The 46,395-nt window shown below is 48.6% G+C and carries 44 protein-coding genes and 1 tRNA gene; 3 read left to right on the top strand and 42 right to left on the bottom strand.

Translation table 11 applies throughout. From position 1 onward, the window contains the following. Positions 1-195: 195 nt before the first annotated feature. From E1963_RS17390 to murB, 7 genes are all read right to left on the bottom strand, one after another. Positions 196-267 (bottom strand) — tRNA-Glu (locus tag E1963_RS17390). 72 nt (positions 268-339) lie between these two features. Next, the gene (locus tag E1963_RS17385; protein WP_132280770.1) at positions 340-1,713 is read right to left on the bottom strand and encodes a sodium-dependent transporter; all 1,374 of its coding nucleotides are present in this window, start codon (positions 1,711-1,713) and stop codon (positions 340-342) included. A 12-nt stretch (positions 1,714-1,725) separates the two neighbouring features. Next, positions 1,726-2,673, bottom strand: coding sequence for a diacylglycerol/lipid kinase family protein (locus E1963_RS17380; RefSeq protein WP_132280768.1), 948 nt, complete (start codon positions 2,671-2,673; stop codon positions 1,726-1,728). Between the two features lie 95 nt (positions 2,674-2,768). Further along, the gene (locus E1963_RS17375; protein ID WP_132280765.1) at positions 2,769-3,026 is read right to left on the bottom strand and encodes an HPr family phosphocarrier protein; all 258 of its coding nucleotides are present in this window, start codon (positions 3,024-3,026) and stop codon (positions 2,769-2,771) included. A gap of 11 nt (positions 3,027-3,037) precedes the next feature. Beyond that, positions 3,038-3,919 carry a DNA-binding protein WhiA gene (whiA, locus tag E1963_RS17370; protein WP_132280762.1) on the bottom strand — a complete coding sequence of 294 codons (882 nt, stop codon included), beginning with the start codon at positions 3,917-3,919 and terminating at the stop codon, positions 3,038-3,040. 33 nt (positions 3,920-3,952) lie between these two features. After that, positions 3,953-4,834 (bottom strand): RNase adapter RapZ, encoded by an 882-nt coding sequence (gene rapZ / locus E1963_RS17365; RefSeq protein ID WP_132280759.1) that lies wholly within the window; start codon positions 4,832-4,834, stop codon positions 3,953-3,955. A gap of 1 nt (position 4,835) precedes the next feature. Beyond that, positions 4,836-5,747: a UDP-N-acetylmuramate dehydrogenase gene (gene murB / locus E1963_RS17360; protein ID WP_132280756.1), complete on the bottom strand. Its 912-nt coding sequence runs from the start codon at positions 5,745-5,747 to the stop codon at positions 4,836-4,838. Between the two features lie 195 nt (positions 5,748-5,942). On the opposite strand from murB, the gene E1963_RS17355 reads away from it, so the two are divergent. After that, on the top strand, positions 5,943-7,220 hold the full coding sequence (locus tag E1963_RS17355; protein WP_132280753.1) for an HlyC/CorC family transporter: 1,278 nt from the start codon (positions 5,943-5,945) through the stop codon (positions 7,218-7,220). Between the two features lie 46 nt (positions 7,221-7,266). Here the strand turns inward: E1963_RS17355 and E1963_RS17350 are convergent, their stop codons facing one another. Beyond that, on the bottom strand, positions 7,267-7,977 hold the full coding sequence (locus E1963_RS17350; protein WP_132280750.1) for a sigma-70 domain-containing protein: 711 nt from the start codon (positions 7,975-7,977) through the stop codon (positions 7,267-7,269). Between the two features lie 187 nt (positions 7,978-8,164). Between E1963_RS17350 and E1963_RS17345 the strand changes: the two genes are divergently transcribed. Continuing rightward, positions 8,165-10,168 carry a DUF5107 domain-containing protein gene (locus tag E1963_RS17345; protein ID WP_132280747.1) on the top strand — a complete coding sequence of 668 codons (2,004 nt, stop codon included), beginning with the start codon at positions 8,165-8,167 and terminating at the stop codon, positions 10,166-10,168. On the opposite strand, the gene E1963_RS17340 is transcribed toward E1963_RS17345, so the two are convergent. The 17 genes from E1963_RS17340 to E1963_RS17265 all read right to left on the bottom strand — a co-directional run bounded on the left by E1963_RS17340 (position 10,140) and on the right by E1963_RS17265 (position 24,812). Next, a complete protein-coding gene (locus tag E1963_RS17340; protein WP_201272060.1) occupies positions 10,140-10,484 on the bottom strand; it encodes a hypothetical protein in 345 nt (114 codons plus the stop codon). The two genes, E1963_RS17345 and E1963_RS17340, sit on opposite strands and share 29 nt — an antisense overlap. A gap of 104 nt (positions 10,485-10,588) precedes the next feature. Further along, positions 10,589-11,350, bottom strand: coding sequence for an N-acetylmuramoyl-L-alanine amidase (locus E1963_RS17335; RefSeq protein WP_066580031.1), 762 nt, complete (start codon positions 11,348-11,350; stop codon positions 10,589-10,591). Positions 11,351-11,520: 170 nt separating this feature from the next. After that, on the bottom strand, positions 11,521-12,297 hold the full coding sequence (gene surE, locus E1963_RS17330; protein WP_132280744.1) for a 5'/3'-nucleotidase SurE: 777 nt from the start codon (positions 12,295-12,297) through the stop codon (positions 11,521-11,523). Between the two features lie 15 nt (positions 12,298-12,312). Beyond that, the gene (locus tag E1963_RS17325; protein WP_132280741.1) at positions 12,313-12,873 is read right to left on the bottom strand and encodes a glycerol-3-phosphate responsive antiterminator; all 561 of its coding nucleotides are present in this window, start codon (positions 12,871-12,873) and stop codon (positions 12,313-12,315) included. Between the two features lie 75 nt (positions 12,874-12,948). Then, positions 12,949-13,965 carry an electron transfer flavoprotein subunit alpha/FixB family protein gene (locus E1963_RS17320; RefSeq protein WP_167482241.1) on the bottom strand — a complete coding sequence of 339 codons (1,017 nt, stop codon included), beginning with the start codon at positions 13,963-13,965 and terminating at the stop codon, positions 12,949-12,951. Beyond that, complete coding sequence (locus tag E1963_RS17315) at positions 13,947-14,714, bottom strand: electron transfer flavoprotein subunit beta/FixA family protein (protein WP_167482240.1); 768 nt, start codon at positions 14,712-14,714, stop codon at positions 13,947-13,949. The genes E1963_RS17320 and E1963_RS17315 overlap by 19 nt, the downstream gene beginning before the upstream one ends. A gap of 85 nt (positions 14,715-14,799) precedes the next feature. Further along, positions 14,800-15,690 (bottom strand): glycerol dehydrogenase, encoded by an 891-nt coding sequence (locus E1963_RS17310; protein WP_243117789.1) that lies wholly within the window; start codon positions 15,688-15,690, stop codon positions 14,800-14,802. A gap of 8 nt (positions 15,691-15,698) precedes the next feature. Continuing rightward, positions 15,699-15,863 carry a hypothetical protein gene (locus tag E1963_RS19825; protein ID WP_167482239.1) on the bottom strand — a complete coding sequence of 55 codons (165 nt, stop codon included), beginning with the start codon at positions 15,861-15,863 and terminating at the stop codon, positions 15,699-15,701. Between the two features lie 18 nt (positions 15,864-15,881). After that, positions 15,882-17,219, bottom strand: a complete 1,338-nt coding sequence (locus E1963_RS17305; RefSeq protein ID WP_167482238.1) for an FAD-binding oxidoreductase — start codon at positions 17,217-17,219, stop codon at positions 15,882-15,884. A gap of 11 nt (positions 17,220-17,230) precedes the next feature. Next, positions 17,231-18,088 carry an FAD-binding protein gene (locus tag E1963_RS17300; protein WP_132280726.1) on the bottom strand — a complete coding sequence of 286 codons (858 nt, stop codon included), beginning with the start codon at positions 18,086-18,088 and terminating at the stop codon, positions 17,231-17,233. Between the two features lie 18 nt (positions 18,089-18,106). Beyond that, positions 18,107-18,898, bottom strand: coding sequence for an electron transfer flavoprotein subunit beta/FixA family protein (locus tag E1963_RS17295; protein WP_132280723.1), 792 nt, complete (start codon positions 18,896-18,898; stop codon positions 18,107-18,109). Further along, positions 18,898-20,343, bottom strand: coding sequence for an FAD-binding oxidoreductase (locus tag E1963_RS17290; RefSeq protein ID WP_132280720.1), 1,446 nt, complete (start codon positions 20,341-20,343; stop codon positions 18,898-18,900). The genes E1963_RS17295 and E1963_RS17290 overlap by 1 nt, the downstream gene beginning before the upstream one ends. A gap of 37 nt (positions 20,344-20,380) precedes the next feature. Continuing rightward, the gene (locus E1963_RS17285) at positions 20,381-21,814 is read right to left on the bottom strand and encodes an FGGY-family carbohydrate kinase (protein ID WP_132280717.1); all 1,434 of its coding nucleotides are present in this window, start codon (positions 21,812-21,814) and stop codon (positions 20,381-20,383) included. Then, entirely contained in the window at positions 21,815-23,095 is a 1,281-nt protein-coding gene (locus tag E1963_RS17280) for an MFS transporter (protein WP_132280714.1), read from the bottom strand. Positions 23,096-23,123: 28 nt separating this feature from the next. Next, positions 23,124-23,882, bottom strand: coding sequence for an SDR family NAD(P)-dependent oxidoreductase (locus E1963_RS17275; RefSeq protein ID WP_243117788.1), 759 nt, complete (start codon positions 23,880-23,882; stop codon positions 23,124-23,126). Positions 23,883-24,265: 383 nt separating this feature from the next. Next, complete coding sequence (locus E1963_RS17270) at positions 24,266-24,493, bottom strand: type II toxin-antitoxin system MqsA family antitoxin (RefSeq protein ID WP_132280711.1); 228 nt, start codon at positions 24,491-24,493, stop codon at positions 24,266-24,268. 1 nt (position 24,494) lies between these two features. Continuing rightward, positions 24,495-24,812 (bottom strand): DUF4258 domain-containing protein, encoded by a 318-nt coding sequence (locus tag E1963_RS17265; protein WP_132280708.1) that lies wholly within the window; start codon positions 24,810-24,812, stop codon positions 24,495-24,497. Between the two features lie 310 nt (positions 24,813-25,122). Between E1963_RS17265 and E1963_RS17260 the strand changes: the two genes are divergently transcribed. Further along, entirely contained in the window at positions 25,123-26,691 is a 1,569-nt protein-coding gene (locus tag E1963_RS17260; protein WP_167482237.1) for a BCCT family transporter, read from the top strand. A 137-nt stretch (positions 26,692-26,828) separates the two neighbouring features. Here E1963_RS17260 and E1963_RS17255 read toward each other — a convergent pair whose 3' ends face one another. The 17 genes from E1963_RS17255 to rhaB all read right to left on the bottom strand — a co-directional run bounded on the left by E1963_RS17255 (position 26,829) and on the right by rhaB (position 46,024). Next, a complete protein-coding gene (locus tag E1963_RS17255) occupies positions 26,829-27,236 on the bottom strand; it encodes a DUF6434 domain-containing protein (protein WP_330570881.1) in 408 nt (135 codons plus the stop codon). 198 nt (positions 27,237-27,434) lie between these two features. Then, positions 27,435-28,928, bottom strand: a complete 1,494-nt coding sequence (locus E1963_RS17250) for an FGGY-family carbohydrate kinase (RefSeq protein WP_132280702.1) — start codon at positions 28,926-28,928, stop codon at positions 27,435-27,437. An 11-nt stretch (positions 28,929-28,939) separates the two neighbouring features. Beyond that, entirely contained in the window at positions 28,940-29,815 is an 876-nt protein-coding gene (locus E1963_RS17245; protein ID WP_132280699.1) for a class II fructose-bisphosphate aldolase, read from the bottom strand. A gap of 37 nt (positions 29,816-29,852) precedes the next feature. Beyond that, complete coding sequence (locus tag E1963_RS17240; protein WP_132280696.1) at positions 29,853-30,827, bottom strand: ABC transporter permease; 975 nt, start codon at positions 30,825-30,827, stop codon at positions 29,853-29,855. Beyond that, positions 30,811-32,319, bottom strand: coding sequence for a sugar ABC transporter ATP-binding protein (locus E1963_RS17235; protein ID WP_414655377.1), 1,509 nt, complete (start codon positions 32,317-32,319; stop codon positions 30,811-30,813). Before E1963_RS17235 ends, E1963_RS17240 begins: the two co-directional genes overlap by 17 nt. Before the next feature lie 104 nt (positions 32,320-32,423). Further along, positions 32,424-33,422, bottom strand: a complete 999-nt coding sequence (locus tag E1963_RS17230) for a sugar ABC transporter substrate-binding protein (protein ID WP_132280693.1) — start codon at positions 33,420-33,422, stop codon at positions 32,424-32,426. A 100-nt stretch (positions 33,423-33,522) separates the two neighbouring features. Further along, the gene (locus E1963_RS17225; RefSeq protein ID WP_132280690.1) at positions 33,523-34,398 is read right to left on the bottom strand and encodes a MurR/RpiR family transcriptional regulator; all 876 of its coding nucleotides are present in this window, start codon (positions 34,396-34,398) and stop codon (positions 33,523-33,525) included. Positions 34,399-34,832: 434 nt separating this feature from the next. Continuing rightward, entirely contained in the window at positions 34,833-35,762 is a 930-nt protein-coding gene (gene pfkB, locus E1963_RS17220) for a 1-phosphofructokinase (protein WP_132280687.1), read from the bottom strand. Positions 35,763-35,771: 9 nt separating this feature from the next. Then, positions 35,772-36,821, bottom strand: coding sequence for a galactitol-1-phosphate 5-dehydrogenase (locus E1963_RS17215; RefSeq protein WP_132280684.1), 1,050 nt, complete (start codon positions 36,819-36,821; stop codon positions 35,772-35,774). Positions 36,822-36,823: 2 nt separating this feature from the next. Next, positions 36,824-38,338, bottom strand: coding sequence for a xylulokinase (gene xylB, locus E1963_RS17210; protein WP_167482236.1), 1,515 nt, complete (start codon positions 38,336-38,338; stop codon positions 36,824-36,826). A 23-nt stretch (positions 38,339-38,361) separates the two neighbouring features. Beyond that, positions 38,362-39,213: a class II fructose-bisphosphate aldolase gene (locus E1963_RS17205; protein WP_132280678.1), complete on the bottom strand. Its 852-nt coding sequence runs from the start codon at positions 39,211-39,213 to the stop codon at positions 38,362-38,364. After that, positions 39,213-40,010 (bottom strand): DeoR/GlpR family DNA-binding transcription regulator, encoded by a 798-nt coding sequence (locus tag E1963_RS17200; RefSeq protein ID WP_132280675.1) that lies wholly within the window; start codon positions 40,008-40,010, stop codon positions 39,213-39,215. The genes E1963_RS17205 and E1963_RS17200 overlap by 1 nt, the downstream gene beginning before the upstream one ends. A 24-nt stretch (positions 40,011-40,034) precedes the next feature. Next, positions 40,035-40,721: a class II aldolase/adducin family protein gene (locus E1963_RS17195; protein ID WP_132280672.1), complete on the bottom strand. Its 687-nt coding sequence runs from the start codon at positions 40,719-40,721 to the stop codon at positions 40,035-40,037. 208 nt (positions 40,722-40,929) lie between these two features. Next, entirely contained in the window at positions 40,930-42,471 is a 1,542-nt protein-coding gene (locus E1963_RS17190) for an FGGY-family carbohydrate kinase (protein ID WP_132280670.1), read from the bottom strand. Between the two features lie 53 nt (positions 42,472-42,524). After that, the gene (locus E1963_RS17185; protein WP_330570880.1) at positions 42,525-43,538 is read right to left on the bottom strand and encodes an aldo/keto reductase; all 1,014 of its coding nucleotides are present in this window, start codon (positions 43,536-43,538) and stop codon (positions 42,525-42,527) included. A 155-nt stretch (positions 43,539-43,693) separates the two neighbouring features. Beyond that, a complete protein-coding gene (locus E1963_RS17180) occupies positions 43,694-44,563 on the bottom strand; it encodes a D-psicose 3-epimerase (protein ID WP_132280667.1) in 870 nt (289 codons plus the stop codon). A gap of 48 nt (positions 44,564-44,611) precedes the next feature. After that, positions 44,612-46,024 (bottom strand): rhamnulokinase, encoded by a 1,413-nt coding sequence (rhaB, locus tag E1963_RS17175; RefSeq protein ID WP_132280664.1) that lies wholly within the window; start codon positions 46,022-46,024, stop codon positions 44,612-44,614. Positions 46,025-46,395 lie beyond the last annotated feature (371 nt).

The raw sequence follows: 46,395 nt of genomic DNA, 5'->3' as shown, positions 1-46,395 counted from the left end.
TGTGATTTCTGTCCGTCAGACCAGGGGGGTGCTTGCAGCTTCTTTCAGATCTTATCTCGCGATAAACACCCTTGCTGTTCAGCTATACACTTCCCACTATCTGGGCATGTTCGGGACTTTCACCCGTCAGAGTTTGCCCATGCTGGGCAAACAAAAATACCGGTATCTTTAAAGAAAGATACCGGTAGCAATCAGTGACTCCAAGGGGAATCGAACCCCTGATTCCAGCGTGAGAGGCTAGCGTCTTAACCGCTTGACCATGGAGCCATTATTTCACCTGCCTGTCTATTGTAACAAATAAATGTACAATAGACAAGCATTTTTTTAGAAAATTTAAATTTATTTCATTATCATGCTTATATAGCCCTGGATAAAGATTCCGAACACGATGAGCGGCAGGATAAACGTCAGGTAGAACCTGGCTCCCCGCCCCGACGGGAACCTAATGCCCACTCCTGCGTTGGCCTCCTTGAGGAAGCTGTCCCACCCCCATCCGTACCTCGTCACGCAGAACAGCAGGTAGACCATGGAGCCGAGCGGGAGCAGATTATTGCTGACGATAAAGTCCTCCATATCCATAATATTTTTGCCGCCTAGCGTGAGCGAAGACCAGTCTGTCATCCCGAGCACACACGGGATGCTGAGCACTATGAGAAGGACGCCGTTCACTATGACCGACTTCTTAAGCGGCCAGCCCCACAGGTCCCTTGCGAACTGGATAATGTTCTGGAATACCGCCACAATCGTAGAGAGGGCCGCAAAGGTCATGAACAGGAAGAAAAGGCTGCCCCATATCCTGCCTCCCGGCATCTCCCTGAATACGTTTGGCAGGGTTACGAACACTAATCCAGGGCCTTCCCCCGGATTCACGTCAAAGGCAAAGCAGGCCGGGAAGATGATAAGGCCCGCTACGACCGCCACGAAGGTGTCCAACGCCGTGATGCTCACCGCCTCACCAGCCAAGCTCCGCTCTTTTCCGATATAGCTGCCGAATATGGCAAGCGAGCCGACACCGACGCTCAGCGTGAAGAATGCCTGTCCCATGGCCGCAAAGACCGCCTCCTTAATACCTGCCTCCTCCATCTTCCCGAAATCAGGCAGCAGGTAGAACTTAAGTCCCTCCACCGCGTCAGGAAGCGTCATGGCACGTATGACAAGCACGATCATGATGACAAGAAGGCTCGACATCATCACTTTCGTAATAAGCTCCACCCCTTGCTGAAGCCCCATCGAGCAGATAAGAAGCGCTGCCACAGAGATAAGCACCATCCAGAAAAGCATGGCATCCCGGTTGGACGTAAGGGAACGGAAGACAGACTCTACCCCGGCCGTATCCGCTCCGGCAAAGTCCCCCTTCGTCATCTTGACAAAGTACGCCAGCATCCACCCTCCGATCGTCGTATAGAACATCATGAGCAGATAATTGCCGGCCATAGAAAAGTAGCGGAACACATGCCAATTGCTTCCGTGCGGTTCCAGCGCATTGAAAGACATGGCGGAGCTCTTCTGGCTCCCTCTGCCCACAGACAGCTCCATGACTACGATTGGAAGCCCTAGTATGACAAGGAAGAATAGATACAGGAGCACAAATGCCCCTCCTCCATATTTACCTGTTATATAAGGGAAGCGCCATACATTGCCGAGGCCTATGGCACAGCCCGCCGAGATGAGTATGAAACCCAGTCTTGAAGAAAATTTTTCTCTCTTTTCCATCACTTTGTTCCTCTATCGTTTCTCTTCCAGCAGATATGACTCCGGATTCTGCATCAGTTCCCTGATATGCTCCTTTGGCACCATGATCTCAAGCTGCCTGTTCAGATTCTGCACTTCCACCCTGTCATGGGCACCGCCGAACTCCCCATCCAGCGTCCACGGTATCTCCTCCAGGGATTCAAACACGATATTGCCCGCCTTGAATGAATACATATGCTTCGTATCCACCTGCTCTATCAGAAGAGCAGCCACAATCTCCTGGAGCTCAAGCGGATTCTTCGGCATCTTAATCAACGTCACCTCGAACACGCCGTCATCGAAGACGACCTGCTTCCCGACCATATTGCGGAAGCCGCCTACTGACCTGGAGTTCGTTACCATCCCGAATATGAATTCGTCTTCTATCGTCTCTCTGTCGTGGGTGACTTTGATTCTGTATGACGGTACATTGAACAGCCTCTTGGTCCCTTCCAGCACATAAGCGAGATGTCCGAGCACATTCTTCACTTCCTGCTTCGTCTGGTAAGATACGTCGGTAAAGAGTCCGAAGGCAGCTATATATACGAAGATATCATCATTGAATCTGCCGACATCACATGGAAACACGCTGCCGTTGACCGCATTGTCCGCTGCACTCAGCAGTCCCTTCGGTATGTGGAGACTGTTGGCAAAATCATTTGTAGTTCCGGTGGGGATATACCCGATTGGAGACCGGTCGCCGCGCTGCATCATTCCCGTCACAACTTCATCAATCGTCCCGTCTCCCCCGCTGCACACGACCAGATCGTAAGAGTCGACCTCGTACCGCAGCACCTTTTTATATGCGTCCCGGTACGCCTGTGTAGGATATGTCACCACCTCATAGCCGGCCTTTACAAATATATCGATAACATCTGAAAGCTTAGGCTTAAGCAATCCCTTTCCCGCATGTGGATTATAGATAAATAACAGCCTTTTCATAAGCCCCTCCTTTTTCCTGGCGTATAAAAAGGGCATTTTCATGCCCTTCTCATGTATGCCTTATCAAACACCTTCGTTTAACAGGTATGTATATTTTATTTTTTGTCAGAAAGGAACAGCTCCAGCCCTTTTGCTGCTTCCTCTTCATCCCTGCCCTCTGCAACTACTGTAAGTTCCTCTCCCTGACATAGTCTGAGCGTCATCATTCCCATGATGCTCTTGGCATTGATCTTCTTTTCTTCCACTTCGAAGAATACCTGGCTTTGATACTGGCTTGCTTCCTGCACCAGCAACGCAACCGATCTGTCTTCCTTACTCATGTCCGTTTGAATAGTTACAGGTTTCTTAATCATATTGTTCCTCCTTACTGTTCCCTTAACTTATCAGCTATCTCACTTAACTTGCGCAGCCGGTGGTTAACTCCTGATTTGCCAAGCGGCTCCCGGAGCAGACTACCAAGCTCTTTCAAAGTTGCCTCTGGATATTCAAGACGTGTAAGGGCAACGTCTTTTAATCCCTCCGGCAGCTTGTCAAAACCGACGGTTTCTTTTATATAAGAAATATCCTCCATCTGCCTCACGGCAGCAGATACGGTTTTATTAATATTTGCAGTCTCACAGTTTACCTTCCGGTTGACCGAATTGCGCATCTCCTTCAGTATCCTGACATTCTCAAGCTCCATCAGCCCAATATGAGCTTCCATGACATTCAATATATCAACAATCTGCGAGCCTTCCTTCAGGTATACTACAAAAGTCTTCTTTCTCGGCACAATCTTCGCATCCATGTCAAAGCTGTTGATGATATCCCTCAGATGCATGGCCTCTTCCTCTTCGCTGCATACAATCTCAAAATGATAAGATTTGCTTGGGTCGCTCATGGATCCGGCTGCAAGAAAAGCTCCGCGTATATAGGAGCGTTTGCAGCAGACCGCCTGGACGGATGCATTCTTGACTGCCAGCAGTTCGTTTCCTCCCGCACGGATAAAATAACTGCTGCTGTCTCTGCCCGTATTTCTCCGGACAGCGATATCAGTTCTTATATTAAATGTTTTTTCAATCAATGTAAAGCACTTTCTTGCAACAGCGATATTTTCAGTGTGTACTCTGAGGATGCACGTACCGTCTGCGCTCTCGGAAAATCTGCCGCACATGTGCACGACCGCCGACAGTTCCGCCAGACTGCAGTGCCGGGCCTTGGGGTAATGTTCGGATAATTCTTCTTTAATATTTCCTGAAAATGACATCTGCCTCTCCTCAACCTTTTCCTGTACAAGGTGCTATCTGGCCTTAGTGATAGCGTCTTTTTCTATATCGCGGTGTTCAATCCGTATACCGTATACATCCGTATCCTTAAGCTGTTCAAACAGTTCATTTGCCAATGTTACGGACCGATGCTTGCCTCCGGTGCAGCCGATGCCTATGACGAGCTGCGTCTTGCCTTCCACAATATAGTTCGGTATGAGGAATTCAACCATATCTACCAGCTTTTCAAGAAATTCCTCTGCCTTGTCATTGTTCATGACGTACTCTCTTACCTCCCTGTCATTGCCGCTTTTCGACCGGAGTTCTTCTATATAATATGGATTTGGCAGAAAGCGTACGTCAAAGACAAGGTCCGCGTCATTGGGGATGCCATATTTGAATCCAAAAGAAAGGACCGAGATATACAGGTTCTTATATTCTTTGTTCTGGACAAATATTTTATTCAGTTCCGCTTTCAGTTCTCTTGTCAGCATATGGCTCGTATCGATGAGATAGTCCGCCCTCTTCTTCAGAAACTTCAGCTGTCCTCTCTCCCGCTGTATCCCCTGGTCTACTCTGCTGTCGCTGCCGGACAGAGGGTGGAACCTTCTTGTCTCCTTATACCGCTTGACAAGTACATTATCGCTCGATTCCAGAAACAGGATTTCATATCTCAAACCTGTTATATCCAGTTCATCCAGTACTTTCTCCAGCTCCCTGAAGTTCTGCCCGCTCCGGATATCCACCCCCAGCGCCGCCTTGTTTATCTCTGTCCCCGGTACACGGAGCAGATCTGCCATCTTCGGAATCAGCGGCACCGGCAGGTTATCTACGCAGAAATAGCCCACATCTTCCAGCATCTTAAGCGCCGTACTCTTTCCGGCACCCGACATTCCTGTAACTATAACGAATCTCATCTTAGAACTCTCCTACCCTCTTCACTTCCGGTTCCATCCGCACTCCAAACCGGCGTTCTACCCGGTCGGCCACTTCTGTAATCAGTGCCATGATGTCCGATGCCGTAGCGTTTCCCTTGTTGATTACAAACCCACAATGCTTCTCAGACACCTGGGCATCTCCTACGCTGTACCCGCGAAGCCCTGCCTCTTCAATCAGCTTGCCGGCAAAATATCCTTCCGGCCTCTTGAATGTACTTCCGGCGCTTGGATATTCCAGCGGCTGTTTGGTTACTCTCCTCTCCTTCAGCTCATCCATCCTGGCCTTTATCTGTTCCCTGCTGTCTTCTTCCAGCTCAATCACGGCTTCCAGGGCTATATATCCTCTCCTGGCTATAATGCTCGTCCGGTACCCTAATTCCAGCTCGTCTTGGCCGAGCGTAAGGAACTCCCCATCTTCTGTAAGGACAGTGACGTATCTCAGCACATCCTTCATCTCTCCTCCGTATGCGCCAGCATTCATCACACAAGCACCGCCGAGCGTGCCCGGGATACCAGCCGCGAACTCAAATCCTGTAAGAGCGGCCTCCAGCGCCCGGCCTGCAATCGCAGACAGAAGTGCGCCGGCCTGCGCCGTAAGCGTGTGTCCCTCAATCCTTATCTCATTCATGCCCTTACATATCTGTATCATGACTCCCCGGTATCCTTTATCAGACACCAGAAGGTTGCTCCCATTGCCGATAATGTAAAAAGGAACGGCCCATTCCCTGCATATCCGGACAGTTTCCTTTATCTCTTCCTTTGTACGGGGGATGGTATAATAGTCTGCCGTCCCGCCTACACGGAAGGTCGTGTGGTTCTTCATCGGCTCATCCGTGAGCACTCTTTCCTCTGCCAGAATATCTGTCAATGCGTTATAAAAATCTTGATTCATATCTATCTCCATCTTATTATATTTCATTCGATCAGATGCCGGGGCAAAAGCATCCGGCCCTGGCAGCATCACATTAATTTTCTCAGTACATCATACACTATCTACCTGCCAAATTCAACGCAGACTTGCAAAAACAGGGAAAATGCGTTATATTAGTCCCATATAATCTATTTTAAAAAAGGAGTGAACTTATCATTGGACTCGAGTGACGTCATACAGCTTATCATACTGGTTGTTCTATTGGGACTGTCTGCATTTTTCTCATCCGCGGAGACATCTCTTACGACGGCCAACAAGATTCGAATCCGCAGCCTGGCCGAAGACGGCAACAAACGGGCTAAAACATTATTAAAAATAACAGATGATTCAGGAAAGATGCTGAGCGCCATACTTATCGGCAACAATATCGTCAACTTATCTGCCGCCTCTCTTACCACAAGCCTTGCATACAGCTTCGGGGGCTCTATGGTGGCGATTGCCAGTGGTATACTGACCGTATTGATACTTCTCTTCGGGGAGATAACGCCGAAGACGATGGCAACTATACACGCTGAGAAAATGGCACTTATCTATGCGCCTGTCATCAGCCTGTTCATGAAGATCATGACACCTGTCATCTTCCTTATCAATGGTTTGTCTATGGGCGTGCTCCTTCTTCTACGCGTAGACCCCAATGCGAAAAACGATATCATGACCGAGACGGAGCTCCGTACCATCGTAGATGTCAGCCACGAGGACGGTGTCATAGAATCCGACGAACGCGAGATGATATATAACGTATTCGACCTCGGAGATGCCAAGGCCAAGGATGTCATGGTCCCTCGTGTCCACGTAACGTTTGCCGATGTGGAAAGCACCTACATGGAGCTGCTTGAGATATTTCGGGAGGACAAGTTCACCAGACTGCCGGTCTTCGAGGAGACTACAGACAATGTCATCGGTACCATCAACATGAAAGACCTTCTTCTCTATGACAACACGAAGGAGTTCCATATACGCGATATACTGCGCGAAGCGTACTTTACCTATGAATATAAAAATATCTCGGAACTGCTGGTAGAGATGCGGCAGGCATCTTTCAACATTGCCATTGTATTAGATGAATATGGCGAAACTGCCGGACTTATTACTTTAGAAGATATATTAGAAGAAATCGTCGGAGAAATCCATGACGAATATGATGAAAATGAAGAGGATTTTATCCAGGAAATCGGGGAACGGGAATTTGTCGTGGAAGGTTCCACCAACCTGGACGATCTGAACGACCGCCTCGACCTAAACTTCGAATCAGAAGATTATGACTCTGTCGGCGGCTTCATCATCGAGCGGCTGGACCGGCTCCCTGAAGCAGGTGATACGATCACGACAGAACAAGGGATACGTATGGTAGTAGAGACGCTGGATAAGAACCGGATCGAGACCGTGCATCTATATCTGCCGGAAGCCGAAGCAGAAGATGATACAGATAATTGACGGGATACTAAAATAAGGACGCTGGAATCTGCATTCCAGCGTCTTTTTATTTGTCCTCCTGCGCTTTTTTTACTTCTTCTCCCGCCAGATTGAGTATAGCTTCAATCTGTGCCTCTGTCATGCCAAGCTGCTGCGCCACTTCATCAACAGATACTTTCCTTCCCATATCTTCACTCATGTGTCGGATCGTCTCATCCAGCTCGGCAACCTGATCCACCATCTTTTTGTCCTGCCGCTTCGTCTCTGTCTGGGATTCTATGAACGCACGTATGCCCGCACGCACTTCCTCCATCACGATATCCTCGTCGTCGGCTCCCGCTTCACAGCGGCCAAGTGCTGCCATAAGGCTGATATTCCCTTCCTGGACCATATCGCCGATAAATACCTCTTTCTGATGCATCTGGAGCGCTGTATCTACTACAAGAGGCAGATAATAGGCGATACGCGCTTCCTTTGCATTCCCGCTCTTCATGCCCTCTATGCCCTGCATGTATTCCGCAAGATAGTCCTGCTCTTCACTGTCCAGGTCTGCCACCTCTTCCTCTGCCTCGATGATTTTGCCCGGCTGCTTCTTATACCCGATTACAGATACCTTCTGTGAAAGCAGATAGTCACAGACGAGCTCTGTCTGTTCCCGGGAAAGGCTGTCCTCCTCAAAGAACTTCTCTATCTCTTCCACCGTAAGCCGGTTCCCCTGCCCGGCGGCAAGTTCCTGGATGCTGCTCAGCTTGCTCCTGAATTCCAATCTGTCTGCCATATAATATGCCCTCCACCTTCCGGCTCATGCCCTCAAGCCCCGAGGCAGCCGGGGGACGCGCCGTTTTACAAAATATATTAGCACACTCCGAATAAAAATTCCATTGTAAATCATGAATGAAAGTGATACGATTACGTGGGTAAAATGAATAGAAACGGCTTCTGCCGTTAAGAAGGAGAATATAACCATGTCTATAGCAAGAGGTATTCTTAAGATAAATGGAATAAGACCGGAAGGCTGCAACCCGCTTCCTCTGTTCAGGGACCGCCGGAAACATAAATCCCCTAAAAGCAATGGGACGATGCTTCCGGAGGAGCTGGAACATTTCGGGTATGAATCAGCTTTCCGCGTTCTTCCCTACAAGATGCAGGACCGGTATACGAGGGTGAAGGCTGATCTGTCGCTTTCTACTATCGTATTGGAGAACGAACATCTGCGCGCTGAATTTCTACCTGAATTTGGGGGCCGCCTCTATTCCCTGCAGGAGAAACCGTCCGGCCGGGAGCTGCTCTTTCGCAATCCTGTCATGCAGCCGGCCAATCTCGCAATCCGGGATGCCTGGTTTTCTGGAGGAATCGAATGGAATATTGCGCAGCTGGGGCACACGTTTTCTACCTGTGATGACGTGTTTTTTGCCAGTGTCGGAACCGGCAGCTTCCGTGACGGCAAAGAGGAAGAATTTCTCCGCATGTACGACTATGAGAGGACGAGAGGACTTGTCTGGCAGATTGATTTCCATCTGCCACAGGGGGCTCGCAGCCTCACCGCCCATGTCACCATTCTAAATGACCAGGATCACAGCGTACCTATGTACTGGTGGACGAACATTGCCGTACCTGAGAAGGCGGGCAGCCGTGTGTTTTCCGGCACGGAAGACGTCCTGTACATAGAACCCCAGTCTCAGGCAGAAGGTTCAGAACACTGCTTCGGACGCGGACGGCTTCCCCATCTTCCCGTACTGTCCGGAAAGGATGCCTCCTATTCCCTGTGCTTTGACTTCTCCAGCGAATACTTTTTCCAGAATCCCATGTCCGACCCGGCGCCATGGGAGGCTGTCTCTTACACGGACGGTTCGGTATTCTGTGAACGCTCCACACAGCCGCTTCGCATCCGCAAGATGTTCTGCTGGGGCAGCCATAGCGGCGGACGCAACTGGTGCGACTACTTGTCTGTTCCGGGGCAGGGCGACTATATCGAGATCCAGGCCGGGCTTGCGCCGACACAGCTGCACGGCATGGATATGGACGCCAGGAGCCGCATGGAGTTCACCCAGATATTCGGTACCGCGGCCGTACAGCCGGGAGAGGGGAACCTGGACTCCTACAGCCAGGCGCGATCACTCGTGCATCAGGCTGTGGAGCGGTCTATCCCCGCATCGGAAGTCGCCCGGGCGGACGCCCGCTGCCGAAGTCTTGCTCCCCTTCCCTGTAAGACGGTGCTGCACTGCGGACACGGGTGGGGCGCGCTGGAGGACAGACGACGGCGCCTGGAGCATAAGGCTCCTCTGCCGTCCTGCCTGTCCTTCCCGGAAGAAAGCCTAGGTAAAGAGCAGGAGCAATGGCTCAGTCTGATGGAAGGCCGCACGCTGCCTGAAACAGACGGCGTTCATCTTCCTGCTTCGTGGATGACGGACGTCAATTATATACCGTATCTTGAACGTTGCCTGTCCACCCATCCGGACAGCATTACCGGGCGGCTTCTCCTCGGCGTATGCCTGTACGAAAACGGCAGCTACGGCGATGCCGTCTCCTTATGGGAAGAATGCCTGCTCCAGAAGCCCCTCCCAATCCTGCACCGCAATCTTGCCTACGCGGCGAATCAGGAAGGTAACCTCAGGAAGGCGGTCCGGCACATGGAGCAGATTCCCTTCGATACGTATCTGGATGCTGACCGCGCCTACCTTCAGGAATACTTCCAGCTCCTCTCCAAAGACGGACAGTGGGACACGATAGACAGCCTGTACCGCAGGCTGCCCGTACATCTGAAGGAGGATGAGCGTATATACCTGCTCGAATGCGAAGCCGCCCTCCACTTGGAAGATTGGGTCTTCCTCGAAAAAGCCTTCCAAAAAGAATACGCTTCCATCCGGGAAGGAGAGACGAAGATAACCGATATCTGGTTCGCATACGCCAGAGCACATCACATCGATTCCAGCAAGCTTCCTAAAAATCTGGACTTAAGAATGTTCTGACGAATAGGGACAGGGCAAAATGAATTGGGGACGGAGGTTTTTTAAAAAACCTCCGTCCCCAATTCATTTTGCCCTGTCCCCGGTTACTCATCAGAAATATTATGCCGCCGAACAGCCCGAAGATTATTCCGACATAAATCGCGGCGCACATGATGCTTGTCGCATACACCCACACTGATGCGCCTGACGCTATACAGAAGACCATGCCTGTTATGAGGGCCTCCGCGGACCAGCATATAATATTGACCGCAAGAAATACACCTGTCGCGAAGTCGTTTTGAAATACTCTATTTATCAGTTCCCACAATCTTTTCATCACAATACCTCCTCACTAAATTCGTTCTCATCTCTTTGCTGTCTTTATTATAATTTAGTATTGTTAAGGGAACCCGTGGACTGGTGATAAATCTACGTTAAATATCAGCTGATGATCAAGGTCTGATAGCCGTCCATCTTCAGTCTTCTTTCCATTTCGACCGCATCGCTTAAATTGTCATATCCTCCTACCTGGACGCTTAAGTACGGGCCCGAATCATCGATAAATGCGGGGTAATCCTGCTCCAGCAGCTCATTGCGCAGCCGTTCCGCATAGTTCCAGTTCCTGAACAGGCCGACTTGTACTCTGTAATAGTTCTCCTGGATGACCCCCGCTGAGTTGAGGGCGTCAAGAAAGCCTGACGCGATTGCCTGCGCGATGGCATCAAAATTATTGTCAAAGAGCATATTATCCGTATCGGAATTGATAAATCCGGCCTCCACCAGTACCGCCGGCATCTTTGTTCTTCTCAGCACGACCAAGTTCGGTCTTGCCTTCACGCCTAGATTTACAAATCCCACCGCCTCCAGCTGGTCATTGATGTCCTGGGCCACCTGGTATTTGAGCCCTGACAAGTCATATACAAGACTTTCCACCCCTGATACCTGATTATCCGTCGGGAAAGAATTCCTGTGGATGGACAAGAAGAAATCTACCCCCGCATTATTCGCTTTCGTCGCTTTCTCAAATGGTGTCTCATATACATCTGTCGTCCTCGTGTAGGACACATCTATTCCATTGTCCTGCAATATCTCACCCACTGCCAGGGCGAGACGTAACGTATCGTCCTTTTCCTGTCTGCCGTTGTAGACAGCGCCTGGATCACGGCCGCCGTGGCCCGCATCCACCATGACTGAATATGGCATAAAAAAATCCCCTTACATCCTTTTATTCCTATAATATGCAGTGAGTACGTTTTTAGTCACACACCAGCCAGACCCCATCCCCTCACCGTCTCCGTGCATCTCCTATGGAATTGTCATGGTATGTAAAAAGGCTTTTTTTAATTTCCCTGGCATTTATTTTCTCCTGATGTTCAAAAATTCTTCACCGTCAAATCGTGTGCCATGGGTGTCACTGAGACAATTTTCTTAATACACACCGCATAAATATCATCGTCCTTCCCAAGGCTTTCTTCTGTACAGCCTATTGCCGTGGGAATTTCATATGGTCTGAACATATCTTTTATCAGCGGTTTTGAAAAGGTGAAATACCCCTGTCTGCTCTGCCTGGTATAGCAATAAGATTCCGGTTCCGGCACCGGCTCCGGTATGTTAATGTTCAGCATGGAGGCTCCATATCCCATTCCTTCACACAGACTTTTTTCTGTCCAGTATCTCACTATCTTTTTCACCCTGTCCCATTCTCTTACCGGATACTCCGTGCTTCTCTGGATACCTATATCAGCGGTGACAGAAAGTGCAATACCCGGCACCCCATGGGTGTCTGCTTCCAGAACCGCGCCCACCGTCCCGCTACATGTCAGGTTTGTTCCCAGATTCTCTCCATAATTGACGCCGCTGATGCATATATCCGGTTTCCTCCGGGATAATTCTAAAATGCCGTGGGCCGCTGCATATGCCGGTAATCCATATACCTTATATCCGGTAACTTCTTTTCCGTTCAGCATTAATTTAACCCGCTCGATTTTCCCCAATTCATCTGTCCTGGGAAATGCTCTTCCCATGGATGTCTGCTGACATGCCGGCGCTGCAATCACAAGTTCTCCCAATTCCATTACCGCCTCCGCGGCCGCCTTAAGGCCAGGTGAATGTATCCCGTCATCATTGGACACTAAAATCAGTGGTTTCATACACTTCTCCCTTATCTATAACTCCCATACGTCATGGTTCGTGCTGCAGATTGCAATCGCCCCTGCATTCAGATTATCAATCACTATCTTCTTATCACACACCAGCCCTGCCGAAATAACAGGCTTTTTGTGCTCCTCCACAGCCCACTCTACAACTTTTGTCCAGCCAGGCACTACATTTATAAAATCAGCCTTACTAATTTCCAATTGTTTTCCGATACTCCGGTAGGAAGATGAATCCAGTATAAAAAATCTGTGTACTGTGTAAAAACCCTGTTCTTTCGCATACCTGAGCATGGAAGCTTTCGAACTTATAATTCCATCTGCCACAGTATTCTGCTTCATAAACTTAATTACAGAATTCCTTCCTGCAAAGCCATCCACCATATCAATATTCACAAAAACTGTCTTTCCTCCGTCTTTTAGACGCTTCACAATGTTACCAATATCTGCAATCTCCCCAAACAAGGTAAACGCAATCTTTGTCTCATTCTCCAATACAAGTTCCACATCTTCATCACAGATAACCCCCGGTATAACCGGGTTGTCTTCAAACAACTCAATCATTCTCTTCATGGCTAAAGCCTCTTCTTTCCCAGCACGGCTTAAAAAGGAATACGCATCCCGCACTGAAGCTATTTGACACTTATCTTAAGCTTGTACCTGGTATCTGTCAATGGGTTTCATTTCCAGTCCTTTCCTAAGTCTCTGAATAAAAAGATGTAGATCCAGCAAAATCCCCTCATCTGCCAATGCCATGACAGGTGCATCCGGATCCGTATTAATTGCAATCAGATGTTTTACCTTATGGATTCCTGCCTGGAATTGAACACTCCCGGATACTCCCACTGTAATCATAAGTTCCGCATTTGAAACATTACCTGAAAGCCCCACCTGCCGTTCCACTGTAAACCATCCCCGTTCCACCAGTTTCCTGGAACATGCGATGGTTCCTCCCATAGAGCCTGCAAAACATTCCAACACCTCAATATCTTCCCGCTCTGTAATACCCTCTCCTGCAACAACAAGCAGTTTCTCTTCCGTAATATTGACAGTATTTACCCTCCTGACAGGTTCCTGTTTAAGAATCTCGTAACCTTTTTGTGTTAATCCTCCTTGTATTGTTTCTATCTTCTCGACAACCGGCTTTGATATGCCATCCAGGTTTCTTTTTGGAATTTCCATAACCCCCGGGCGTACGGTTGCCATCTGAGGTCTTGTACACGTCTGGATATAGGCAAGCTTTTTTTCTTCAAAAGCAGGACGCACCTGCACAAGTGCACCTTCTCTGTCGATGTGAAGTTCTGTGCAGTCGGCGGTCAGTCCGGTCCTGAGCCGGGCTGCTATACAGGGCGCAAGATTTCTCCCGTGGCGGGTTGCACCGATAAGTACTATATCCGGTTTTATCCTGCGGCACAAATCTGCCGCCACGTCTGCTACCATATTTACATCAAGGCACGCTTCTTTTCCTTCATAGACAAACAGCTTTTCAACCGGATACCCGCTTAGCAGTCCGACCGTCTTTTCTGCAGTCTCTCCAAAGCATGCGGCATAAACCCGAAAGCCTGTCTCCTTTGAAAGCTTCTCTGCTTTTCCCAGAAGCTCCAGACTGACTGGCTCCACGCGCTCTCCTTTTCTCTGAATATATACTAAGATGTTTTTATCCATGCATTCTTGCGCTCCTCTATCAACGATACTGTCTCTTCTGCTGAAAGTCTGAGTAGTTTTACTTTCTTTTCCTGGCTGTTTGTGATAATCTTCACTACTTTGGTGGCGGAGCCTGCCTGTCCTGTCTTTGCCCGGTCTGCCCCGATACTTTCTGCATCCCACACCTGTATCTCTTTTTTTCTGCTCTGCAGCCGCTGTACCAGCGTGGGCACCCGGAACGTGCATGCAGACGGTTCTACAGACATAAGAACCGGAAGCTGCGCCTTTATGGTGATTATTTGGTCATCTGTCAATATCTTTGTTTTTATGAACGTTCCATGGGCTTCTAAAGCCGCGCATACTCCGGGCACGTACATGACATGGAGATCGGCCGCCAGTTCTCCTCCCACCTGTGCCGTATCTCCGTCTGTTGTTTTCAGGCCACAGACAACGACGTCATAGGGACCTGCCTTTCTGAGCGCACAAGATAACGTATAGGCAGTTGCCAGCACATCGGCTCCTGCAAATGCACGGTCGTTTAAAAGAAATGCCCGGTCCGCGCCGTAGGCCAGCGACTCTTTCAGTGTCTCTGCTGCATGCTTCGGTCCCATTGTAAATACATCGATACTTCCTCCTGCCTGTTCTTTTATATGAAGCGCTGTCTCAAGTGCTGCATAGTCATACATATTCATGCTGCTTTTCATCTCAGACCGAACAAGGCTGCCGTCTTCGTCACTTACGGTAATCTTATCTGACGGAACTTGTTTCACACATACTGCAATCCTAAGCATCACAATTCCTTTCTGGTGTTTCATCATTTTTATCTTATCTAAAAAACACATCCGCCTCGAGGGGCTATGTATCAAGGGATGCCCTTCCGGCATACATTTTTCCCAGCTCATCCGCGCACTTGACAATGTCCGCCACAATTCGGGCATTTGTATAAAATGGCTCCCTCTGCCATTCGGTCCGGTCCGGGTCGCCTGCTATCTTTTCGTACGTCTCTTCATTTGTTTCGATTCCCATATCCTTGAGTGTTACTGGCAATCCCACGCTGAGATTAAACTGTATGACCTCTTCGATTTCTTTTACTGGCGCGTGCTCTGCAAGGAGCTGGCAGATGACACCGAACGCCACCTTTTCCCCGTGAAGTGCGTTGTCGCCTCCCGGTAACGAAGACAGGCCGTTGCAGATGCAGTGGGCCGCGGCACAGCCTACATTCTCAAATCCAAGGCCGCTCATCAGCGTGTTGGCCTCAATCACCGCTTCGAGAGGTTCTGTTACAATCCCGTTCTCATTAGCCAGTTTTGCCAGCCGGCCATTTTGCATGATTGTTCTCAGGCACTCTTCAGCGATAATTTCTGCTGTTCTCGTCCTCCGGTAGCTCCCGCTCTCCTGGCAGATATAGTTGTTGCTGTCCATCGCCATCGTTGTCCGGGCTTCGAATGCCGTGGCCAATGCATCTCCCATGCCGGACACGAGGAAGCGGACAGGAGCTTTTGCTATGACAGAGCTGTCTATGAGTACCATGTCCGGATTTTTGGAAAAATAATAAACATCTTCATGTTCATGTCTGTCATTATAGATGATTGCCATTGCAATCGTAGGCGCATCGGTAGAAGCGCTCGTAGGTATGGCAATCAAAGGAACTTCCAGCTCTGAAGTGACACATTTGGCCGTATCAATCGCTTTGCCGCCACCAATTCCTACTATAGCTTCCGCTTGAAACGCACGTGCTTTTGAAATGGCCTCTTCTATACGCTCTTTTGTAATTTCAGTATGGTAACAGAATACTCATCAATGACAGCAAAGATTCTTTTTCCGTATTTCTTCGTATGCACTGCAAGCCTCATTAATTCACCCGGCCCTTGTATGTATCTTCCCGGGGACCCCCACGCCCTTGTCGTTGTATTGACCATACTATTACCTCCACTCATTTAAACCATATTTCCCGGATTGAGTATCCCCTCTGGGTCCCATTTTTGTTTTCTCCGGACAGCTTCTTTTACAATCACTTCGGGGGCGTTTCTTTGAAACATCTCTTTTTTCAGTTTCCCGACCCCGTGTTCTCCAAAGACTTCTGCGCTGTCTTCATATGCCTTGTGTACCCATTCTTCCATTATGCGTGTTCCTTCTTTATATTGGGCGCTGTCTTTTGCCATAAGGTTCACGTATGGCCCGCCCTCGCCAAAGTGTCCGAATATACAGTGAGGGATGTTGCTTTTATCCAGACGGCTCTGGTACTCGTCAAGAAGCGTCTCCCTGTCGGTAAGGCTTCTCGTTGTATCCAGTGATAATTTGCACACTTCCGGATATTGGCCATTTACCTTTCCTACTTCCATATTCACACACTCCGATGCGGCGTGACGGTATGCACGGAGGCGTTCGACCTCTTCTTCTGTGCACATGGCCCAGGCGTCCTCCGGGTCTCCTCCTGCTTCTATACATGCTTCGAGAAGGCCTGCTGCCTCTTCTTCAGCTTCCTCCTCTGATTCACCAGCCGTCTCTACATAGATGAGTACCTGAATCTGTTCTCCTATGTCCGGGAGAGACGAGATGGCAGACATGTTTTTCTTATATGTTTCGATTAGTCTGATTGTATGTTTGTCCATATATTCGACAGCCGTAATATGCTGCCTTTCTTCTATCCGTTCGGCAAATCTTACCGCCGTACGGTCGTCTGTGAACCGGAACAGGATTCCCCATATGTGCTGCGGTTTTTTTATCAGACGGATTTTAAAGGATAGAAACAGGACAAGCATTCCTTCCGAGCCGAATATTTCCCCGAATTCCGGCATATCCCAGGTGACTTCTATGATGTCTCCTTTTGCCGTGCAGACCTGGCATTGTTCCACATAATCTTTGAATCCCCCGTAACATCGGGTATGTATCCCCTTTGCCCCGCTTGCCGCAATTCCTCCAAGAGTGGCGGTTTTCTCTGTCGGAAGCACCGGAAAAAAGCAGGCGTCTTTCGTTTCTCTGGACGCCATCTGTTCCAGCTTTTCACCGGTCACACCTGCTTCGGCGTATGCATACCATCCTTTCTCATCCTCCTGTATATATATCCTGTTAAGCTTTTCTGTCTTAAGGGCCAGCCCCTTTACAGGTACCCCGCTTCCGGTAATTCCGGTGAGGGCTCCCTGTATGGTGATTGCTTCTTTCTGTATGCTTTTTTCTTTTACATATGCGATGAGTTCTTCCTTTGTTTCGGGAATGAAAAGAGCGTCTGCACTCCCTCTGTATTTTGATTCATCCTGAAAATATATTCTTTCCATGACATCTCCTCTTACAATATGAGTGAAAGCCTCTCCCATATATTCTTATAGTCATCTATGACGGCCAGGTCGGACATCTGGACGATCGGCGCGTGCTCGTCTGTATTCACGGATGCAATCCATCCACTGTTTTCTATTCCTGCGTAGAAAGCGGCAGAGCCTGACACTCCTATCGTAATGCAGACCTTCGGCGAATAGATATGTCCGGACACGCCGATGATTTCATCTATGAGCGCCCACCCATTCATAGCCACTGGTCTTGTGACGCCGAACATATAACCTTTGTCCTCTGCCAGCTCTTTTAGCTTTTGCACATCTTCTTTCGTGCGGACTCCCTTGCCCACTGCCAGAAGGACATCTGACTCCTTCTGCTTTGTTCCTGCCTCTATAAGTACCTTCTCATCTGTAGCTTTCACAGGGCGCGGGAGAACTCTTTCTGTCGGAAGCATCTCTGTACATGCAGGATATCCTCTGTCTTTCCATCCTGTAAGTCCTGCCGCAAAGGGTAGTTCGATTGGGAATGAGGCTTCCATGTTTGACTGGTATACTGACTTATGGAAAAGAGGGACATCCTTTTCCCACGTGATGTCACATATCCCCAAAAGACATCTGCATCCGCCAAGTGCGGCGTAGCGCCCGGCTACCTCATCTGTACGGTTTCCGTGGGCCACCAGAATCCCTTCATACTTTCCGCCGCGGTTGATTTCTATGAGGTCTTCCGCGATTTCCAACGGTTCAGCTCCCTTGTAGGAAAGTGCGTCTATACATCCTGTTTCTTCCGGTACCGATGCCGATACAAGCTCCCATTGTTTTTTCTGCTTTCTATAATCTTCCGAATCTTCTGCAGAGATGATAAACAGCCATCTCATACGGCAAGCCCCCTTTCTTTACATGCTCCTTCGCTCTTTAATCCATCTGCCCAGCTCTTCTGCAGCTTTCTGGCCTGTTGCCTTCATTCTTTCACCTTTTCTTTCTCTGTTGATATAGGCCATGCCAGAGGGGTTTTCGCCGCTGTAAGTTTTCAGAATTTCAGCTCCTGTAATATCCACATTTTTCTTGCCGTACTGCATACGGTCTTTTAAAGTGGGGACTCTCAGCTTGCTGATTACCGCATTTCCTATGACTAGTACGGCAGGGGATTGTGCCGTCTGTCCGTATAGGCTGCCCCCCGCTTCTGTGACGGCCCAGAGTCTTCCGTCCTCTAAAAGATGCAGATCCACTACATTGGAAATCAACGGTATTCCAAGGGTTGCTGCCGTAAAATATGAGGTCAGCCCGTTGTTTCCCGGAGCGGCCTGCCGGCCCATAATTATATAATCCTGAGGATTTTCCTTTGCATATGCTGCTATCTCCTGTGCAATCCCTTCCGGCATAAACCGTATGTCCCGGCCTTCGTTATCTATTCGGACTGTCCTGTCATACTTAAGCGCGTTCAATGTCTTCAGGTAGAGTTCTGCCTGCTCTCCTGCAACAGTCAGCGCTGTTTTTTCAAGATGCAGATTAAGACCTTCTGCCTCGTCACAAAGTCTTAATCCAAATTCCAGCCCGCTTTCGTCGAAGCAGTTCCACATGGTACGGACAAAGGATGTGTCTACCTGCATCCTTTCATCCACCGTGTAATCCTCCGCCGCCATCTGGTCAAGATCCGGTATCACCTTAAAGCATACGAGAAGTTTCATTATTTCTTATATGGCAGAATGGTTCCGATATTCATGACTCCGTTGGGGTCAAAAGCTGCTTTTAATTTTTTTACAATATAGAGTGCTGAACCGTGCTCTTTGTCAATCCAGTGTACTCTGTGCTTTCCTACTCCGTGGTGGTGGCACATGGAGCCGCCGGCCTTGATCGTCTCTTCACAGATGATTTTCTTAATTGGAAGGTGATATTTTTTAATCTCGTCTTCCGGCGCACAGTCTACCACATTATACCAATATACAAAGTAGAGGTTGATGCCGTTGGAATAGCAGTGTGAGGCGTGTGCCCCAAATACCGTGATGTCCGGTATTTCATTTACTACCCGCTCTTTACAGATGCGGTAGATCTCCTCAACCGCGCTCCAGTTTGCGGAAATCTCTGTGGTACAACATACGTTCTTCGTCTCGAGAACTTCTTTTCGTTCTTCTTCGATACGTGCCGCATCCCAGTTCAGATTTGCGAACCACGTCTCAATCAGCTTATGGTCGACTTCTGTACACTCGGAATACTTTGATACAATCTCCCGGATGCCTTCTGCATTTGCTTTGGATACTTTTTCCGGGCCTTCTGTCACGAAGAGAATCACGCATTTTCCCGGTGCAAAGTGGGAGAAATGCTCTTTTCCGTCCTCTGCGTCGTAGAGTCTTGCCACAGACGGTTTGTAACCTTCTGTCATTACGTCGCGCATAATGCGGATGCCTGTTATCATGTCATCCAATGTATATCCCTGGCATACATGGTATTCCGGGAAGTATTTATATAGTTTTACCGTTACTTCTGTAATAAAGCAGAGCGCCCCTTCGTTTCCTAGCACTACATGGCGGATATCCGGTCCTGCAGCTCTTCTTGGCACAGCTTTGATGTTGGTGATGGTTCCGTCTGGAAATACTGCTTCCACCCCTGCCAGCATGTCTTCGATTCCGCCGTACATCGTGGAAAACTGTCCGATACTTCTTGTTGCAACCAATCCTCCCATCTGCGCCAACGGCTTTGACTGCGGGGAATGCCCGGTTGTATAGCCAAGTTCTCTCACCTGGTTTTCCAAATCTTCAAGCACAACACCACATTCACAAGTTGCCTGCATATTGTAGGTGTCAATATTGATAATCTTCTTCATCTGAGAACCATCCAGCACGATAGAATTCTCAACAATTGTCTCAAGGCCGCCTTCCGTGGCAGAATGTCCTGTGCGGGGAACAACGTTTATCCCGTTGGCATTGGCAAATCTTAACACCTCGGACACCTGTTTTTTGTCCTGTACAAATACAACTGCCGCCGGAAGCGGGTTGGTAAATACCTTATTATATCCTTCATATTTTCTGAATCTGTCATAAGAGCTTTCCTGCAGTACTTCCGTGTCTGTCACCACTGCGTCTGCCCCGCATATTTTCACTAACTCTTCTACAATTTCTTCTCTTAATAAACTCATGGTTTTTACCTCTTTCTTCTTATTATTAATCGGCTGTCTAGCCAAACAGCTCATATATCTTTTTATTTACCGGGTCTGAGTATTCTTTTATATCGCGGTAAATATTGTTGATTATCTTGTCATATGTTTCGGTGTGTTTAAGCTCCGGCTTGAAACTGTCTCGTATCCTTACCATCTTGTCAATGGCTGTCTCGTAATCCGGGTAAGCCCCGGTTCCCACGGCCACGTTGATAGCCGCCCCAAGCCCTGCCGCGTTATTGATGACATTGCGGACGCTTGGTATGCCGAATACATCTGCAAATATCTGCATAAACAGTGGGCTGTTGGAGCCGCCTCCTGATACGATCACCTGTTTTGGTCTGATGCACTGTTCTTCGCACATGGCGTCCACGCTCATCTTCATGGTCATTGCAATGGCTTCCAGTATGGAGCGGTACATGTGCGCTCTTTTATGGCGGCCGTCAAATCCGATAAACATCGCCTTTCGGTAGGGCAGATGATTAGGCGCCAGAAATTCGCCTACTGTTATCAGTCCCTCGCTTCCGGGAGCGATAAGCCTTGCTTCTTTTTCCAGAAGCTCTTCCACACTGATACCCAGACTTTCCGCTTTTTCTTCCATTGCCTCGCCAAGCAGCTCTTTGAACCAGGATACACTCCACATCCCCCGTCTGATTCCTGTACTTGTCTCATAGAGATATTCGCGGGGAATGGCGGACAGATTGGACCAGTATTCTACGGCTGTGTCTGTATATACTTTTCCGCGCATCATCCCGCCGATGTAGGTGCCAAGGGATACGAGTACAGAACCGTCATCCCGGATACCCGCTCCGAGTCCTTCCGCCGCTTTATCATTGGCTGTGGCGATTACCGGGCAGCCTTCAGGGAGAAGTGTTGCTTCACTGGCCTCTTTTGTCACGTATCCGAGGATATCACCGGGCATCACCAAATCGAACAGGTTCTTCCTTGTGATGTTATATTCTTCATAGTCTTCCGGATTGTCGCTCCACTTCCATTCCTTTTTGTCAAAGGGGCCGTAGACTCCTTCATAGTTAGCTGCCGTATCTTTGAATTCTCCGGTCATCCGGACAGTCAGATAGCCGGTTGTCGTGGAGAGATAGGCCATGTCTGCGACATCATTCTGGTAGGGCTTTGCCAGGCGTTTGTCCATCCAGTTGATGACTGGATATGCCAGCGTTCCGTCTTTTTTGAGATAGGTCCTGCAACAGCGGATACTGCCAAGGCCGATTCCCAATATCTCTTCCCTGCTTCCTTCAAATTTTTGCATCAGTCCCCGGCATGCAGTTACAAGAGAGTCCCACAAATCATCATCCAGATGTTCTGCTGTATCTGCGTCCGGCACATACAGGGGGCGGAGCATTACCTTTTCTTCACAGTCAAGGGCGCCGTCCAGGCTGTAGATTCCGACCTTCGTGCTCTGGGTCCCTCCGTCGATTCCGATTACGTATTTCATCTACGCATTTCCTCCTTCGGTTTCATTTGCCATCTCTTTTTGGTTTGCCTCAATCTGCGCTTTGTTCTTTTTTATATAGCGAAGAAGTATTCCTACGAGCACAAGGCAGACAACGATTGTTATGAGCATATAGATGAATATGTAACGGTATCCTTGTGCCCCTTCATACGTATCCAGCCAGTGTCCACACAACGTTGCATTGAATGCATCCGGCAGGAATCCGATGAACATGGCAAAGCCTGCCACAGCGCCATAGATTTTCTTCGGTGTTCCAATCTCTCCGATGATTGCATAGTACATTCCTCTCATGCCGTAGATGGCGAAGGAGCTTACTACCATAATCACGACTGTGATAACCGTATATTCTACTCCTACCGGAATTCCAAGCAATGCCAGGAGTGATACGATGAACATGATATCAAAGATGCCGATTAACAGTGTACACCTTCCGCCCATCTTTTCTGAGATGAACCCGCTCAGCGGCGCGGCAACCAGACGGATTACGTCTTTTCTTAAGATTCCCACATATCCTGCCGCCACTGCGGACATGCCCAATATGTTCTGTCCGTATGCCTGCATGTATGAAGAGGAGGAGTATGCGGCGTAAATCGTGAAGATTACCCCTGCCACAAGCCAGGCGGACGGTGTCTTGAGTGCTGTCACCATGTCTTTCATCACAGATGTGTCGCTGGATGTACCCTGGCCTGTATTGTCTGCCATGAATAAGAAGCTTATGACTCCACAGATGATAGACAGGATGGCCAGTGCCAGGATGACGGCCCGGATACCTCCCATACGTTCAAATACCTGCATCAGACCGAGCCACATTACGAGGACGAATACCCCTCTGACCCCTTCAAACAGGCCGAATATTTTGCCCTGTCCTTCTTTTTCTTCCAGTAGTGACACTGCCTTTGTCATGGCCGGCCAGAACATGCCGATATTGGTAATTGCCCATAAGCCGTGGATAATCATTGTCGAAGAAAATGAAGGCATGGTGGACAGCCAGATTCCGAGTATTCCACATCCGGTTGCAGACGCTGCAAATAATTTCCTGTGAGATATCCGGTCGGCGATCCATCCGCCGGGTATGTAGAGTATGGCGGCCAACGCACCAAACAGGCTCATGGACATGCCGAACTGTGTGTTACTCTGGCCCAGCGCTTCTCTCAGCGGCTCATACAGCGCCCACCTGAGGTATGGAAGCTCTGTGATAATTCCACAGGTCATACAGATAATCATAAATGTAACCCACTTGTTTCTCTTTTTTCCTTTTTCCAATGTCTTTCACCTTTCCCTTTCCTTTGTACTATCTCATTAAGAATCCGCCGTCTACCGTGAGTACATGTCCGTTTACATAGTCGGATGCACTGCTGGATAAGAATACGCATGCCCCCATCAGATCATATAGATCTCCCCAGCGGTTGGCCGGGATATGAGCCAGGATTTCTGCATTTCTTTTTGCGTCGCTTCTTGTCTTTTCTGTAAGCTTCGTAGCAAAATATCCCGGTGCTATGGTATTTACCTGGATGTTGAACTGTGCAAGTTCATCGCACATTGCTTTTGCAAGTCCTGCGATTCCATGTTTTGTCGCGGCGTAGGCCGGTGACCACTGTCCTCCGAGGAAGGTATAGAGGGAACCAATGTTGATGATTTTTCCGCTCTTCTGGGGTATCATGTATTTACATGCTTCGTGTGTCATCTCAAAAGCTGCCGTCAGGTTTACAGCCACCATTTTGTCCCATTCTTTTCTTGTATATTTTGTCACATCTTCTACATTGATACTTAAGCCTGCACAGTTTATGAGGATGTCTATGCTGCCCCATGTGTTCACACATTCATCGATCACTCTTTTACATTCTCCGTCTGCCGTAATGTCAGCCTTGACAAACCGGTACTCTTTGCCGCATCCTTCGATTAATTCCTTTGTCTCCCCGTCGTCATCTACAATGCTGACTGCCATTACATTGGCGCCGCCTTTTGCAAGAGCTGTGGAGAACGCCTGCCCAAGACCTGAGTTTCCTCCTGTCACCACCGCATTTTTCCCTTCCAGTGAAAATAATCCCATGTGAAAATCGTTAATTTGATGCATCATCTCTTCCTCCATTCGTTTTTTATGTGTATCGTAAAGCAGCCTTCCTCTGCACATTGTGTGCATCTCCCGGAGGGTTTTATAGTATAGGGAACGAAGTTTTCTATACGATAAAAAAAGACGAAACAAGCATACTTTAAAAGTATACTGGTTCGTCTTTCTGCGCTTCTAACGATACGGTTATTTGATTTGCGCTTATCGTATCATGCTCATCTTTGACTGTCAATCTGCATTTTCAATTCTGGCCTTTTCGACAATCTTACCCTTGCTTTTTTGTGCATCTTTTACATACACGTTTTTATGCATTCTGTATTGACATTGCTTGTATTGTCTGTGATGGCATTCATCATTTTCATACACTAGGCCGCCTGAGTAAAATCTACAACAGCAATCTCTGTCAAAGCAGCCTTAAGTCTTTCAACAATAACTTCAATTTTTTGAACTGTAACACCATTTAGATAAACTTCACCACACTGGGTACATTTCGTACAAGGTACATTCTTAATAATAATATAGCAGTTGTTGTAATCAGTCATATATGTTGTAGTAGATTCTTCTAAATCACCTTTACATAAAAAACAGTTCATGTCAATTCTCCTTTCTTACTTTTAAATCTTCACTCCACTTGTTGTTGTCCGGATAATATGCCGTAACTACCCAAAGCAGTGTTTGATTACTTCCAACCACTACATGCAGGGATTTGCCACTCACAGAAATTCCCAGTATCAAACAACTAGGGTAAGGATAATCAGTTGGATACTGTTCGATAATCTCTCCATTTATAATGCAGTTTATTACATCTTTAATTAAAATACCCCGCTGCTCTAGCCGCTTAGCTGCATGCATTGTTATTTCTATATTTTCAGGCATACATATTTTACGCAAAACATTGATGTCTAATTCCAAGTAGCTTCACCTTCCTTTTTATTTATAGTACCACAAATGCAATTGTTCATCTACTGCCATATAAAAATTACTGACATTCATATCTTTATCATTCATTCGTACCACATAGACAAATACCCTTGAAACTTTTGCAGCTTCATATTTTTATGCATTTTGTATTGACATATTCCATTTCATCTGATAATATTTGTAATAATTTAACATTGAAGCGCCAGTTGAAAAGAAGAAAGACGCCACAAGCCTTACAAAGGTTTGGAGGTGTTTTTTTGTTATTTTCAAACATTTTACCAAAGAAAGGATGTCAATTATTATGAAAAATTCGAAAGAGCGCAGCAGAATCAGAAAAATCGCTTTCTGGCCTGCCTTTCTTCTCCTGTTTGGCTCTCTTGTGTACAGCATTGTAGACCGGGACGGATTTTATGCTATGGCAGATGCCGCTAATACCTGGGTTCTGAATCATTTTGGCTGGACATACAGTCTTACGAGTTTTCTCTGCCTTGTAGCTGTGGCCGTTGCCTATTTTTCTCCTCTTGGCAATGTTATCTTAGGCGGAAAAGACGCCAAACCGATACTTTCCAAGAAGAACTGGGCTACTATCACGCTCTGTACCGCTATGGCCGCGGGCGCTCTGTTCTGGGGAATTGCTGAGCCTGTCTACCATATGTCTTCACCCCCGGCCGGATTGGAACCAAATACGTGGGAATCTGCAAAGTTTGCCATGGAGACTATGGTCCTGCACTGGTCCATACATCCTTATTCCCTTTATACCCTACCGGTCATCGCCTTTGCCTTTGCATTTTTTAATATGAAAAAGCCTTTTTCTGTCGCTTCCCAGCTCAGCATCATAACAGATAAACTGCATATAAAGACAGTGGGGGACAGTAAGTTTCCACAGATACTGGATACCATCCTTCTGTTTGCCATGGGGCTTGGCATTCTTGGCGTCATATGCACCGGCACTTTGAACATGGGCGGAGCGCTCCAGGAGCTAAGCAAAATGGAAAGCAAATCCACCGCATGGCTTATTATCCTTGCCATTGTAACGGTCTGCTTTATCATCTCTTCTGTCTCCGGTATACAAAAAGGAATCAAGCTTCTTTCTAACATAAATGTCGTCATCTATCTTGTTATACTGGCCGTGCTGTTTATCCTCGGGCCTTCCATGTTTATGATTGACGGTACTGCGGAAGCTGTCGGTGGCACGTTCTCACAGCTTTCCTCCAAGCTTCTGACTACCGGGGCATATGCGTCCGACCCGTGGGCCAAGAGCTGGACCGTCTTTTATGCCGGCAGCTGGGCAAGCTGGGCGCCTATATCCGCCTGTTTCCTTGCACGTCTCGGAGTAGGATATAAGATTAAGGATTTAATTAAGATTAACTTTGGGATACCGATTCTGTTCAATATTGTGTGGTGCGGTGTTTTTTCCAATCTTGCAATCAACTATCAGCTTACCGGAAAGCTTGATTTGATTCATATTCTGGAGACAAAGGGGGCAGAAGGAGTAATCTATTCCATTTTCCGGGATATGCCCGGCTCCACCTTCATCATACTGCTGTTTTTTGCAGCTCTGATGTTTTCCATGATTACGGCAATGGACTCTACCACGAATTCCATCGCTGCTTTATCTACTTCTGGCATCTCGCCAAAAGAGCAGGAAGCGCCGGTATTTTTAAAAGTAATGTGGGGTGTAATGTTTGCCGTACTGTCCTACATCATGTTGACCATTTCCGGGATTGACGGGATTAAGCTTGTGTCCAATCTGGGTGGGCTTCCTAATATATTCATTCTGCTGGGCGGGGTCTTCTGTGTGTTTGTTATATCTTCTAATGTAACGAAATATAATCTTGTGGATAAAGTGAATCAGAAAAAGGAAGAGTAAGCCAATCCTGACCACCCGTCAAACGTAGCATCATAGACTTAAGAAAAAAGGTTTTTCCTACATGAATAAGCCATATAAAAAATGCAGTATGACGATAATCAGGTCATACTGCATCGACTAATTCTTAAATACCCTTATTAGCGGCTCAGTGCCGTAAGATCCGACTTTTCATATCGGTTATGCCCCTTTATCCCCTTTTTATAATTCCAGCATGTGATGGCTTCCTCCAGGGATTTTCCTTTATTGTCTTCAAAAAAATCCCGTATATAGGTATTGTACTCGAACTGTCTGTCAATGACCGTCTTCCCCTGCTTCTTCTCTTTTACAATCCTATGATAGGCATCTATGGCATCTCCATATGATTTGCCCGCATTGCTCTTCAGCCATTTCTGAAATGCAACATGAAACGAGAACCCTTTGCCAATTCTTTCTTTAAAAAATGCCCGGTGCCTCTCCGTACATACAAAATCAGGCTCTATTATCGAATCTTCGGTCATAACTTTCGTATTCGCCGCAGCCTTTCTCGTCGTCCTCGCCGCCTGCACCCTATCCCGTCATAGAGCTGCTTTCCTTCATTCGCCTCACAATCTCCCCTCAAGTCCAGATCAAGCGCCCCCAATGATATCTATCTTCTTTACATCTCACTGCGCCAGTCGGTTTATACTATTGTACCAAGCTGATGTCGCTACGGCTAGTCCTAGTTATGAATTTCCCTCTGTTTTTTCATTATGAATACCCCCGTTCTAAGACAGTCTTTCATTAATATCTCTTAACCTTCCATACATCTGCCGGTACAGTTCATAACGTTCCTCATATATTCTTACCGCCTCTGCTTCCGGCTCCACCACAGTTCCTGGCCGTACCATCTGGCCTGCCGCATCCTTAAGAGAACGATAAAGGCCGAGCACCACCGCTCCAAGAACAGCGCCACCTAAAGCACCGGTATCTGCACACGCCGAACAATACAGCTCTCTTCCCAGGATACTGGATCTGATTTGCATCCAAAGAGATGATTTGCTTCCGCCGCCGCTGACAACAACCTTATTGACGGGAATACCGGCATGGCGGATGCTGTCAAGAATGACCCTGCACTCGAATGCGGTCCCTTCGAGTATTGCCTTGTAGATTTCTTCCCTGCCTGTGGCCATCGTAATCCCGATTACTGCCGCCTTCGCCTTTTCATCCATGTGCCCCGCCGTTGCTCCGGCAAAATGCGGCACTACAAGCAGATTAGACGGATGCTGGCCCTGCTGTCCGTTCAGGCCGGCAAGAATTTGATCCTTTGGTTCCTCAGACCCTCCGAAAAAATTGTCAAGAAACCAGTTTACACCTGCCCCGGCTGCATTATGCCATGCGACGGTATTATATAGATGCGGCCGGACAAAGGGTTCACAGGAGATGAGATTCTCCCGGATACTTTTGCTGTCTATTCTGCTGCCGAGCACCGTTGTTATCCCTTCTGTCGTTCCGACAGTATTCGAGCAGATTCCCGGCTTTACCGCACCTGCACCGATAGCATTAAATATGTGGTCGTGGCTTCCCACCAGAACCGGTATATCATAAAAGATGCCAAGCTCCTCTTTTATCTCCTTCCTGACAGATCCGGCTACCGTTCCGCCTGGAACCGGATGGGACAGAAGGTCCTTACTGATCTGTACCGCATTAAGGATTTCATCTGACCACTGTTTTTTTCTTATATCAAATGCCATCGTCCTTGATGCCATGGAATAGTCTATGACGGCCTCCCCCGTCAGGACAAAGCCTATATAATCAGTAAAGCACATATATTTCCATACTCTCCTGTGTATTTCCGGATAGTGCGCCCGGATATAAAGCATCTTGTTCAAAGAATATATGTAGCTTAGGTTCAGCCCTGTTATCTCTGTGAGCTTTTCCTCTCCTAAGCGGCAGGCCACTTCTTTAAGCTCTTCACTCCCCCTGGAATCAGATCCAATGATACTATTCATCAAAGCGCATCCGTCAGCACCTACCGGAACGACTGCCTCCCCCAGGGAGGCAACCGTAATCAGCCTGATCTTCTCTGCCGGGGATGTATGCAGCACCTCCGCCACGGCCCGAAGCGTCTCTTCCTTCACCTGAACAGGAGAAAGTTCCCGTTTCCTCTCTTCTAATCCATATGTCCGCAGCGGCCGGTAGACCCTGGCGCACATATTTCCTCTTTCATCTATAATGGTTGCCTTAATGCCGGATGTTCCGATATCAATTCCTAAAAACATGACCGCTCCTCTTATGTATGCGATGCATTTTTAAATGCGTTCAATACCTCCACCGTTCTCTCGTATATAATCTCCATCGCCTGATTGGCCAGATTGCAGAAGTTTACCGGATTTTTCGATTCCTGTATCGTCTTCATAAGGTATGGAGCAGGCGCCGTATCAATGGCGGTAAAATAATTGATTTTTTTGATCCCTGCCGATATAGCTGCCTGAATCTGGTCAAAAGGGGTCCCTGAACCACCGTGCATGCCGAGATGCACATCCCCAGCCAGGCTCTTAATCTTTTTAATCCGTTCTATATCCAGATTCGGCTCCCCTGCATATACGCCATGGACAGTTCCAAAGGATGTCGTCAGCACATCACAGCCCGACCTCTCACAGAATACCTCCGCCTCCTTCGGGTCGGTAAAATATACACTTAAATCTGACAAGTCGCTCGTCTCCTGTCCGTGTACATCACTTGGCATGTTATTAGGCATGGCGCCAAGCTCTGCTTCCACTCCTATTCCTAGAGGCTTCACGATATCTACGAACCGCCTGACCTCCTCGATATTTTTCTCCAGCGGAAACCTGGAACAGTCATACATAATTGAAGTGCAGCCAAGCCTTACCGCTTTCATACAGTGGTCGAAATCAAAACCATGATCCACATGGACAGAGATTGCCGCTGTTGACTTCCTTGCATAATCCAGCATCAACGGTACCGCGATCTCTATTGGGACAACGCTTTCCTCTGTCTGCGCGTGGTTAATCGTCACCGGCATTCCTGTATCCTCTGCAGCCTCGATTACAGCCCTTAATGATATCTGATTGGGGGTATTAATCGATGCGATTGCAAAATTATTTCTCTCCGCCTCCTGTAACATTTCCTGTAAACTTACTAACATTGTTTCTTCCTCCTTATGTGTTCTCGTTTTCAGCTGCTTATCTTTGCTTTCTCTGCTTTACCATGTCCATGGAAACTGCCGCCAGTACCACAAGGCCCTGTACGATCAATTGCCAGAATGAATTGACATTCATCAGGTTCAGCCCATTTTTAAGGACTCCTATGATCAGGACACCAATCATGGCACTTACCACACTGCCGGAACCGCCCATCAGGCTGACTCCTCCGAGAGCGCTGGCCGCCACGGCATCCATCTCCCAGCCGACTGCGACAGCGGGCTGTCCTGAATACATCCTGGCCGCCATGACAATCCCAGCCCATGCCGCCAGAAAGCCAGACAGCGTATGTACGGTAAACTGCACGACCTTGATATTGATTCCAGAAAACCTGGCTGCTTCCATATTTCCGCCCACGGCATACACATATCTCCCCATCCTCGTTTTATTCAGGAACAGCCATATCAAGATAACCCATACTACCGCATAGATGACCGGGAGCGGAATAATGCCAAGCCTCCCTGTCCCCAGGTTGGTAAATGCTTTCTCTGTGCATCGGATGGGTTCCGCATTTGTCATCAGGTAAGCAATCCCTCTGGCAATATTGAGCATGGCCATCGTCGCGATGAATGCCGGTACTCTTACCATGGACACGAAGAAGCCATTGAATGCACCACATGCGGCTCCCGCGAGAAGTCCCAGCATGATTGCGGCAGGTATGGGCACATGATAGTGGGCAATCATACCTGCGGCGACCGTCCCCCCCAGTGCGAACACCGAACCTACGGATATATCAATGCCGCCTATGATGATACACATCATTACCCCTAATGTCAGAAAGACATTATTGGTCATCTGACGGAGCAGGCTCATCAGGTTGCTCTGCGTCAAAAAGGAATCGGACATGAATGTCAAAAACAGACATAATATGACAAGACCGCTGATTATTGCAACATTATCCTTAAGAAACGACTTGTTTCCCGCTGTCACTCTTCTTTCTCTATTTTCTGCCTTCATCAGTTCTTCCCTCCAATGCGTATGATAATATTCTCTCCTGTGAAAATTCTTCCCTGCTGACAGTCCCCGTGAGCCTGCCTTCACTCATCACGCAGATCCTGTCACTCATCCCCATTACTTCCGGCATCTCAGACGAAACCATAATGATGGACATCCCTTTCTTCGTCAGCTCATTCATAATGGAGTATATCTCAGCCTTCGCGCCCACATCGATTCCCCTTGTAGGTTCATCCAGAATGAGCACATCCGGCTTAACCGCCAGCCATTTCGTAATGACGATCTTCTGCTGGTTGCCCCCGCTTAAGTTGCCTGCCCTCTGGCTGTAGGACGGTGTCTTGATTCCCAGCAGCTTCTGATACGTATCCAGCATGCCTTTTTCTTTTTTCCTGTTTACCCGTATCCCCTTGATAAACTCCTTCAGGACTGTAATCGTCATATTAAAGCCGACCGTATTTTCCAGTATCAGCCCCTGGAGCTTTCTATCCTCCGGTACAAGCGCAATTCCGGCTTTCATCGCAGACAGAGGGTCATTGATATTCACCCGTTTCCCTTTTACATAGATGTTGCCGTCCTGTAACCTTGTGATACCAAAGAGAGCCTGCATCAGCTCCGTTCTTCCTGCACCGACCAGCCCTGCAAATCCCAGTATCTCTCCTTTATGTAGTTCAAAATTTATATCATGAAGTGTTCCTTCCTGCTCAAGATGCTCTGCCTTCAAGACTACTTCGCCCTTCTCAAATGAATCCCGTATATAATAGTTGTCCAGCGTTCTGCCTACCATGAGGGAAATCAGTTCTTCCCTGTCCGTATCTTTTGTGACTACAGTTTTTATCAGCTCCCCGTCCCGCATAATCGTGATGCGGTCCGTTATCTCAAATAATTCTTCCAGCTTGTGGGAAATAAATATGATTGCAGTACCCTTTTTTCTGAGGTTTCTCACAATCTCGAACAACATCCGTATCTCATTGTCAGAAAGAGAAGATGTAGGCTCATCCATCACGATAATCTTTGACCGCTGTCTTACAGCTTTTACAATTTCTACAATCTGCTGCTGGGCAACGCTAAGGTTAGAAACCTTTGCACCCGCATCGATGTCCACTCCCATCTCTTCCAGCGCCTGCTGTGCATGTTTTCTTGATTTTTTACGGTCAATGTAGCCATATTTATCAGGGGCCTCATCCAAAAACATATTATCTGCGACCGTCATCTGGGGGACGAGTAAAAGCTCCTGATGGATAATGCTGATTCCATGCTCTTTTGCATCCCTGACCGAGTTCATCGCCACCTTGTGCCCGTCAATATAGATGTCTCCCTCCTCAGGGAGGTAGATTCCACCAAGGACTTTTATCAGTGTGGATTTGCCGGCACCGTTTTCGCCGAGCAGAGCATGGACTTCTCCTTCTCTGACCTCCAGACCTACGTTCTTCAATGCATATACACCGGGAAACTTCTTATGGATATTAATCATCTGCAACGCTAATTCACTCAACAACGCTCACCTACTCCCTGCTTTTTTGAATATAGAGGACAGAATATGTCTCTTTTATGATGCAAAAAGCCGCCAGCACTATGCTGACGGCAATTATCTGCACTATCTTACTGCCAACCATCTGTCCCGTAATCTTTCACATTCTCTTTTGTGATTAAGAAAGTATCTACTTTGATTTCTTTATCTACTTTCTCTCCCGCCATGATCTTATTGGCCGCTTCTACACACTGCTTGCCAATATTGATCGGAGACTGTGCCCCGGTACCAGCCATGCCGCCTTCTTCTATAGATTTCTTGGCATCGGGTGAACCGTCACATCCAAATACTGCAACCTGGTCAGTGAGGCCCGCTGACTCTACTGCCGAATATGCGCCTAAGGCGGAAGGGTCATTGATACAGAAGAATCCAACCAAATCCGAATTAGCCTGTATAATGTTTTCTGCAATGGGCAGTGATTCTGCCGTATCGCCTTTTCCATTCTGCTGTGAAACAATCTCAAATTTGTCTTTGGCATCTCCGAGACCTTTCATAAACCCTTCTACACGCTGCACACAAGCTGCTGCATATGGCGCATCCAGTATCGCGATCTTACCGCCGTCCGGATATCTTTCTGTCATAGCCTCGCCGACCACCTGACCCGCGTATTCATTGTTAGAGACCAGGATGGTATCTACTTTATCTTTATCTGTAACATCCGTATCAAAGTTGACAACCGGAATATCTGCATCCTTCAGCATGTCAAGCGCCGGTGCAATGCCTTCCGAATCCACCGGACATAAGAACAAGACTTCAATGCCCTGGTTGATCATGTCCTCGATCTGCTGTATCTGCGTAGCGATATCCTGCTTTGTATCGAGTGTAATCAGCTCGTCACCATTTGCTTCTACTTCTTTACGGATGGAACCTTCGATTGTGGTAAAAAACGGATTGTTCATAGTCATACATGTAAAACCGTACTTATGTCCTCCGCCCTTGTCTACACTGTCTTCAGCTGCTCCACTTTTGGTGTCCTCGTTCGGACTTTCCTCTTTGCTACCACATGCCGTCAGTGCCATGCTCATGACCATTACTGCTGACAGCATCGCAACCATGATTCGTTTCTTCATAGCCTTTTCCTCCTTAAAATAGATTGTTTGTCGTAAAGTGTATTCTCTGCCCGGTGCCAGGCAAATTACCTTTTTCATATTGTATAAAAAGTCCTTGACGTTACATCTTTTCTTCTTCTACTGCTTCTATGGAAGTATTGATATATCTATCTGATATTTCCTTATCCTTCAGATACAGCAGTATATACAGGCAGTCCAGCATAATCATCTGGGTTACCGTCGCGCAGGACGGCTCATAGCCAAAATTTAGATTTTCATTGTTCACAGTCTTCAGGACGATGTCTGCAAATTGTTCCAGTGGAGTATTGTCATAACTTGTGACTGCTATTGTAACGGCACCTTTTTTTCTTGCCCGCTCCATATTAGCCACAACCATTCTTGACCGTCCGTACGTGCTGATTCCAATTACAACATCCTCTTTTTCTGCCAATGATGAGGCAATCGCGCCGTCATGTGCATCCGTGTAAAGGCATGGGCTCAAGCCAAGCCTGCTGAGTCTCTGGCGAAGGCTTTTTGCAGTAACCTGGGAACGGCCCTGGGCAAATATCATAATTCGCCTTGCATCTGCAATTGCTTCTACGGCATGTACGATCTTATCCGTATCCAGAATGCTGAGCGTGTCCGTTATCGTCTGGATGTTCATGGAGAACACCTTGCTACAGATTGTAGGCACATCGTCATCCTCCTGGATGCTCCCATAACTGAGCGCAGACTGTTCTTTTTTTGTATTTACCTTGGCCATCTGAAGTACAAAAGCCTGGTAATTCTGAAACCCTATCTCTTTTACGAACCTTGTAATAGTAGCTTCACTGACCCCGCTTTCCTTTGCAAGCTGGTGAATCTGGATGCCGTCGAGCTTCTTATAATTTTCCAATATATATTTGGCAAGCTTGTTCATAGCCGGGCTCATATGATGCATATTACGTTTAATATTGATAAGTATTTCTGGTGTTGCGGTATTACTGAGTTTTTTCATTCATCCTCCTGGTATGGAAATAATTATTATGAATAGTATATTTATGTTTTATATTTTCATGAAAATTATTTTCAACATAATAATATCAATGATTATCTTTTTTGTCAACAACTATTATTTCTTTTTTATCAGCAAGGACTTTTTATACAATATTCACAAATAACCTATTTTATATTTATGCACCTCCTTTGGCATACCCTTACATTGACATGCCTGTCTCCTTGAATTTCCTTGAAAATCATTTTCAGAGAGAAACACCTTACTGTTATTATAAATTCAAATCAGCTCAGTGCAATCAAATATTTCCATTTACTGTATTTTTTACACATATTCTTTTTGATGATGGAAATAAAATAGGCTGCAGACAGATATTGTCTACAGCCGTTTCAGACATTTAGCAAGATATTGCATATAAAATTTTTAACGATATCACTTTATAACCTTTGAATCTCGACCTTGTCATATATCCTCTCCATGTCTTCCACGTCAAAGATTCCGGTCTCTTCCTGAAGCGCCGCAGCCGCAGAGATGGCGCTCGCCTTCCGAAGCGTCTCTTCCATGCCGCAGCCTTCCTCCAGCCCGAGGGCAAATCCGGCAATCATGGAGTCGCCGCAGCCCACCGTATTGACCGTGTCAAGCTTCGGTACCACGGCACGGTAGATGCCTTCGCCACACACGACGAGAGAGCCGTCGGCACCAAGGGAAACTGCCACATTCTCTACGCCGGCTTCATGGATGGCCCGTGCCGCCTCTATGATATCGTCCATCCTGCCACAGTCCTTCCCTGTGAGCATACGTATCTCATCAATGTTTGGCTTGATGAGGGCCGGTCCCGCTTCTATCCCCTGCTTAAGAAGTGCACCGCTCGTATCCAGTATGACCTTTCTGCCTGCCTCTTTGGCAATAGCGACAAGACGCTGGTAAGCCGTGCCGTCAAGCCCCCGTGGGACACTTCCGGAGACAGCCACTACGTCTGCACGTACGGCAAGCTCCCGGTATTCTTCTATAAACCGCTCAAAATCTGCTTCTCCTACGGTCAAGCCTGGTTCCAGAAGTTCCGTCTGGATGCAGTTCTTCCCGTCCCAGATGTTCACGCAGGAACGGCTTTCCTCGTCCACATGGCAGAACGCACAGGTTACGCCAAAGTCCCCGAGCGCCTCCTCGATATACTTGCCTGCGTGGCCGCCAACAAAACCGGTGGCTGTGGTCTCTCCCCCTGCAATCCGGATGACTCTGGACACATTCAGCCCTTTTCCCCCAGGCGTATACTGGCAATGCTTCAGCCGGTTGACTTCACCTACCTTAAATTCTTCCAGCACATACCGCTTATCAATTGACGCATTCAATGTAACTGTCAGTATCATGGCTACCTCCTAATCTTCGTTGACGAGCAGAACTTTTCCTTTGACGAGCCCCGGTGTCTGAAACATCTGAAATGCCTCCTGCGCCTGTTTCATAGGCATCTTCTTGTAGATGAAGCCCGGATCGAACTTCAGCTGCCCTGTCGCAAAATAATGTGCGGTCAGCTCCCACTCTCTCCCCGGGAACGGGGCGCTGTACGACATCCAGGAACCTGTCAGCTTGAACTCTTTCCGGTTCATGTTCTCCCACATCGCGGGCGTAAATGTCAGGTCGGCGTGAGGCGTCCCGATAAAGCAGACATATGCCTTGTTGGCTGCCAGTTCAAATGCCATCTGCATCGTCGGTACCTGCCCTGCGGTCTCAAATACATAGCTGTAACCCTTGCCGCCGGTAAGATCCATCGCTTTTTCCATATAGCCCTCTTCGGCTGTATTTATGGCCGCGTCAGCGCCGAGCTTCTTCGCAAGGTTCAGACGCTCTTTGCTTATATCAAACACGACGATTTTCTTGGAGCCGAATATCTTCGCCCACTGCATCGTAAACATGCCGATCGTCCCGCCGCCAAGCACAGCTACGTATCCGCCGCCCTTATAATCATTCTGGAACACTCCGTGGAGCGCGACGGTAGAAGGTTCAAACATCGCCCCCTGCTCATAGGAGACGGACTTGTCAAATACGACCGCGTTCTGTTCCGGGATGACGACGTAATCTGCATTGCTGCCCTGCTGCCTGGAACCGATAAAGCTGTACTTCTTGCAGAGAGAGAAGTTGCCGTTCTGGCAGTCGTCGCATTTCATACACGGCAGAAGAGGCGCGCCCGACACCCTGTCTCCGACTTTTACCTTGGTGACCCCTTCTCCTGTCTCAACAACATCTCCGGAGAACTCATGTCCCAGGACAATCGGATAGAAATGCACACCATTGTGAAGCACCCTTGGTATGTCGGAACCACATATGCCGGAGGCTTTTACCTTTACCTTTACCATACCCGGCTCTGCTTTTGGCTCCTCATAGTCCAGATACCGTACATCCTCATTTGCACATACAACCGCTGCTTTCATCGTTATTCTTCTCCTTTCATGACTGCTTTGAGATTCTCATACAGCTTCAGATATACCCTATAATTCTTCGTATATATTTCCTGCTTTCCAATGTCGGGCTCATGATACCGCTTCTTCGCAACCGTCTTGTTGACAGCCTCATCAAAGCTTTTGTACATGCCCACCCCGACGCCCGCAAGGATAACGGCCCCAAGCGTCGTGGCTGTATCGGATGACGGGACGACAATCCTCTTGCCCGTCACATCAGACTTGATCTGCGTCCAGAGCAGGGAATTGGCAGAGCCGCCCATAGAGCGAAGCTCACTGACCGATGCCCCCGCCTGTTCTGCCACTTCCAGGTTGTGTCTCAGCGACAGGGCTACCCCTTCCATTGCCGCTCTGATAAAATGTCCTTTCGTCTTGCTGAAATCCAGCCCGTAATAAACTCCCTTCGCATGCGGATCCCAGATAGGGGAACGCTCTCCTGACATATAAGGGAGGAACACCACGCCATCGCTTCCCGCAGAGACTTTTTCGGCCAGCTCATTAAAAAGTTCCAGAGAACTCTTGCCGGTCCCTTTCCCTTTCAACCGTTCATAGTCTGCAAATTCATGCTCCAGCCAGCGCATGACGCCTCCGCCTCCGACCGTTCCTCCCTGAAGGATCCACTGTCCCGGGACGGCATGGAAGCTCAGGATAAGCCGCTCATCCGCCTTGTATGTATCCATACAGATGCTCATGCCCCCGGCCTGGCCGCCCTGCTCCTGCGTCTCGCCGGGATGTATGGCTCCTGCTCCAAGCGTTCCGCATGCGGCGTCGAGCGCGCCTGCCACGACAGGTATCCCTTCTGCCAGCCCACACTCCGCAGCTGCCCTGGCCGTCACGGTGCCGATGACCTGATGGCTCGCACAGATGTCCGGCAGCATGTCGGGTTCCATGCCCAGTTCACGGCACATATCCTTATCCCACGTACCGTGCCTCATGCTGAAGCAATGGTGCCCGTATCCCTGTGTCAGCTCCTGCGTCACTTCTCCGGTCAGCTTAAATGCTATATAGCTGTTGGACTGCAGGACCTTGTCCGTGTTCTTGTACACTTCCGGCATCTGCTCCTTATACCAGAGCACCTTTGGCGTAGTGTAAGAAGGCTTGAACGGGTTGCCGCACACGTCAAATATCCTCTTCACGCCGATACGGCGTCCCGTCTCCTCACAGATGGCGGCCGCTCTCGTATCCATCCAGATCGGCGTGTTGGCCAGTACATTTCCATCTCCGTCGATGGGAATGGCAGACCAGCTCTGCCCGTCAATGCCGATGCCCGCGATGTCAGACGGCTTGATCTTGCCCTTCTCAATGACTGATTTGACCGCGGAGCAGACCGCCTGCCACCACTCCTCCGGGTTCTGTTCCGCCCATCCCGGATGGGGATAGTATACGTTGTAGCTCCCGCTGGCACTGGCCTGTACCCGACCGTTCCCATCGAATACCGCAACTTTGCATGCACTCGTTCCAATATCGATTCCCAATAAATACTGTTCCATAGCACCACTCATTCTTTCTGCTTCTAATATGCCTTGCCGTCACATCCGCATACTTTCATGTGGCCCTTGACAAGCTCTTTCACAGCTTCCATACCGACATTCCCAAGCTTCTTCGGGTCAAATGTCTCCGGCTTCTCTTCCAGAAGCTTCTTGCACGCGTCCGTATATGCGACACGCAGCTCCGTCGCAAAGTTTACTTTGCACATTCCTCTGCTGACACATTCCCTCACATCTTCATCACTAAGGCCTGACGCGCCATGGAGTACAAGCGGCACCGGTACGACTTCCTTAATCTGGCTCACCCGCTCCTTATCCAGTACCGGCGTACCCGCATAGAATCCGTGGGCTGTCCCGATGGCGATTGCAAGAGAGGAGACCCCTGTCCGTTCGGCAAATTCTTTCGCCTCCGCAGGGTCGGTATTCGTATCCGCGTCAGCCTCAAGGTCATCTTCTTTTCCGCCCACCTTGCCAAGCTCTGCCTCGACAGGGATGCCAAAGGCCTTAGCGACATCAGCCACCTTCTTTGTGAGTGCAATGTTCTCTTCAAATGCTTCATGGGAACCGTCAATCATGACAGAGGTATAGCCTGCTTTCATAGCCTGTACCGCAAGCTCAAAGCTGCTGCCGTGATCCAGGTGGAGGCATACGGGAACAGACGCCTTGCCTGCTTCCGCCGCGACCATTCCATAATAGGTATCGAGCGAACCATATTTTACTGTGGACGGCGTCGTCTGCAGCATGACCGGTGCCTTGACCTCCTCCGCCGCTCCTATGACGGCCTTGACCATCTCCATATTCTCTACATTAAACGCGCCTACGGCATATCCGCCCTTCTGGGCATCCAACAACATTTGTTCTGATGTTACTAATGGCATTATTTTTTCTCCTTTTCCTTTGACTCTTTCTCTTTTCCCGGATAGATACATTCGATTCTGTTCTTTTCAAACTCCTGAAGCCATTGTCCTCCCGGCTTCCTGTCCGTCACGATCTTCGTCAGGTCAGTCCACTCGGCAACTTTTGTAAAAGCAATCTCTCCAAACTTGGAGCTGTCTGCCACGAGTATCCTCTCCTTTGCCGCTCCCAGCATCATCATCTTACTGTTCGCGTCCTGCTCATCCGAATCTGTGATGCCTGCCTCCAGGCTGAGCCCTTTGCAGGAGATGATTGCTTTGTCCACATGGTAAGACTGGATCATGCGGTCGGTGTGCGGGCCGACAAGGGCAAACGACTTCTCCCTGGATACGCCGCCGGTGGAGATTACGCTCCACTCGGGCATGTCAAACAGTTCCACGATGATCTCAACGGAATTCGTAATAACGGTGAGCTTCTTCTTTTCTTTGAGCGCTTTGGCTATGTACACATCTGTGGAACTGGCGTCCAGCATGATGGCTTCCCCGTCCCGGACCATCCCCACAATCAGGTCTGCCATCTTCTGCTTTTCAACAATCTTCTGATTCTTCCTTATATTGAAGGGCAGATCGAAGATGCTATGCTCGTTCAGCACCGCACCTCCGTAACTCTTTATGACGAGCCCGTCATTTTCCAGCTTCTCCAGGTCCCTGCGTATCGTCTCTTCAGACACCTGGTACGCCTGGCTCAGCTCACTGACGACGACTCTTTTTTCCTTCTGCAGACGTTCCAGTATGTCATTGCGTCTTTCTATTGCAAGCATTCTAACACCTCCGAATCCTGTGTCCTACTTCTCTGCCTTGTCCATGTCAGCAGGATGCCTTCCTGTAAGCCCGTACTGCTTTCTCATGCCGTAGAGCCGCTTGACCTGCTCTTCATCGAGCACCTGCGGCCCTCCCACCTGCATGGCCTGGTATAACAGCCTGGCGTAGAATTCCAGCGATTCCATCTTATGATAGGCGCCAAGGAGCGAGTCTCCATATGTGAGCGCACCGTGGTTTTCAAGAAGAACCGCGTCATAATATGGAAGGTACTCTGAAATCGCATCCGGTATCTCTTCGGTGGACGGCGTCCCGTATCTTGCGAGAGGGACCGTGCCAAGTGCTATGACCGCCTCAGGCATGATGGGCTGTGTCAGGGCCATGCCTGATACGGCAAATGTAGTCGCATACATGGGATGTGCGTGCACCACCGATCTGACATCTTCTCTCTCCTTATACACGCGCATATGCATCTTTATCTCAGAAGATGGCTTGAATCCTTCATTTGCTTCTATTACATTTCCTTTGGCGTCAACTTTGCATATGTATTCCGGCGTCATAAAGCCTTTGCTGACTCCCGTCGGGGTACATAAGAATTCGTCGTCATTTAATCTGACCGAAAAGTTGCCGTCATTTGCGGCAACCATTCCACGGTTGTATACCCTTTTCCCTATCTCGCACATCTCTTTCTTGATATCAAGTTCGCTCTGCATGTACATATCCTCCTTATTCTGACATGGTTGGATTGTCTTTGTTTTTCGTTGTTTCTAAGTTGATACTATCACACAATTCCATGTAATTCAACTAAAACACGTGTGGTTTTATGTTGTTTTTTTGTTTTGATATGGATTTTAAGACAAGCAGAAAGCAGAAGGCCGTCTCCCTTCCCACGGGAGACGGCCTCCTGCCCTTCATATCAGCCTACAGCTCCTGTGCTTTGGTAAGCGCTTTCATGTCTTCTTTCAGATGACTGTAGATATTTTTATATAGCCTGAAATACTCGTTATATTTCTTGTGGTTTTCCTCATCCGGCATAATCTTCTTATCCAGGACCTGCCACTTCTTCACCTCTTCATATGTAAGAATTCCTGTCCCGATTCCTGCCAGCATAACATCTCCCATGTTGGCTTCTACATCATAGATAGGGCAGACGACCGGATAGCCTGTCACATCGGCGAATATCTGACGCCATACTTTGGACTTCGTGACGCCTCCCGCGATAAGGATATATTCTCCCAGATCCTCTCCCGTCGCTTCCATGGCATCGCGCAGGCAATATGCAACCGCCTCCAGGAAGGCGCGGTAGATATGCCCCTTCGTATGCGTGAGGGACAGGCCTACTATCGTCCCCTTCGCATCAGAATCCCACACCGGGCTTCTCTCGCCCATGAAGTATGGAAGAACGACCAGGCCTTCGCTGCCAGCCGGGATCTCTTCCGCCTGAGCGTTCAGCACATCGTATACGCTTGGTCCGCCGTTCTTCTGGTTCTCAACCTCCCACTGGCAGAGCGTATTCCGGAACCATTTGATAATGGCGCCTGCGGTGTTGCCCCCGGCAAAATAGTAGGAGAGATTCTTCGCATCATACAGGTACGGCCATATGATAAGCCCTTTCCCTTTTACCGGCCGGTCGGAGATGAGCGCCGCGCACATGGACGTCCCTATGGCCGCCGCGTACACGCCTGCTTCAAATACGCCGAGCCCGATGTTGGCAGCGCCGCAGTCGATTCCTCCCGCTATGACGGGAAGCCCTTCCCACAGGCCAATCTCTTGGGCCATCTCCTTTTTGAGGCCGCCGACGATATCCGTAGATTCTACTATCCGCTGAGGCATCATAGACAGCGGGATATCCATGGCATCCAGCAGTTCTTCGGACCATACGCGGTCGTTCATATCGAAGATACCGCCGATATTGCCCGCGGAAGAATAATCGATGGCAACTTCCCCGGTCAGCTTGTATATCACATAATCATTCGGAGGGAGGAACAATCTGGTCCGGGCCCAGTTCTCAGGCTCGTTATTCTTCATCCAGAGGATCTTCGTATATCCATAATAAGGATCTGCACCGTTATGCGTGATCTGGAGCAGCTTTTCCTCGCCGATATGGTCAAGCGCCCACTGCGTCTCCTTCTGGGCACGTCTGTCCATCCATATCATGCAAGGTCTTACTGGCTTCATCTCCTCGTCGAGGGGGATGCCGGAGCCGCCATACAATCCGCTGATGGCAATACCCTTGATCTCCTCCTTTTTGACACCAGATTCCTTCACCGCTTTTTCAACGGTCTTGCGGATAGATTCTTTGGAAGCCTCATACCAGACGTCCGGCCACTGCTCTGCCCAGAGCGGCTTCGGCGTAAGCACGTCATATTCTTCCAGGTCCTGTGCGATCAGCCTGCCCTTCGTATCCATAAGAATCGTCTTAGTCCCCGATGTTCCAATGTCCGTTCCCAATAAATATTCCATTGTATCTCCTCCTAATCATCATTTCCTAATTGTTCTGCAATAGCAGCTATCTTTCAAAGCTTATTCGACTCGTCCTCGCCGTCCCAGATGTCCCTCCAGCTTTCGGCACCTTCCCAGAGGAATACTTTTCCTTTGATAAGACGGGCGTTCCTGTCCGCTTTCTGCAGCATCTCCATCTCGGCATCTGTAAGAAAATCTTCTGTCGTACATCTTAAGTTGCCCGTATATTCTTCCGGATAAACCGAAAAAGGAATGGGTACATGTCCCCTCTGCACCGCCCATTTCACACATATCTCGGCGGGATGGCAGTGGTGTGCCCGTGCGATCTCCTGAAGTTCCTCCATCTCGAATGTAACCACATCTCCTTCTTCCGTATCACGCTCCGGCCGGCACGGCGATCCCATCGGGCTGAAAGCAACCGGCAGGATATCATGCCTGATGCAGTATTCAAAAAGCTTCGGCTGCTGGAAGGTAGGATTGATCTCCACCTCCAGGACGACAGGCTTGATCCTGCACAGTGGCAGCACCTGCTCGAGCTTGGTGATCGTCATATTAGACATGCCAAGACTTCTGACAATCCCCATGTCAACCAGATGTTCCATCTGCCTCCACACCGACAGATACTCCTCCGCCGAAAACGGGACCGCATCCGGATTCCTGCCTTTAAGCCTGGCACCCGGAGCATGGTAGTTCGGGAATGGCCAGTGCACCATATACACGTCTACATAATCAAGGCCAAGATCCCGGAGGCTCTTGGCACATGCGACAAGTACATCCCCCTGTCCGTGCATGTCATTCCAAAGCTTTGTCATTACTGTCAGCTCCTGCCGCCTGACGATCCCTTCCTCGAATGTGCGGGACAGCACCCGGCCGATATCTCTCTCATTGCCATAAGCTGCCGCACAGTCTAAAAGGCGGTATCCGGCTTTTATCGCTCCGTATACCGCATCGGCCACCTCCTCCGGCGTATATCTGTCATTGCCAAATGTCCCCATGCCGATACCGGGGATGACCATCCCGTTGCTCAGCCTTCTCTGTGGAACTGCCGCCGGATTCACACTCTCCATACGCATCCTCCTCATCCTCTGCCGGACAGACGGATGACAGGATAATGCCATCCTGTATCCGCCCGGATTATTTGATCGCACTGATAAGTAAACTAGTTTTATAAAATCTATTTATATATTAAACCATTGTCAATATTCTGTCAATCCAAATTCTACTAATTCCATTCCAGCATGTACTTCTGAAATTCTACCGCACGTCTGGCATCTTCATCCAGCCTCGCCTCATCTGCTCCCCGGCTGATATCTCTCCACACCTTGATATCGGCTCCGACCTGGCCGCCCATGCGTACGAAAGGCTCCATGACTACCGTCCCGTCATATCTGATATCGCGGAGGGCATCCCCTATCTCACGCCACGGCATGCGTCCTTTTCCGGGAACCATCCGGTTACATTCGCCTGTATGGAAGTGCCCAAGGAGCTTTCCTGCACGGCGTATTGCATCTCCGATGCTGGATTCCTCGATATTCATATGGAACGTATCCAGCATGACCTTTACGTTGTCCATGCCGACTTCTTCCACGAACTTTACGCCTTCCTCTGAAGTATTCAGGATATGGCTTTCAAAGCGGTTCAGCACTTCCATGCCCATATTGATACTATACCCGGCTGCTATCGGAGCCAGGTTCCGGATGCCTTCCACGCTCCGCTTCCAGTCTTCCGCTTTATCGGCTGCGGCGAAATCTACCGGCCAGTAAGAGTAGAGCGCTCCTCCTATGAGATGGATGTCGAGGGCCGCCATCACTTCAAACAGCTTCTTATACCACTCAAGCGCCTCTTCCCTTATCTGCGCATCTGAAGAACCTATATTGTGGTTGACGGTCGGGCCATACCCTGCCGTCAGTATAATCCCGTTGTCATCAGCGCACTTCTTCAGATCCATAACATCCTGCCGCGAGTAATCCGGCAGCGGCGCGGCGCCAATTTCCAGTATATCAAATCCAAGCTTCGCCACCTTCTCGATATAGCGTTTATAATCTGCCGCCCACTCTTGTTCCCAATATGCGTAATAGATACCATGTTTCATTTTCGTTCCCTCCTTCAGGATATTTTTATATTGCCAGTTCTTCCCGTATCACCGTACAGGATAGTGATATACTTTAATGTCAAATGACCTATGGAGCATGTTCCTTGCCTCTTCCTTATCGGAAAATGCTCCGCGGCTGATCATCTGAGCCACGATGTTGCCGATAGCGGTCCCTTCCGTCGGACCGACATGGACTTCTTTCCCTGTCGCCCTGGCTGTCAGCTTGTTCAGGTATTCCGCATTGCCTCCCCCTCCGACGATATGTATTCTGCTGTATGTCCTGCCGGTAGACGCTTCGATCCCCTTGATCGTCCTGTCGTAACATTCCGCGAGACTTGCATACACACAGGTAGCTGTCTCACCCAGCGTCTCAGGCACCTGCTGCCCTGTCCTCCTGCAGTAATTCTTTATCTCCTCAATCATATTGTCGGGGGCCATAAAACAGTTGTCTGTCACATCGACTCTGGACGGAAAGCTGTCCGCTTCCGCCGCCCTGTCGCATATCTCTGCGAAGCTGTACCTGTCGTCCAGATTATGCCTTACGGACTGGATCATCCATAGGCCCATAATATTGCGCAGATAGCAGATTTTCGAGTCATATCCTCCCTCATTCGTAAAATCATTGGCACGGCTCAGTTCCGTGCAGTCCGGCGTGTCTCTCTCCACCCCGAGCAGAGACCATGTTCCGGAGCTGATGAAGGCATAATCGTCATCGTTAGCCGGGACTGCCAGAATCGCAGACCCGGTGTCATGGGTGCAGGGCAGAACGATATCCATGTCAAATCCAAATTCCTCCACGAGATGCGGGCGCAGCTTCCCAAGCTTTTCCCCCGGCATCGCAATGCGCTGGAACAGCTCTTTTTCAAACCCAAGCTTTTCTATGAGTTCATAATCCCAGTTTCTCTCATGGGCATCGACGAGCTGGGAAGTGGTCGCTTCCGTATATTCGTTCACCTTCACCCCGGTCAGCAGAAAGTGGAAGTAATCCGGCACAAACAGCAGCGCTTTCGCCCGGTCCAGATATCCGGGACTATGTTTCTTCTCTGACATGAGCTGGAATATCGTATTGAACATCATCTTTTCAATTCCGGTCCTTTCATACAGCTCTTTCTCCGGAATGATCCTGTATACCTCTTCGTCCATGCCGTCCGTGCGACTGTCTCTATAGCCCACCATGTCGCCGAGCACCTCGTCATTTTCATCGAGAAGCACATAGTCCACTCCCCATGTGTCTATTCCCATGCTGATGGGAATCTTGCCTATTTCTTTGCATTTTTTAATCCCATTCTTAATATGTTCAAACAATTTCCGGTGGTCCCAACAGAGACGTCCATCTTTTTTTATCATTCCATTCTGGAAACGGTATATCTCTTCCAAAACTATCTTTCCATCTTCTATGCTACCAAGAATATGGCGTCCGCTTGACGCTCCGATATCCACTGCCAAATAATAAACCGGCATCGCCTTTCCTCCTGTCTGGTCCTGAATAATATTTATGCTGTACCGTAGTGCTTTCTGATCATGTCTTTCTCAAACTGCAGCAGAAACTGCGCTTCCCTGTCAATGGCCTCCTCTGACGGATTGTCGATGAGGTTCCTCCACACTTTCGAAGCCGAGACCGGATGCTTTTTTTATGTATGCTATTTGGTCCGCCCCCAGTCCTTTACCCAAAAATTCATGAAAATACCTATTTTGTTCATATCATTTCTCCTCCTAATATATAAGTGTAGGGTTTCAGTACCCAACAGCCAGTTGGGACTTAATCCTCTCATTGTTTAAGCTGTATAATGAGCAGGCATTGGTGTGACGTTTTCTCCTTGGACCATCAGGTG

The sequence above is a fragment of the Extibacter muris genome (assembly GCF_004345005.1).
Taxonomy (GTDB): Bacteria; Bacillota; Clostridia; order Lachnospirales; family Lachnospiraceae; genus Extibacter; species Extibacter muris.
This window is presented reverse-complemented; position numbering and strand designations above follow the sequence as displayed.

Excerpts from the sequence above, each read along its gene's own strand:
- E1963_RS17385 (WP_132280770.1), bottom strand. The coding sequence starts at position 1,713 with ATGGAAAAGAGAGAAAAATTTTCTTCAAGACTGGGTTTCATACTCATC.
- E1963_RS17380 (WP_132280768.1), bottom strand. The coding sequence starts at position 2,673 with ATGAAAAGGCTGTTATTTATCTATAATCCACATGCGGGAAAGGGATTG.
- E1963_RS17375 (WP_132280765.1), bottom strand. The coding sequence starts at position 3,026 with ATGATTAAGAAACCTGTAACTATTCAAACGGACATGAGTAAGGAAGAC.
- whiA (WP_132280762.1), bottom strand. The coding sequence starts at position 3,919 with ATGTCATTTTCAGGAAATATTAAAGAAGAATTATCCGAACATTACCCC.
- rapZ (WP_132280759.1), bottom strand. The coding sequence starts at position 4,834 with ATGAGATTCGTTATAGTTACAGGAATGTCGGGTGCCGGAAAGAGTACG.
- murB (WP_132280756.1), bottom strand. The coding sequence starts at position 5,747 with ATGAATCAAGATTTTTATAACGCATTGACAGATATTCTGGCAGAGGAA.
- E1963_RS17350 (WP_132280750.1), bottom strand. The coding sequence starts at position 7,977 with ATGGCAGACAGATTGGAATTCAGGAGCAAGCTGAGCAGCATCCAGGAA.
- E1963_RS17345 (WP_132280747.1), top strand. The coding sequence starts at position 8,165 with ATGTCTATAGCAAGAGGTATTCTTAAGATAAATGGAATAAGACCGGAA.
- E1963_RS17340 (WP_201272060.1), bottom strand. The coding sequence starts at position 10,484 with ATGAAAAGATTGTGGGAACTGATAAATAGAGTATTTCAAAACGACTTC.
- E1963_RS17335 (WP_066580031.1), bottom strand. The coding sequence starts at position 11,350 with ATGCCATATTCAGTCATGGTGGATGCGGGCCACGGCGGCCGTGATCCA.
- surE (WP_132280744.1), bottom strand. The coding sequence starts at position 12,297 with ATGAAACCACTGATTTTAGTGTCCAATGATGACGGGATACATTCACCT.
- E1963_RS17325 (WP_132280741.1), bottom strand. The coding sequence starts at position 12,873 with ATGAAGAGAATGATTGAGTTGTTTGAAGACAACCCGGTTATACCGGGG.
- E1963_RS17320 (WP_167482241.1), bottom strand. The coding sequence starts at position 13,965 with ATGGATAAAAACATCTTAGTATATATTCAGAGAAAAGGAGAGCGCGTG.
- E1963_RS19825 (WP_167482239.1), bottom strand. The coding sequence starts at position 15,863 with ATGGTCAATACAACGACAAGGGCGTGGGGGTCCCCGGGAAGATACATA.
- E1963_RS17305 (WP_167482238.1), bottom strand. The coding sequence starts at position 17,219 with ATGGAAAGAATATATTTTCAGGATGAATCAAAATACAGAGGGAGTGCA.
- E1963_RS17300 (WP_132280726.1), bottom strand. The coding sequence starts at position 18,088 with ATGAGATGGCTGTTTATCATCTCTGCAGAAGATTCGGAAGATTATAGA.
- E1963_RS17295 (WP_132280723.1), bottom strand. The coding sequence starts at position 18,898 with ATGAAACTTCTCGTATGCTTTAAGGTGATACCGGATCTTGACCAGATG.
- E1963_RS17290 (WP_132280720.1), bottom strand. The coding sequence starts at position 20,343 with ATGAGTTTATTAAGAGAAGAAATTGTAGAAGAGTTAGTGAAAATATGC.
- E1963_RS17285 (WP_132280717.1), bottom strand. The coding sequence starts at position 21,814 with ATGAAATACGTAATCGGAATCGACGGAGGGACCCAGAGCACGAAGGTC.
- E1963_RS17275 (WP_243117788.1), bottom strand. The coding sequence starts at position 23,882 with ATGGGATTATTTTCACTGGAAGGGAAAAATGCGGTGGTGACAGGAGGA.
- E1963_RS17270 (WP_132280711.1), bottom strand. The coding sequence starts at position 24,493 with ATGAACTGTTTTTTATGTAAAGGTGATTTAGAAGAATCTACTACAACA.
- E1963_RS17260 (WP_167482237.1), top strand. The coding sequence starts at position 25,123 with ATGAAAAATTCGAAAGAGCGCAGCAGAATCAGAAAAATCGCTTTCTGG.
- E1963_RS17250 (WP_132280702.1), bottom strand. The coding sequence starts at position 28,928 with ATGTTTTTAGGAATTGATATCGGAACATCCGGCATTAAGGCAACCATT.
- E1963_RS17245 (WP_132280699.1), bottom strand. The coding sequence starts at position 29,815 with ATGTTAGTAAGTTTACAGGAAATGTTACAGGAGGCGGAGAGAAATAAT.
- E1963_RS17240 (WP_132280696.1), bottom strand. The coding sequence starts at position 30,827 with ATGAAGGCAGAAAATAGAGAAAGAAGAGTGACAGCGGGAAACAAGTCG.
- E1963_RS17230 (WP_132280693.1), bottom strand. The coding sequence starts at position 33,422 with ATGAAGAAACGAATCATGGTTGCGATGCTGTCAGCAGTAATGGTCATG.
- E1963_RS17225 (WP_132280690.1), bottom strand. The coding sequence starts at position 34,398 with ATGAAAAAACTCAGTAATACCGCAACACCAGAAATACTTATCAATATT.
- pfkB (WP_132280687.1), bottom strand. The coding sequence starts at position 35,762 with ATGATACTGACAGTTACATTGAATGCGTCAATTGATAAGCGGTATGTG.
- E1963_RS17215 (WP_132280684.1), bottom strand. The coding sequence starts at position 36,821 with ATGAAAGCAGCGGTTGTATGTGCAAATGAGGATGTACGGTATCTGGAC.
- xylB (WP_167482236.1), bottom strand. The coding sequence starts at position 38,338 with ATGGAACAGTATTTATTGGGAATCGATATTGGAACGAGTGCATGCAAA.
- E1963_RS17205 (WP_132280678.1), bottom strand. The coding sequence starts at position 39,213 with ATGCCATTAGTAACATCAGAACAAATGTTGTTGGATGCCCAGAAGGGC.
- E1963_RS17200 (WP_132280675.1), bottom strand. The coding sequence starts at position 40,010 with ATGCTTGCAATAGAAAGACGCAATGACATACTGGAACGTCTGCAGAAG.
- E1963_RS17195 (WP_132280672.1), bottom strand. The coding sequence starts at position 40,721 with ATGCAGAGCGAACTTGATATCAAGAAAGAGATGTGCGAGATAGGGAAA.
- E1963_RS17190 (WP_132280670.1), bottom strand. The coding sequence starts at position 42,471 with ATGGAATATTTATTGGGAACGGACATTGGAACATCGGGGACTAAGACG.
- E1963_RS17185 (WP_330570880.1), bottom strand. The coding sequence starts at position 43,538 with ATGGAGAGTGTGAATCCGGCGGCAGTTCCACAGAGAAGGCTGAGCAAC.
- E1963_RS17180 (WP_132280667.1), bottom strand. The coding sequence starts at position 44,563 with ATGAAACATGGTATCTATTACGCATATTGGGAACAAGAGTGGGCGGCA.
- rhaB (WP_132280664.1), bottom strand. The coding sequence starts at position 46,024 with ATGCCGGTTTATTATTTGGCAGTGGATATCGGAGCGTCAAGCGGACGC.